This is a genomic window from Xanthomonas maliensis (assembly GCF_009192945.1).
Taxonomy (GTDB): domain Bacteria; phylum Pseudomonadota; class Gammaproteobacteria; order Xanthomonadales; family Xanthomonadaceae; genus Xanthomonas; species Xanthomonas maliensis.
Genome location: NZ_NSET01000041.1, coordinates 1 through 40,444 on the forward strand (window position 1 = coordinate 1; position 40,444 = coordinate 40,444).

Consider the following 40,444-nt stretch of genomic DNA (forward strand, 5'->3'; position numbering starts at 1 on the left):
CCTGACGGCTGCGCAGTCGTTTTGTTAGCTGCTCTACGCCTGCAACGGCGCGCAGACGAGGCCGCAGGCCGGCTGGCTCTGCGAGGCGGTTGCGATATCCCTGCGACTCCGCGTTTGAGACGCGCCACTGGCGACCGGCAGCGCTGGGCGCATGAGCCGACTGCGCCCAGCACCGGGACGCGCCAGAGCCATCGGTACGGACCGCAGCGCCACAACCCTTGCCGTTTGTGGGCGCCGGGGCGTGTGCGCGTCTGTGGGCAACGCTCCGAGGGCAGGCATGCTGCAAACGCCGATCCACGCTGCTCGGGTTTGTCAGGGACCAGCATGCATCTGGGGCGCTCTCTCGCGAACCCCAGCTGCGGCTGCGGCGATCGTTCGCGACCTTGCTCGTCTTCCCCGCGTAGCACGGCATCATCGCGCGACGCTGCGACGCAGCATTGCTGGGTGTGCGGCTGGTGCCGCGGCAGCGCAACCATCGGCCCGACGCCCGCCTCCGCAAGGGTCCGGGCGGAGACGAAATCGCCACCGCCGCAGACATGCAGGCCGCCATGGCCGGGGCACTTTGCCCAGCGACCGCCAAGCGAGCACACTGCGGACATGCGCACTTTTCCCATTCTCCTCGTGCTGGCCTGCGCGCTGCCTGCCTCGGCAGCGGACACGGTGGCCAAGCCAGACCCGAACGTGCGGGTCTACCGCTGCGTCAGCAGCACCGGCACCGTCGCCCTGCAGGATGCGCCGTGCAGCAGCGGTCGCCAGCAGGTCCTGGACATGCAACGCCCGCAGGATCCACCACCGCGCCTGCAACGTGTCCAGACGCCGGCGCCGCAGGTGGCACCGCCCCCCGAGCGCGAGGTACGCATCGTCACCGTGCAGCCGCCACAACCGATGTACGAATGCACGACGGCCGAAGGCATCCGCTATACCAGCGACAGCCCGGAGGGCAATCCACGCTGGGTTCCCACCTGGGGACCGGCCTATGTGGGCAATACCGTCCCGCCACCCGCCAGCGGCGGCATCCTGCGGCCACCGCTTCCGGTCAGCCCGCGCCCTGCGGGTGCCGTGGTGCAGGCAACGGGAGGACGTGGCGGCCTGCGCGGGAGTGCGATCATCAGTAGCAGCAATAGCGGCTACCAACAGGGGTATTACGGCGGCGGCTACGGCGGCGAGGTGATCGTGCCCTATGGCAGCGTGCAGATCCGCGACGAGTGCCATGTCCTGCCGCCACAGGAAGTCTGCGAACGCCTGGCCGATCGTCGCTGGGAGTTGATCCGCCGTTACAACAGCGCCCTGCAGAGCGAACGCACCGAATTGACCCGCGAACAACGTGGCATCGAGGCGCGCCAGCAACGCGATTGTGGCGGCGCATGAGGTGCTTGATGCGGCCGACCCTGCTGCTGGCGCTGACGCTGAGCAGCCATGCCCTCGCACAGGACGTCACCATCTACCGGTGCACCGATGCACAAGGCGCGCTGACGGTGCAGAACATGCCTTGCCCGAAAGGCGTGCAGCAGCAGAAGAAACAGATGAGCGCCCCCGCCGCGGTGCCGTTGCCGGCCCCCACCTTGCCATCGTCGCCGCGGACGCCGTCACCATCGCCGGCGCCGACAGCGGCCACTAGCACCGCGACCACGACCGCGACGACCACGCCCACGGCCGGCACGACGACGGCCAGCCCGCCTGCAGCAACGGTCGATCGCCCCACCAGTACGTTGCCGCCACCGCCGCTGTTCGAATGCACCACCCACGACAATGGTCGCTATCTGACCGAGGACAGCACGCCGGCGTCGCGCTGCATGCCGCTGCAGATGACCGACCTGTCCGGCGGTCCGTCCTCAACGAATGGCGCCGCCTGCGAGGTGGTCACCGACCGGTGCGCGCCGGTCCCGGACGAACGCCTGTGCGAGGCCTGGCGCCAACGCGCTCAGCAAGCCGAATCCAGCTGGCGCTTCGCAGAACCTGCACAGACCGAGGAACGCAAGCAGCGCTACCAACACCTGCGCCGGGTCCTGGACGAAACGCGCTGCGCCGCGCCTGCAAGCACGCCGTAAGCGGGCACAGTGCTCGCAACTGACTGCACGCGTCCGTCCGGCGCACGCACGCCTATCGCGTGAATCGATGCCTCGATGCGAAACGCTCGCTCGGGATATGGTCCACGCACCGATTCGCAGCGGCGGCCCGAACCTGCCTGCTTGCGGGATTGCCAGCAGACCCGCATCGCAGCTCACCTGCCAACTGCCAACTCTTTGCAATCACACCCCCGACGCCGGGCGATCACGCCGATTCAGCGCCATGTTCCTCTACGGTCGACTGGCTCGACAGCCCAGAGGAGTGAGTCGCTACATCCGGCCCAGGATTTCCGCCTTCTTGGCGTTGAATTCGTCCTGCGTGATCAGCTCGGCATCCAGCAACTGCTTCAACTTCGCCAGTGTCTGCAGCGGATCGTCTTGCGGTTGCGCCGGCACAGCGACCGCGTGACCGGCCGAGGCCGGCGCGTGCAGGACAACGCCCCCGGCCGACGCGCGCAGCTTTTCCAGTTCAACCTGCTGACGTCGCTCGTAAGCCTGCTCTTCGACCTGCTGTGCATAGCTATAGACCTTACGCGCCTGCTTCTTCGGCAGACTCTCCAGGCTCAGGATGGCACCGGTGGTGGTACGGCAGGTGAGCGTTGCGCCCAGCATCTGCTCGCTCATGTGGACATCGTGCACCTCCCGCCAAGGCACATCCTGGAACGACAAGCCCATCAGGCGCGGGCGAACCACGAAGAACCGGCGGTTGGTCAGCACCACGGCAGCCGGGGAGACATTGACGACCGGCTTCTTCTGCACGGCGATGTACTCGATCACTTCGTCCTTGGTCAGCAACTCCGACACCTTGGGAAGAATCTTGCGAACCGCGGCTTCGTCCTGCTCTTCGGCGAGAAACCGTGCAATCTGCTGCATCTCGATGCCCCTGGTCATTCATGAGGAAGCGCTATCACGCTTCGGGTGTCGACCCTAGCTATGGCGACAAACCTCGGTCGATGCGGCGGTGCTGACGAACGCGACCGCCTGCCGCACGCGCCTGCCATTAAAACCCGTAGCGCAGGAAACCGCCGTCGACGGCGATGCACTCACCGGTGACGTAGCTGGCGGCCGGCAGGCACAAAAAGCCCACCGCAGCGGCGACCTCTTCCGGTTCACCGATACGGCGCATCGGCGTGCGCTCCAGCACCTGCTCGTAATAATCCGGGTCCGACAGCGGGCCAGACGTGCGGCGGGTACGGATGTACCAAGGTGCCACCGCATTGACGCGAATGCCGTCCTCGGCCCATTCGGCAGCCAGGTTGCGCGTCATCTGATGCAGCGCCGCCTTGGTCATGCCATAGGGCGCGCCGCTGCGCACGTGGGTGATGCCGGAGACGCTGCCCACGTTGACGATCGCAGAGGCGGCATGGCGGGTCAGCAGCGGGTGAGCGTACCGCGACAGCTCGAAGGCCGAAAACACATTGGTCTCGAAGATCCCGCGCCACTCGTCCTCGGTGTAATCGATCGCCGCGCGGCTGACGTTGCCACCGGCGTTGTTGATCAGCAGATGCAATCCGTCGGCATGATCCTCTACCCAATCGAGAATGGCGCGCCGCTCCTCGTCGTCGGCGACATCGGCCGCCAACCCATGCAGCTCGCGCTCGGGAAACTCTTCGGCCAGCTCATCGCGCGCCTGTGCCAACGCATCGGCATCGCGCGCCACCATCAGCAGGTCGGCGCCAAAGCCCAGCAGCTCGCGCGCGATGGCCAGGCCGATGCCGGCGCTGGCGCCGGTGATCAAGGCGGTCTGTCCGTCCAGCCGCCAACGATGCATGGTCACGTCGATGCTCCTCTTCGCCAGATCATGGGAAACCGCACCGCAGCGCAGTTGACGCCCAGCGTGCGGCACGCGCGCTAGGATAGCGTCACCCGGAGCGAGGTCACGACGATGAAGATGTCTTGGATGCTGGCAGCCAGCCTGGCGTTGACGCTGGGTGCATGCCAACGGCCACAACCGGCGCCCACCGAACAAAAGCCCGACCCACAGGCCACCGCGCTGCGCGACCATATTCAGGAGCCACTGAACAAGGCGCGCGCCGTGCAGGCTGCGAGCGACCAAGCGGCCGAAGACCAGCGCAAGGCCATCGACGCGGCGACCCAGTAATCGCGCAGCGACGCGCTGCCGTCCTGGCGACGCTGGCGAACGAACCATCGCCGATCGCGATGCCGTCGCCGCCACGAGCGCTGCACGGGCAATGCGCCTGACTGCATCCGCTTGAAAACGTTGCCGCTGTAGAAACGACAACGCCGGCACAAGGCCGGCGTTGTCGGCGATGGTGTTGCTGCCGGCCGCGTCAGAATCCGCAGAAGCAGTAGGCCAGTGCCTTCACCGGCGGCTTGCCGGCGCGGCTGTCGTTGACCGCGTCTTCGACGAAGCGCAACTGGCTGTCCACCTGCGGCAGCGAACGCGCCAGCAGCACGCGCGCCACCGGCGACTCGCCCAACATCCACGCCCCCATGCGGCTGCCGGCAAATCCGCTCATGAATTGCGACCACGGCGTCGCCGGCTTCTCGACGTAACGCACGCGGAAGCCGTCCTGCGGCAGCTTGGCACGGTTGGCGGCATCGGCCACTGCATCGTGCATGCCGCCGAACGCATCCACCAGACCGCGCTCCTTGGCCTGGGCACCGCTCCAGACGCGCCCACGCGCCACCGTATCGATGGCCTGGACCGACTGGTGACGCGCCTGCGCCACCTTGCCAGTGAAGTCGGCATAGCCCTTGTTGATCACGTTCTGGATCACCTGGCCCGCGGCCGGATCCAGCGGACGGGTGATATCGAACGCGCCGGCGAAGCGGGTCGTGCCCACGCCATCGGTGTGGACGCCGATCTTGTCCAGTGCGCGGGTCAGGTTGGGCACCATGCCGAAGATGCCGATCGAACCGCTGATGGTGGACGGGTCGGCATAGATGCGATCGGCATTCATGCTGATCCAGTAGCCACCGGATGCCGCCAGATCGCCCATCGACACCACCACTGGTTTGCCGGCCTGCTTGAGCGCGACCACCTCGCGACGGATCTGCTCGGAGGCGAACACTTCGCCACCGGGCGAATCCACCCGCAACACCACCGCCTTGACGTCCTTGTCGTCGCGCGCCTGGCGCAGCAACGCCGCGGTCGATTCACCGCCGATGCGACCGGCCGGCTGCTCGCCGCCACTGATCTCGCCGGCGGCCACCACCACCGCCACCTGCGGGCGGCTGTCGATCGGCGAACGCTGCGCCTGCAGCTGGCTCAGATAGGTGGCGAAATCGACACTGCGGAAACCGCCGTCGGCATCGCTGTCGGCCACACCGCGTTCGGTCAGCAGCGCATCGACTTCTTCGCGCGTCTTCAGCCCGTCCACCAGCTTCTGTTGCAGGGCGAACTTGGCCAGGTCGCCGCCCGCCGCGGCCACCCCTTCGGGCAAGGTGTCGATGCCGGCGGCCAGCTGCGTGGCCGTGAGCTTGCGTGCCTTGGCCACGTCGGCCAGGTAGCGCTGCCACACATCGTTCATCCAGAACAGATCCGCTTCCTTGGCGTCGGCCGAGGCCGCATCGAGGATGTAAGGCTCGGCGGCGGACTTGTATTCGCCGACGCGGAACAAGTGCACGTCCACGCCCAGCTTGTCCTGCAGACCTTCGCGGAAATACTGGCGATAACGGCCCAGGCCCTCGAGCAACAGGCTGCCCATCGGGTCCAGGTAGATCTCGTTGGCCTGCGCCGCCAGCAGGTACTGGCCCTGGCTCATGCTTTCGCTGAAGGCCACGATCTGCTTGCCGGAGGCGCGCAATCCCTGCAACGCGCGCGCCAGCTCCCGTTGCGAGGCGAAGCCGGCCGGCTGCAGCTTGTCCAGGTTCAATAGCACGCGTTCGATCTTGCGGTCCTTGCCGGCCGCCTCGATCACCCGCACCAGGTCGCGCAGTTGCACTTCCTGCGCGCTTTTGTCGCCGACCGCCTTGGCCAGCGAGCGGCTGACCGGGTCGGCGCTGAACTGCTCGACCACCGTGCCTTCCGGATCGATGACCAGGGTGGTCCGTGCAGCCAACGGCTTGCTGCCGTCGCCGTGCGCCAGCGCCACCACGAACACCAGCAGCAACAGGAACAGGAAGCCGAAGAACACCAGGTTGAAGATCAGCCGCCGGGTGAAATTCATCACATCCCACAGGCCGACGAAGAAGCTGGCGATGGGGTTGCGACGCACGGGGTGGTTCATGGAAAGGCTCCGTCGAGAGACGCTGCGGACAGATGAAGGCGCCCAGCATACCGGCTGGGCCGTGCAGGCCGCATGCGCTGGAAGTCAGGGGGCCACGGCGGCACGCAGGCGCGCATTGGTGTGGCGAAAACGCAGCCCCATCATGATCGCAGCGGCCGTCAGGCCCAGGATCAGACCGATCCACATGCCCTGCGGCCCCCAACCCAACCCCAGGCCGAGCCCGGCCCCCAGCGGCATGCCCAGGCCCCAGTAGGAGAGCATGGCCAGGAACATCGGCACCCGGGTGTCCTTCAGGCCGCGCAGTGCGCCGGCCGACACCACCTGCAGGCCGTCGGGGAATTGGAAGGTCGCCGCATACAGCAGCAACAGCGATGCCAGCCCGGCCACCGCCAGGTCCTCGGTATACACCCCGACGATGGCGTCATGCCCCAGCAACAGCACGCTGGCGGACAGCGCCTGCGTCCCCAGGACGATGGCGTAACCGGCCCAGGTCGCGCGCCGCACGCCCAGCGGATCGCCGCGACCCACCGCATGACCGACCCGCACCGTGGTGGCTTCGGCGACGCCCATCGGAACCATGAAGCACAGCTGGGCCACATTGATGGCGATCTGGTGCGCGGCGGCCTCGGTGGCGCCGAGCCGGCCGATCAGCAGTGCGGTGACGATGAACAAGCCCCCTTCCATCAGCACGGTGATGCCGATCGGCAGGCCGGTGCGCAGCAGCTCGCCGATCGCCCGCCGCCGCGGACCTTCCAGGTGCACGAACAGTTCCAGGTGGGCGAAGCGCCGCGAGCGCCACAGGTACACCGCGAACACGCTGGCCTGGACCCACATGGTGATCGCCGACGCCATGCCCAGCCCTTGCGCGCCATGCTCGGCGACGCCGAACTTGCCGTAGGTCAATACATAGCCCAACGGCGCCAGCACCAGCAGGCCACCAAAGCCCAGCAACATGGTCGGCAGCGTCCAGTGCATGCCTTCGCTGAGATAGCGCATGCAGAAGTAGAAGGTCAGCGCCGGCACGCCCCAACGCACCGCGTGCAGGAACTCGGTCGCGCCGGGCACGATGTCCGGCGCGATGCCGAAGGTGGGCAGCAGCGGCGCCACCAGGGTGAGAAAGCCGAACATCAGTGCGCCCAGCCCCAACGACAGCCACAGCGCCTGACGGAACAACGGCCCGATCTCGCGCTCGCGACCGCCTCCCAGCAACTGCGACACCGAAGCGGTCAGCGAGATCAAGGTGCCGATCGGCACCAACATCGGCAGCCACAGCAACGAGGTGCCGACGGTCACCGCCGCCAGCGTGGCGGTGCCGTGATGGCCGGCGATCACGTTGTCGACGAAGGAGATCAGTCCGGTGGAGACATGACCGAGCACCAGCGGCAACGCCAGCCAGCCGGTGGCACGCACTTCGGTAGCGAAACCGGGCGTTGCGGCGGAGGAAACAGAGGAGGCAGACATACAGCACCGATCGCCGCGCGGACTGCGGTTGCGTCGGAAGACGCGGGTACCGGGTCGCGCGGGCCGGCTATCTTACCTGCACTTCCCGACCGGCTCATGCGCGCGGCGAGCGCGGCCAACGGCGATCTGCACGCACCCTGCCCGTGCGCCGCAACCGCGCATGGTGTCCGGGCAACGACACCGCGGATGCTGGCCGGTGGCAACGCGGCACCGTGCTGGACGCCGCTACCGAGACCTCCATCTTCATGGCCGTTGCGGCGATGCGGCGTGTCGACCCGCAAAGGCGAGCATCGCTGCCGGATACATGGATCGGCATCGCACGGGCCGCAACGATGCCGACGTAGCCCGCGTCGATGTGGCGATGGCAGCGACGGTGACGACTGCTGACAGACGACGGACGTGCCGAGCGCCATCGCGGCCATCGCAGCGGGCTGTCGCCACCTCGGTCATGGCTCAGCTGACACCTGACGTTATGCGGCCGGCACGCTCAGCGCGCGAGTTGGCGCTTCAGCCAGGCACTGCGTGTAGCGGCCGGCTGCGCCACCAGCGCCTCGCGCAGGGCATCGCGCGCCTGTGGCGGCGTGCGCTGGGCCAGGATGCCCAACTGCTCCAACTGGCCAGCATCCAGGCTGCGTAGCACCGACAGCAGGGCGTCGCGCTGCGCTGGTGGCACGTAGCCCACCAAGGGCTGCAGTTGCGGGTAGTAGGCGCCCAATTGCGAGCCGAGCCGCCAGCCGTCGCGATGCAGGCGGTCCAGCGTGTCGAACTGGGTGCGCAGGGCACGCTGTTGATCTTCGGGCAGCGCCTGCAGCCGCACGCGGGCCTGCCGGAGCACGACACGGTCGGTGGCGGTCAGGCCTTTCCAGGCGGCATAGCGGGCGCGCAGGTCGGCCTGCTGCGCCGGCGTCAGCGCGTCCCAACGCGCGCGCTGCTGCGCGGCGCTGGGTGGCGGGCGCACGCTCGCGTCGGCAGACGTTGCGGTCTCTGGCAATGGCGCCGGCAGCGATTGCCCTTGGCTGCTGCCGGCCAGCAGCACCAGCGCCAGCACGGCGGACCTAATTGGCGTCATCGACCGTCTCCAAGGGCGCAGCCGGCGACTCGGCGGTGGCGGGGGTCGCGTGAGCGCCGGATTCGTCCGGCGGCACCGGATGGCCGGCGGCGTACCAGGCATAGAAGTCGGCCGAGCGCGCCAGCTCCAGGTCCGGATCGGCGAGCATCGCCTGGTCGCGCGCGTCCAACCCCTGCACCGCAGGCGTGTCCAGATCGACCGCCGGCAGTTGTTCGACCAGCACCGGCGCGGCATCGGTCACGTGGAGCACGCCGGCCGGCGCCTGCGAGACCGGCTCCGGCGGCAGGGTCGGCAGTCGGTGTTCCCACCACCAGCTGGCCACCAGCACCAGCAAGGCCAGACCGGCCACGCCCAGGCCGATTCCCCATTGGCGCCGCGTCGGTGCCCGCCATTGCCAGCGAGTGCGGCGCGGCGACGCCGGCGATGGTGGGCGGGGGGCCGACGACGGGGGGACCGGCGCAGCGGACGTGGTCAGGCCGGCGATGGCCGCCTCGCGCAACTGCCCCAGGCGCGCCAGCTGGGCTGGCGACAGCGCCCGCAGCTCCTGTTGCGCCGCTTCGGCCAGCGCGCGCCAGGCCTGCGCATCGGGATGGCCGGCGGCATCGCGCGGGCAGGCGCGGGCCAAGGCCTGCTGGTAATCCTGGACCGTCAGCTCCAGCACCTCGCTGGCGGCCTGCTCTTCCAGCCCGGCGACGATGCGCAGCAGCAGGGCCAGGCGGTCATCGGTCTGCTGCCGCCCCAGCACGGTGAACGGCGGCAGCCAGACGCCGGGCATGGGGGTCCGTCGCAGCGGCGGGGTCGACGCCAGCAGACGCCAGAAGCGTGCCGGCCAGTCGGCCATGGGCTGCTCACCGGCCTGACTGCGGAACACCCGCAGGGCCGCCGCAAGCGCCCGCTCGGCGATGGCGGGATCGCCACATTGCAGCTGCGCGAGCACCAGTCCGCGTCGCTCGACACCACGTAGAAAGGCCGACAAGGCGGCAGGGGTGACAGGGGCGTCGGGTACTACGGTCATGGGGACTCCGGCATCGGCCGGCATGATACCGGCGCAACTGGCGCTCGCCGACCGCTTGACAGAACGCTGCGCCCTCGCTCCGCATGTGTCCGCCTGTGCCGCAGGTTGTGCACAGCGGCAACGAAGCCGATGGCACGCCTCCTGTCAACTGCCGGTTTTTCCATGTTGCATTCGTGTTTCACGCTTAAGTGATTGTTTTCATATGACTTATTGCCATTGGCTAAAAAATGTCCAAGAGGTTGCGAAGGCTAGTGAATCCGCCTTCACGGCGTGGAGCACAGCCTTAACTCACAGCCTTATCCACAGGCAGTGTGGATAAATCGGTTTCTCCAACCCTCACATGGGTTTACGTTGGATTTATCACTTCCGTCACAGAACGGGGCGTCCCGGCCGGGGAGGCTCGGAGGCTGTCTGGGGGCTGGACAGGGTCGGTAAACTGGTGCCGATGACGTCCCCCGTGGCCACCCTGCGTGTCGCCCTGCCGGTGCCCCTGCCGCAGGTCTTCGACTACCTCCCCCCCGATGCCGATGCCCTACCCGACCCCGGCTGGATCGGGCGGCGGCTGCGGGTGCCCTTTGGTCCGCGCGAGCTGATCGGGGTGGTGGTCGAGCTGGGCCAGGCCGACAGCCGCGACGGCCTGCGTGCAGCACTGGACTGGTGCGACCAGGCAGCGCTGCTGGTGGACGAATTGGCGCGCTCGCTGCAATGGCTGGCGCGCTATACCCATGCGCCGCTGGGCGAGGTCCAGGCCACCGCACTGCCAGGCCCATTGCGACGCGGCGAACCGCTGGCCGACACCCATGGCTGGGCCTGGCAGCTGACCGAGGCCGGCCACAGCGGCAGCGCCGGCCTGCGCAGCGGCAGCCGCCCGGCGCAGTTGGCGGCCTTGCTGGCCACCGGCGCGCTGGCCGAAGAGCAACTCGATGCACTGCTGCCGCAGTGGCGCGAGGCCGCGCGCAGCCTGGCCAAGCGCGGGTATGCCGAGCGCATCGCCGTGGCTGTCGATACCATCGCAGCGCGGCCGGCCACCGGCCCGGCGCTCAACGACGAGCAGCAGGCCGCCGCCGCCGCGCTCCGCGCCCAGCCGGGCTTTGCGACCTACCTGCTCGATGGCGTCACCGGCAGCGGCAAGACCGAGGTCTATCTGCAGGCGATCGCCGATTGCCTGGCGGCCGGTCGCCAGGCGCTGGTGCTGGTGCCGGAGATCGGCCTGACCCCGCAAACCCTGGGGCGCTTCCGCGCCCGCCTGGGCGTGCCGGTGCACGCGCTGCACTCGGGCCTGGCCGATGGCGAGCGCGCGCGGGTATGGGCGGCGGCCTGGCGCGGCGAGGCGAAGCTGATCGTCGGCACCCGCTCGGCGGTCTTCATTCCGCTGCCGCGCGCCGGTCTGATCGTGGTCGACGAAGAGCACGATGGCAGCTACAAGCAGCAGGACGGCATCCGCTACCACGCCCGCGATTTCGCCCTGGTGCGTGGCAAGGCGCTGGATGTCCCGGTCATCCTCGGCAGCGCCACGCCGTCGTTGGAAAGCCTGCACAACGCCCAGGCCGGCCGCTACCGCCACCTGCGCCTATCGCGCCGGGCCGGCGAGGCGCGACCGCCGCGCGTGCGGGTGCTGGACGTGCGCAAGCGCCCGCTCAAGGACGGCCTGTCGCCCGAGGTACTGGCCGCAATCGCGGCGACACTGGCGCGTGGCGAGCAGGTCCTGGTGTTCAAGAACCGCCGCGGCTATGCGCCGGTGCTGCTCTGCCACGACTGTGGCTGGACCGCGGCCTGCCAGCGCTGCAGCACGCCGCTGCAGCAAACGCCGATGACCGTGCATGCCGGCGGCCGCCGCCTGCAGTGCCACCACTGCGGCGCGCGCCAGCAAGCCCCGCTGGCCTGTCCGGCTTGCGCCAGCTTGGCGCTGCAACCGCAGGGCATCGGCACCGAACGCTTGGAAGAGCGGCTGAGCGAGGCATTCGCCGACGTGCCGGTGGTTCGCATCGACCGCAGTACCACCCAGCGCCGCGATGCACTGGAAACCCAACTGGCGCGGCTGGGCGATGCCGCCGGCATCCTGGTCGGCACCCAGATCCTGGCCAAGGGCCACGACCTGCCACGGCTGACCATGGTGGTGGTGGTCGGCATCGACGAAGGCCTGTTCTCGGCCGATTTCCGCGCCTCCGAAAAACTCGCCCAGCAACTGATCCAGGTGGCCGGCCGCGCCGGCCGCGCCGAACGCCCAGGCGAGGTCTGGCTGCAGACCCATCATCCCGAGCATCCGCTGCTGCAGACCCTGGTCAACGGCGGTTACCACGCCTTTGCCGAGGTCGAACTGCAGCAACGCCAGGCCGCGGGATTTCCGCCTTTCGCCCATCTGGCGCTGTTCCGCGCCGAAGCCAAGGACGTGGCGGCTGCCAATCAGTTCCTGCTGGCGGTGCGCGCGCTGGTCGGCGGCGACGCCACATGTGCAGCGACGCCAGTGGATTGCCACGGCCCGATGCCGGCACCGATGCCGCGGCGCGCCGGATTCCAGCGCAGCCAATTATTGCTGTCTGCGCAGCAGCGCGGTGCGCTGCACCGGCTGCTGGACGCGCAGATGCCCGCCATCCACGGCTTGCCGCAGGCACGCCGGGTGCGCTGGTCGCTGGATGTGGATCCGATCGACTTGTACTGAGTGCGCTGCTGCAGCGGTGATGCAAGGCCGCGCACGCTAATCGGCCGGGGACACCGTCGCAGATGCGACACGCCGACGCCAGGACGCCATTGCGCGGCCGATCAGCCCGCCGATCACCGCGCCCCACATCACCCCGACCGCGATACCAGCGCCGTTCCACTGCGCCACCAGCGCGCCGATGGCCATCGCCAGCAGGGCCATCCCGGCGACCAGGCGTCCATCGGCCCGGCGACGTTGCTCGGCGGCGCGCTTGCGACGCAGCGCTTCCTGCAGTCGTGGATCCGGCTGGAGGATGGCGCGCGCGATCGCATCGGCCTGTAAGTCGTCCATCGCTACCCTTGCAGTCGGTTGAACCGAGGATGGTTACCCAAAGCGAACGCGACCGTAATGCGACTGCACTACAACGCGCTGCGAACCACGCCAGCCAATGCGGCCAGCACCAGCGCGATGATCGGCAGCATCGACAACGCAAAGCCCAGACCGCGACTGGCCGGGGCCTTGGTGTAGCTGCGCCAGTAGACCAACCGGCCGAGCAGATAGACCGCACCGATGCTCGCGATCCACGCCGCTGACCAGTACTTTGCGGCGAGAAACAGCGCCGGCACAAACGCCACCAGCAATTCCAGCGTGTTCATCTGTACCCGGTAGGCGCGTTCGAACATCTCATGCCCGCTGATCGCAGGCGCCTTCACTCGGTAACGTCCGCGTGCGCGGCCGACCAGCATGGCGAAGCACAGCAACTGCATGATCGCCAGCAAGGCAACCAGATCGACGTAGTGCATGAGCGCTCCCGCAGCCGATGGCCGGATGGCCATGCCGCGCATCATGCCATCGATGCCGCGCGTCAGCGCCGAGGTCTCAACTCGACGACGCAGCGGGCGCGCGACGCTTGCGCGCGGGTGCCGAGCGTGGCGATGCCGCGGCAGTGGCCGGCTTGGCAGCCGGCGGTTCGGGCGCATCGCGCACCCACAATGCCTGTTCGTCCTGACGGATCTCGAACACGCCGATCGCCCGCACCAGATCGCTGAGCTTGCGATAGCCATAGTTGCGCGGATCGAACGAGGCCTGATTGGCCACCTGCTTGCCCACCGCGCCCAGATGCGCCCAGCCGTCGTCTTCGCAGGCACTGGCGATGGCATTGCGCAGCATCTGCACCAAACGGGTGTCGCGCCGCAACGCGGTGGCATCCTTGCGCCCGCCCGCCGCATCGCTGGCCGCAGCGGCCTGCTCGCCGAGGGCTTCGACATAGGTGAATTTCGAACACGCGTTGACGAACGGCGCAGGCGTTTTCTTCTCGCCGAATCCATAGACCTTCATGCCGTCGGTGAGCAGGCGCATCACCAACGGCGTGAAATCGGCATCGCTGGAGACGATCGCAAAGCCGTCCAGATTGCGCGCATACAGCAGGTCCATCGCATCGATGACCATCGCCATGTCCGAGGCGTTCTTGCCCGAGCTGTAGGCGAACTGCTGGATCGGCCGAATCGCATACTCGTGCAGCGCAGCCTCCCACCCCTTCAGATGTGGGCTCTTCCAGTTGCCATACGCACGCCGCACATTGGCCACGCCATAGCGGGCCACTTCGGCCAACACGACATCGATCTTGCCGGCGGGTGCGTTATCGGCATCGATCAGCAGCGCGATGCGCTTGTCGGGATTGTCGATCATGGCGACTCCTCGGAAGACGTGGGGACGGGAACGGAAGGCAGGTCGTAATGGCGTCCATCGCGCAAGGTCAGCACGCCGTCGGTCAGGATCTCGCGCTCGGCACCGGCAGTGACCCAGGTGGCGCGCACCCGGCCCGCACCGCGATCGCCTTCGAGCGAGAACACGAATTCGTCGCGTCCCGGCGCCACCCCGGTTCGCAGCAGATCCAGTTCCATTGCGCGGATCTGGCCGATGTGCGTCTGCACTACCGGGTCCTGCTGCAGGGCACTACGCGCCTGCGTGACGAACAGCGGCCAGCCAGTAGCCACCAGCCAACCCAGCAAGCCCATCACGACTAGCCCGCACAGCAAGACCAGCGCCATCACGCCGATCGCCAGCATCGCGATACCGCTCAGACGCCGGCGCGGTCGCGCGCTGGGCACTGGCGGCGACGGCACATGCGGCGGCAGCGGCGGCGGAAGCGACATGCAGTGACCGTCAGGGAGAGTGGCTCGAAGAGGCAGCGGGCCGATGATCGCCCGCCCGGCGGGTACTGGGCGTGTACGAAGCATTTGTGTCGATGCCGAGCATCGGCCGCATCGGAGGCGCTGCTGCCGTGCACTGGCGCCAGGGAGCGACCTTCCATGATGTTCATTGCCGCTGTTGCATGCTTGCAGGCCACGTTGGCTTCCATCGACCCCCACGATGACCTCAACCCCCTCCTCCGCTCCGCTGCATCTGGTCGTGGTCGGCGGCGGTTTCGCCGGCCTCTGGGCGACCCGCGCACTGACCGATCCCGGCATCCGGATCACCCTGATCGACCGCCAGAACCACCACCTGTTCCAACCCCTGCTCTACCAGGTCGCCACCGCCGGCCTGTCGGCACCGGACATCGCCGCGCCGCTGCGCCATATCCTGCGCACCCAGCGCAATGTCGAGGTGCGACTGGGCGAGGTGGTCTCCATCGCCCCCGCACGCAAGCAGGTGCGCCTGGCCGACGGCAACACGCTCGATTACGACCTGCTGCTGTTGGCCACCGGCGCCACCCATGCGTATTTCGGCAACGACCACTGGGCCGAGCATGCGCCGGGCCTGAAGACCCTGTACGACGCGCTGGTGTTGCGACGCAAGCTGCTGCTGGCGTTCGAACGCGCCGAAGCCGAGACCGATCCGGCCGCGCGCGCGGCCTGGCTGAGTTTTGCCGTGGTGGGCGGCGGTCCGACCGGGGTGGAACTGGCCGGCACCCTGGCCGAGATCGCCCGCCATACGCTGAAGAACGAGTTTCGCCACATCGACCCGCGGCTGGCGCAGGTGCGTCTGGTCGAAGCCGGACCGCGCGTGCTGCCTTCCTTCCCCGAAGACCTCACCACCAAGGCCCGCCAGCAACTGGAGCGGCTTGGCGTGGACGTCCACACCGGCACGCCGGTGACCCATATCGATGCCACTGGCTATCGGCTCGGCGAGCAGTTCGTGCCCGCCCGCACGGTGGTGTGGGCCGCAGGCGTGGCCGCCTCGCCACTGGCGCGCACGCTGGACGTGCCGCTGGATCGCGCCGGGCGCGTGTTGGTGGCTCCCGACCTGAGCGTGCCCGGTCACCCGGAGATCTTCGTCGGCGGTGATCTGGCCGCCGTGCAGCAGGACGGCCGACCCGTGCCAGGCGTAGCGCCGGCCGCCAAGCAGATGGGCCGGCATATCGCCAAGGCGATCCAGGCGCGTCGACGCGGTCAGGCCGCGCCGGCGTTCCGCTATCAGGACTACGGCAACCTGGCGACCATCGGGCGCATGGCCGCGATCGTCCATGTCGGCCGACTCAAGCTGTCCGGCATCGTCGCCTGGTGGTTCTGGCTGGCTGCCCACGTGTTCTTCCTGATCGGTTTCCGCAACCGATTCGTGGTGCTGGTCAACTGGGCGATGGCCTACTGGAGCTACCAGCGCGCGGCACGCATCATCTTTGGCGGCGACCAGCCGCCGGACAGCCGCGACGGGTGACAGCGCGGCGGGCGACTGCGATCCTGTGCCGCCCACCGGATCGCACTGCCCTTGGCCACCGTCCTGTTCCTGCTGGACCTGCTCGGGACCTTCGTGTTCGCCCTCAGCGGCGCGACCGTCGCCGTGCGCCATCGGCTGGACCTGTTCGGCGTGCTGGTGCTGTCCTGCGCGGCGGCGGTCTCCGGCGGCATCCTCCGCGACGTGCTGATCGGCGCGACGCCGCCGGCAGCGCTGGTGCAGCCGTCCTATCTGCTCATCGCCTGCGTGGCCGGTGTGGCCGGTTTTCGCTGGCATGGCGCAGTGGAGCGGCTGCGCAACCCGGTGCAGATCTTCGATGCCGCCGGGCTGGCGCTATTTGCGGTCTACGGCACCAGCAAGGCCTTGGAGTTCCACCTGAGTCCGATCAGCGCCACCTTGCTGGGCATGCTCAGCGGGATCGGCGGCGGCATCGTCCGCGATCTGCTGGTGGCCCGCACCCCGGTCGTCCTGCAGGCGGAGCTGTATGCGGTCGCGGCGTTGGCCGGCGGCGGCCTGGTCGCGATCGGACACGTGCTGGACCTGCCGCCGCCCTGGTCGTTGGCGATCGGTGCCGGGGTGTGCTTCGGCCTGCGCTTCATGGCGATTCGCCATGGCTGGCATCTGCCGGTGGCGCGTCTGCCGCCGGACGCCTGAGCGCGATCGGCGCGCGCCCTGGCCATGCGGTCAGCGTGGGCGGTGGCCGCTGCCGTGCGCGGAGTAGGCCTCCCCATCGATGCGTAGGCTGCGTGGACTGCGGTGGCGCATCCCTTGGTTCGCATGCGTCGCCACCGTGCCCGTACGACAAGCGGCTTGCGACTGTCATCCGGCGACCATGCGTGGTCATCGCGCGTTGTCCGGCCCCGCAAACGCCGACGGCCCGGACATCCGGGCCGTCGGTCGTCACCAGCTGCGCGCCTGGGTCAGGCCACGAACAATGCCTTCATCTTCTTCAGCGCATTCGCCTCGATCTGGCGGATCCGCTCAGCCGACACACCGTACTCGTCGGCCAGTTCCTGCAAGGTCACCTTGGACTCGGAGTCCAGCCAGCGGCGCTTGACGATGTCGCGCGAGCGGGTGTCGAGCCCGGCCAGGCCTTCGCGCAGCAACTGCAGCTGATTGTCCTCGCTGTCGTTGCGCTCGTAGGCCTGCGAGGGATCCTCGTCGTTGGCGACCAGGTAGCTCACCGGCGACGGCGGGCCGTGCTCGTCGTCCTCGTCGGAGGACACATCGAAGCCGATGTCGCGACCGGACAGACGCGACTCCATTTCCATGACCTCGCGCTCGGACACGTTGAGGTCCTTGGCCACCGCGGTCACTTCCGAGGCATTGAGCCAGCCCAGACGGGTCTTGGACTTGCGCAGGTTGAAGAACAGCTTGCGCTGCGCCTTGGTGGTTGCGACCTTGACGATGCGCCAGTTCTTCAGGATGAACTCGTGCATCTCGGCACGGATCCAGTGCACCGCAAAGCTGACCAGGCGCACGCCCATCTCCGGGTCGAAGCGCTTGACCGCCTTCATCAGGCCGATGTTGCCTTCCTGGATCAGGTCGCCCAGCGGCAGGCCATAGCCGTTATAGCCGCGGGCCACGTGCACCACGAAGCGCAGATGGGAGTGCACCAGTTCGCGCGCGGCGTCCAGGTCCTGCTCGTCGCGGAAGCGACGCGCCAGGTCCTGTTCCTCATCGACCGACAGCACCGGAATCTGGTGCACGGCACCGATGTAGGCATCCAGCGAACCGAGCGCGCTGGGGATCGGGAGATTGTTTGCCACAAGGGCAGTCGAGGCGGTCTGGTTCATAGGTCACCATCTTAGCAGTCGAACTATTGGACTGCCGGGTACAGGATTAGTTCCCAGCGTTCCATTAATGGCGCGTTTCGACTTCTGACAGGGCGCTGCGTTCTAGCAGCGCCCTCTCTCGAATCTGCGCCTACGTTACCACCGCCATTGCGTGCCGAACGTGACAATCGCGCCGCGCACGCGCACAGCCAGACCGCCGTTCAGCCCTCGGCCACGCCGGCGTCCAGGGCACTGCGGGGCGGCAGCGACCAGTCGATCGGCCCCATCCCCCGCCGTTGCAGATGCTCGTTGGCCTTGGAGAAGTGGCCACAGCCGAGGAAGCCGCGGTGGGCCGACAACGGCGATGGGTGCGGGGCCTTCAGCACGCGGTGGCGGGCGGTATCGATCACCTTGCCCTTGGACTGGGCGTAACTGCCCCACAGCAGGAACACCAGCCCCTCGCGCTCGCGGTTGAGCGTTTCCACCACGTGGTCGGTGAACCCCTCCCAGCCCTTGTTCTGGTGGGCGCCGGCACGGCCCTGCTCCACCGTCAGCACGGCATTGAGCAGCAGCACACCGCGCTGCGCCCACGGCATCAGGTAGCCGTGGTCCGGTCGCGCGATCCCGAGGTCGTCCTGCAGTTCCTTATAGATGTTCAACAGCGACGGCGGCACCGGGACGCCGGGCAGCACCGAGAAGCACAGGCCATGGGCCTGGCCTTCACCGTGGTAGGGGTCCTGACCGAGGATGACGACCTTGACCTGCTCGAACGGCGTCGCATCGAAGGCGGCGAAGATCTGCGGGCCGGGCGGGAACACCCGCGCGCCGGCCGCCTTGCGCTGGCGCAGGAACGCCGACAACGCCTGCATCTCCGGACGTAGCAGCCAATCGCCGACCCGCGCCTTCCACGATGGCTCCAGCTGGACCCGCTGATCGAGCTCGCTCATAGGATGACGGCCTGGTCCTCCAGGCGCGCCAGCCGCAGCTGGAACAGCACCTTGGTGACCAGCAGGCGTTCTTCGATGGGCTTTTGCACCAGATCGTTGGCACCGGCACGTAGCAGCTCGGACTGGTTGCGCGGATTGGTGTCGCCGGTCATCACCAGCACCGGCAGCCGGCGCTTGCCGTAGCCGAAGTCGATCCGGATCCGCTCGACCACGTCGCGGCCGTTGAGCTCGCCCTTCAGGGTCACGTCGGTCAGCACCACGTCGATGCGGCGCTCGGTGCGGCCCAGCGACTCGGCGGTCAGCAGCGCGAAGGCGTCCTCGGCGGTCAGCACGTGCACCACCTTGAGCTTCTGCCGTTCCAGCATGCGCTTGGTGGCTTCGGCCACGACCCGGCTGTCCTCGATGTACAGCACGGTCGCGCCGACCACTGGCTCGGGCTGCACGTAGCCGCGGATGAAGGTCGCCAGCGCCTCATGGCCCAGCGCCTTGTCGAAATAGTCGGTGACATACTCGGTGAAGCGACGCTCGACCAGATGCTGCTGGGCATCGCCGGACACCACGATCACCGGCACATAGGCCTGGCCGGCGGTCTCGCGCACGCTGCGCGCCAGGGTCAGACCGTCGCCATCGGGCAACGACAGCGAGGTGGTGACCAGGTCGACCGCCCCCGCCTCCAGCGCCGTGCGCGCCTCGGCGATGTTGGCGCAGCCGATGACCTGCACGTTGGGCAGATCGCGCTTGAGCACGTCGGCGATCAGCTTGCGTACCAGTTTGGAGCCATCGACCACCATCACCCGCGGGGCGTCGCTGATCAGATGCTTGAGGTCCGATGGATGCATGGGCAGGCCTCAGGTTTCGGTAGGGCGGGTCTGGCGGAGGAAGTGGCCGGTCACCAGCCAGGCGCCCAGCCAGCCCAGCACCAGGGTACCGACCAGCACCAGGCCACCATGCAACAGATCCAGTCCATGCAGGGCGAAGGAGCTGCCATAGCTCTCGGCCAGGGCGGTCAACGGGGCGCGCAGCGCCAGGCCGGCGGCGGCGATCAGGGCGAGCGCCACCGCGCCGGCGCCCAGGCCATACCAGGCGCCGAGATAGAGGAAGGGGCGGCGGATGAACCCATCGCTGGCGCCCAGCAACTGCAACACGCCGATCTCCTCACGCCGCGACTGGATGTCCAGCCGGACCGTATTGCCCACCACCAGCACTGCGCCAATGCCCAACAGCGCCGACAGCACCTGCACCAGGCGCTCGCCGAACCGCAGCCAGCTATCCAGGCGCTTGCGCCACAATGCATCGTGCTGGACCTGATCGGCCTGTGGCAGCGCCTGCAGGTCGCTGGCCAGGCGGGCATCGTCGGCGGCATCGGTCGGAGTGACCACCAGCAGGGTCGGCAGCGGGTTGTCGCCGAGCGCGTCGATGGCTTCGTCCAGCCGCGCGCTCTGACGCAGGTCGGCCAGTCCCTGCGCCGGCGTGCGCAGCGCGACCTTGGCCACGTCCGCGCGCGCGCGCAGCTGCTCGGCCAGGGTGGACGCCGCCTCGCCAGCGACCTCGACCTTGAGGAACAGATTGATGTCGCGCGACTGCTGCACGCTGCCGGCCAGCAGCTTGACGTTGTCCAGCGCGATCGACAGCCCCAGCGGCAGCGCCAGGGCCAGCGCCATCACCACGATCGTCAACAGGGTCGCCCAGGGCTTGCGCAAGGCCCGGCCCAGGCTGAAGGCGACGCTGTGCAGATGGTGGTCGATCCAGACCCCAAACCGCGACGGCGCGGGGGCGGCGAGATTAGCGGGCTTGCTCATTCAGCGAGGTCCTGCGGCGAGATGTCGTCGACCAGGCGTCCATGATCCAGGATCAGCACGCGCTTGCGCATCTGCTTGAGCAGCGCCAGATCGTGGCTGACCACCAGCACGCTGGTGCCGCGGGCAGGCAGTTCGGCGAACAGTTGCATGATTTCCGCCGCCAGTGCCGGGTCCAGATTGCCGGTGGGCTCGTCGGCCACCAGCAGGCGCGGTTCGCCGACGATGGCGCGGGCAATGCCCACGCGCTGCTGCTCGCCGGCCGACAGCTGCGAGGGCAGGGCCTTCTCACGATGCCCCAGCCCGATCCGCTCCAGCGCCGAACGCACCCGCTTGCCGATTTCCGCCCGCCGCGTGCCGCGCAGGATCAACGGCAGGGCGACGTTCTCGGCGATGCTGCGATCGTTGAGCAGGCGATGGTCCTGATAGACCGCACCGACCTGGCGGCGATGCAGCGGAATCTGCCGGCCACGCACCTTGAGCAAGTTGCGTTCGCCCAGCACGACGGCACCGCGGCTGGGTCGCTCACTGAGGTGGATCAACTTGAGCAGGGTGCTCTTGCCCGCGCCCGAGTGGCCGGTCACGAACAGCATTTCGCCGTCGGCCACCTCAAAGCTGACGTCGATCAGGGCCTGGTGGCCCCCCGGGTAATGCTTGCTGACATTGTCAAAGCGCAGGACGGTCATCCGGCGATTATGCCGGAGCGCCCCGCCTTGCGTCGCACCGCCGACGTCGCGGCGGTGCGATCTGCCGATTGCCTCAGCGGCCGGACACCAGCGAACGCAACCTGCGCCCGATCCGGCTCAGCAACGACGGCGACTCACCCGCGCTGGACGCGCTGCGCACCGGCTTGGCGATGACCTGGGTCGGCTTGCGTGGCGTCGCCGGCGGCGGCACCGGCGTCGAAGCGACTGCCGGTTCGGTACCCTCGACCGGGCGGCCCTTGCGGCGGCGGCGGCGCTTGCGCGGGGCCCGCTCGCCGTCCTCGGCCGCCATCGGGGCGGCCACCGGCGTCGGCGCAGCCGCCGGAGTCGCGGCTTGCTCGGCCGGCGCGCCTTCCACCCGCGGCTTGCGACGCGGACGCGGCTTGCCGTCGCCAGCGCCCTCGCGCCGGCCGCCGCTGCGCCCGGCGCCGGCGCCACTGCGGCCACCGCCACGACGCTGTTCTTCGGCCGCACGCTGCTCGCGCGCCTCGCGGAAGATCTCGCCCACGCTCTCGCCATCACCGTCGCCGGCGTCCTCGCCGGCCACCGGCGTGCGCGCCGGGCGCGGCACCGCGGTCAGCAGCTCGGCCGTCACTGGCTCGACCGGAATCTTCTGCTCGATATAGGCCTCGATATCCGGCAGGCTCATCGCGTAGCGTTCGCAGGCGAAGCTGATCGCATCGCCCTCCTCGCCCAGCCGCGCGGTACGGCCGATGCGATGCACATAATCCTCGGCATCGAACGGCAGGTCGTAGTTGTAGACGTACTTCACGCCGTCGATGTGCAGGCCGCGCGCCGCCACATCGGTGGCCACCAGGATCTCCAACTGCCCCTTCTGGAAGCGGTTGAGCAGCGACTCGCGCTTCTTCTGCGGCACGTCGCCGGACAGCACGCCGACCCGGTAACCGTTGCGCTCCAACGTGCGCGCCACCCGCTCGACGAAGGCCTTGGTGTTGACGAACACCATCGTGCGGGCGCCCTCGCTACGCGACAGCAAGCCCAGCAGCAGCGCCTGCTTCTCTTCGTCGGAGGGGAAATAGATGCGCTGGCGCACCCGCGCGGCGGTGATGCTCTCGGTCTCGACGACCAGCTTCTCCGGCTCGTTCATGTGCTCGTAGGCGAGCTCGAGCACCCGATGACTGAGGGTGGCCGAAAACAGCAGCGTCTGCCGGGTGCCGCGCTCGGGCATGCGCCGCAGCAGGAAGCGGATGTCCTTGATGAAGCCCAGGTCGAACATGCGGTCGGCTTCGTCGAGCACGCAGATCTCGCAGGCGTGCAGCGAGACCACCTTGTGCTGCTTGACGTAGTCGATCAGGCGGCCGGGGGTGGCGATGATCACGTCCACGCCCTGCTGCAGCAGTTCGCGCTGCTTGTCGTAGTCCACCCCGCCGTAGACCAGCGCGAAGCGCAGCCCCAGGTCGGCGCCGAACTTCACCGCGTCCTTGTGGATCTGGATGGCCAGCTCGCGGGTCGGCGCCAGGATCAGCGCGCGCGGGTCTTCCGGCTTGCGATCGGCCAGCGCCGGCCGGCTGAGCAGGCGGTTGACCACCGCCACCAGGAAGGCCAGGGTCTTGCCGGTGCCGGTCTGGGCCTGGCCGGCGACGTCGCCACCGGGCAGGGCCACGGGCAGGGTCAGCGCCTGGATCGGGGTGCAGCGGGTGAAGCCTGCGCTCTCCAGCCCGGCGGTCAGCGCCGGATGCAGGTCGAACGAGGAAAAAGTCAAATCGGTCAGCGGTTTGTCGCTCATCATTCCGTCTTCGTGAGGCGCCCTGGAGAGCCCGGGCGCGGCTTGCATCGATCCCGGCAGCGTCGCAAACTGCGGCTCTTGTGCCGGACAGCGCGGCTTCAGGACAGTCACTTGATTCAGTCGCGCAATGCCCCAGTTTACCGCAATGTGGCGGCCTGCCCGGTCGGGTAGGCCGTTTTGGTTTCCAGGAGACCCAAAGTGAGCGATAAGGTTCTACACGTCGGCGACGCCGACTTCGAGGCTGCGGTGCTGCAATCGGGCGAGCCGGTCCTGGTGGATTTCTGGGCCGAATGGTGCGGCCCGTGCAAGATGATCGCCCCGGTCCTGGACGATCTGGCCGATACCTACCAAGGCAAGCTGAAGGTCGCCAAGGTCAATGTCGACCAGAACCGCGCACTGGCGATCAAATACCATGTCCGTTCGATCCCGATGTTGCTGCTGTTCAAGGATGGCCAGATCCAGGCCACCCAGACCGGCGCGGTCGGCAAGGGTCAGCTGACCCAGATGATCGACAAGACCCTCGGCGGCCACGCCGCCTGAGTCACGCGCCCGCCCGCCGGCTGCCGGCGGGTTGGCTGCCAGCTGACTCCCCCCGCCGCGGACGCTTGCGCGGCCGCGCGCGGCGGTGATAGTGTCAGTTGATCCGGTGCACGCTCGTGCCCCGCCGTACCCTCTAGAACCCTCTTCTAGGCTTCCATCACCACAGTTCGCCCCCCAGCCGGGCGCTCGCACTCTTAGCGAGGAATCAAGCACTTGTCCGAGAATCCTTCCTCCGATATCGGGAGCGTCGACGCCCCCGTCGAGAAGCGCGCGCGCAAGCCGCGCGTGAGCAAGACCGCCACTGGCGGCGACACCCAGCAGCCCAACCTGCCGCTGCCGGCCAGTCCAGCGCCCGAGGGCCCGCGACCGACCACCGATGCGGCGCCTGCGCCTGCACAGGGTGGCGGCGATACCGGTTCCGCGCCGGCCGCTCCGAGCAGCCATGGCGGCGGCGATGCCGAGCCGCGTGACGCCGGGCAGCCGCAGCAGCAACCGCGCGGCGGCCAGGGCCAGCAGCAGGGCCAACAGAATCAGAATCAGCACCACGGTCAGGGTCAGGGTCAAGGCCAGAACCAGGGCCAGGGCCAGAACCAGCAAGGCAACCGTCGCGATCGCTTCCGCAACCGCCGCGACCGCGGCCGGGAACGCTTCAACGACGGCGGCATGTCCAATTCCGACGGCAGCAACGAGCCGTTCGTGCCGCGTCCGCATCCGGCCGTGCCGGAAGGCTTCCCGATTTATTCGTTGAGCGATCTCAAACGCATGCCGGCGCAGAAGCTGCTGGACATCGCCGAGCAGCTCAACATCCAGGAAGGCGTGGCGCGCGCGCGCAAGCAGGACGTGATCTTCGCCCTGCTCAAGGTCTTGACCCGCCACGGCGAAGGCGTTGCCGCCGACGGCGTGCTGGAAATCCTGCCCGACGGCTTCGGCTTCCTGCGCGCGGCCGAGGCCAGCTACCTGGCCGGCCCGGACGATACCTATATCTCGCCCAGCCAGATCCGCCGCTTCAACCTGCGCACCGGCGATCATCTGTCCGGCCGCATCCGCTTCCCCAAGGACGGCGAACGCTATTTCGCGCTGTCGATCGTCGACACCATCAACGGCGAGCCGTTGGAAGCGAGCAAGAACAAGGTCCTGTTCGAGAACCTGACCCCGCTGTTCCCGCGCCGCCGCTTCCGTCTGGAGCGTGGCGATGGCTCGACCGAGGACATCACCGGCCGCATCCTGGATCTGATGGCACCGCAGGGCAAGGGTCAGCGCGCGCTGATCGTCTCCCCGCCCAAGGCCGGCAAGACGATGATGATGCAGCAGGTGGCCACCGCCATCACCACCAATCATCCCGAAGTGCACATGATCGTGCTGCTCATCGACGAGCGCCCGGAAGAAGTGACCGAAATGCAGCGCACCGTGCGCGGCGAGGTCATCTCCTCCACCTTCGACGAGCCGGCTGCGCGTCACGTGCAGGTCGCCGAAATGGTGATCGAGCGGGCCAAGCGCCTGGTCGAGCACAAGAAGGACGTGGTGATCCTGCTGGACTCGATCACCCGCCTGGCACGCGCCTACAACAACGTGGTGCCCAGCTCCGGCAAGGTGCTGACCGGTGGCGTGGACGCCAACGCCCTGCATCGCCCGAAGCGGTTCTTCGGTGCGGCGCGTAACGTGGAAGAAGGCGGCAGCCTGACCATCATCGCGACCGCGCTGGTCGACACCGGCTCGAAGATGGACGAGGTGATCTACGAAGAGTTCAAGGGCACCGGTAACAGCGAAGTGCATCTGAACCGCCGCATCACCGAGAAGCGCGTCTATCCGGCGATCGACATCAACCGCTCGGGCACCCGCCGCGAGGACTTGCTGATCGAACCGGAGCTGCTGCAGAAGATCTGGATCCTGCGCAAGCTGCTGCATCCGATGGACGAGATCGCGGCAATGGAATTCCTGCTGGACAAGATGAAGACCACCAAGTCCAACGACGAGTTCTTCAGCTCGATGAAGCGCTGAGTTCCGCCGCCGCCACAAACGCGAACGCCCCGCCTCGGTGGGGCGTTCGCGTTTGTGGCGACGGCGCAACCGGCCCGGCGCCTTACTGCCGCAGGATCCGACGGTCTTTCGACGCGACGGCGAGTGAGATCGAGGTCATCCGCCCCGCTGCATCGGCCACCATGTCCATCCCTGCCAACACCGCCATCAACAAGGTCGCCCCCGTCACCCTCGGCTTCTGGGTGATGAAGATCTGTGCCACCACGCTGGGCGAAACCGGCGGCGACCTGCTGTCGATGACCCTGGACGTCGGCTATGCGCTGAGCAGCGTGCTACTGCTCGCGGTCTTCCTGGTCTCGCTGGCGGCGCAACTGCGCGCGCGCCAATTCCAGCCGTGGCGCTACTGGTGGGTGATCCTGACCACCAGCACCGCCGGCACCACGCTGTCGGACTACATGGACCGCAGCCTGGGCCTGGGCTATGCGCAGGGCGCGCTGCTGCTGGTCAGCCTGCTGGCCGCCGTGCTGGCGACCTGGTGGCTGTGCGAGCGCAACTTGTCGGTAGAACGCATCGGCAGCGGCCGCGCCGAGGTCTTCTACTGGCTGGCGATCCTGGTCTCCAACACGCTGGGGACCGCGCTGGGCGATTATCTGGCCGACAGTTCGGGGCTGGGCTTCGCCGGCGGCGCGCTACTGATCGCGGCGCTGCTGGCGGTGATCGCCCTCGCCTATGCGTTCACCCGCGTCTCGCGCACGGCGCTGTTCTGGGCGGCGTTCGTGCTGACCCGCCCGTTCGGCGCCACCCTCGGCGACCTGCTGAGCAAGCCGACCGCCAAGGGCGGGCTGGACCTGGGCACGGTCGGTGCGTCGCTGCTGCTGGCCGGGCTGTTGCTGGCGGTGCTGGGCGCCTCGACCCGTCGCGGCAACGCCGACCACCGCGCAGCGCGCTAGGGTCGGCGAGCGCTGATCCGACAAGGCGAAGGCGTCGAATCGAAAATGCTGCAGAAGATCTGGATGCTGGGCAAGCTACTGCACCCAATGGGCGAGATCGCGGCAATGGAATTGCTGGACAAGATGAAGACCGCCAAGCCCGCGATGCGGGCCTGGTGCTTTAGCGCCGGGCAAACCCGGCTCGCTGGGAGACGATGTGCGCAGCAACACGCCGACGCGTGCTTGCGGCCGCGTGCAGCCGGCGCCGCCCTGCTTCAAGCATCTACACGGGGGTGCCGCCTCGCGCTTGGCCCTGGCCTCGCCCCCTCGATCGCGTTGCTCGCCTAGCATCAACCCGGCACCAACAGGTAGAAGACGCGCTAGGCGAGACGACGCGACTCCGCGTACGGCGGCGTGTCGGGGTAGTCGTCCTGACGCAGACGGTCCTGCAGGTCGCGCCACCACTGCGGCTGGAACAACTCCGGGTGGATGTGCTTGACCGCCTCCAGTTGCGATGCCGGCAAGCCCATGAACAATGCGAAACGCTCCGGAAACACATCGCGCGGCCCGACGTGGAACCACGGCTCGGCCGCCATCTGCTCCTCGTAGGTCGTCGGCGTCGGCCAGTCGCGAAACGTGCATTCGGTGATCAGACACAGTTCGTCGTAGTCGTAGAACACCGCCCGCTGATGGCGGGTGATGCCGAAGTTCTTCAGCAGCATGTCGCCTGGGAAGATGTTGTTGCGCGCCATGTCCTTGATCGCCTGACCATAGTCCACCGCCGCGGCGTGCGCGGCGTCTGCCGGCTGCTCGCGCAGGTACAGATTGAGCGGACGCAGACGACGCTGCACGTAGCACAGGCCGATCAGCAGGTCGTCGCCATCCTCGCTCAGGCTCATCGCGCAGGTGCGCTGCAGCTCCTCCAGCAAGGCCGGTGCAAAGCGCGCCTTGGGAAAACGCAGGAAACGATAGGGCTGGGCGTCGAGCAGGCGGCCAATGCGGTCGAGCTGGAACACCAGCTCGTACTTGCCCTCCACCTGCGCGCGACTCATGGTCTTGGGATAGGCGAAACGATCGCGGATCAGCTTGAACACCAGCGGATAGCTGGGCAGGGTGAAGACCACCATGACCATGCCCGGTGTGCCTTCGGCGTGCACCAACTGCTCGCTGGGATGGCTCTGGAAGTGACGAAAGAAAGTGCGATAACGCTCGGTCTTGCCTTGCTTGGCGCGGCCAAGCATCGTGTAGAGCTCGTCGATGGGCTTGTGGGTGAGCAGGCTGCGCAGGAACACCACCGCATCGCCGACGGTGGCCAGGTTGGCCTGGAAGTAGCTGCGTGAGTTACTGAACAACTGCGCCACATCGCTACGCCGCGTCAGGACCGCTTCGGCACGCAGGCCGGTGGCATCGTTGACCAGGGCGATGACGCAGGGCGAGAACCGGTGCTCGCCGAACACCCGTCCGACCAGATAAGCGCGACGCTCGCGGTAGAACACCGTCTCCAACAACTCAACGCTACGCACCGGATGCTCGCCCCAGTGCGCCAGATCGTCCAGTAGACGCACCGCGATCGCCGCCGCGCAGCGGGTGCGGTGCGCATACGGAACCTGGAACGGATAATCGCCAAGCACCCGCACCAGCATCTCGGTCAGGCGCCCCGGCGACACCGCATAGGTATGGCGGGCCACCGGCACGGTGATGGCATCGGTGGGCTCGATGTCCAGGGCGACGAACTCGATCTCCGCGTCCACGCCGTGGGTCCCGAAGTAACGCCGGGTCAGCGTGTTGTAGAACGTCTTGTACAGCTCCTGGTCGATCAATCCGGCCAGCAGGTCGGCGTAATGACGGCGCGCACGCATCCACAGTGCGCGGTCATGGGCCTGGCCGAGCAGCACCGCACGCAAGCGCAGCATGCATTCGGCGATGCACTGGTCGTACAGCGCGATACGCTCGACGGCGTCATCGCGGGCGCCGCTCCAGTCCTGGGTCTCGAACCGCTGGCGGGCCCGTCCGGTGATCTCGGCAAAGCGTGCGTGGTAGTCCTCGAACGCCTCGTAGATGGCATGGCCAATGGCCAGGGCGCGACGTTCGGATGGCGGTGGCAGCGGAGCGCTCGACATGCGCCCAGTGTAACCAGCACCCTTCCGGCATGGCAGGCACACGCTCTGCGGTGTAGGTCGATGCTTGCTGTCGTCGATCCAGTCGCCGATGGCGCGGCCGATCAAGGCCGCACTTTAATGCTGTCCATCACGCCACGACGCCGGTGATCGGCGTCGTGGCGCGGTGGGACGATCAGGCCTTCAGTGTCGCCAATGCCGCATTGAAGGTCGGGCTCGGACGCATGGCCGCACTGACCTTGGCCAGATCCGGGTGGTAGTAACCACCGATGTCGACCGGCTTGCCCTGGGCGCCATTGAGTTCGGCCACGATCGCAGCCTCGTTCTCGCTCAGGGCCTTGGCCAGCGGGGCGAACTTGGCCTGCAGCGCGGCATCCTCGGTTTGCGCGGCCAGGGCCTGCGCCCAGTACAGCGCCAGGTAGAAATGGCTGCCGCGGTTATCCAGCTCGCCCACCTTGCGCGCCGGAGACTTGTTGTTGTCCAGGAATTGGCCATTGGCCACGTCCAGCGTCTTGGCCAACACGCGCGCAGCGGCATTGTCGTAGCGGTTGCCCAGGTGCTCCAGCGATGCAGCCAGCGCGAGGAACTCGCCCAGCGAATCCCAACGCAGGCAATTCTCTTCGACGAACTGCTGCACATGCTTGGGCGCCGAGCCACCGGCGCCGGTTTCGAACAGCCCGCCACCGGCCATCAGCGGCACGATCGACAGCATCTTGGCGCTGGTGCCCAGCTCCATGATCGGGAACAGATCGGTGAGGTAGTCGCGCAGCACGTTGCCGGTCACCGAAATGGTGTCCTGACCCTGGCGGATGCGCTGCAGCGACAGGCGCGTTGCGTCCACTGGCGAGAGGATGCGGATGTCCAGGCCCTTGGTGTCGTGATCCTGCAGATAGCGCTCGACCTTGGCGATCACCTGCGCGTCGTGGGCACGCGCGGCATCGAGCCAGAACACCGCGGGCGTCTGGCTCAGGCGAGCGCGTTCGACCGCGAGCTTCACCCAGTCCTGGATCGGCGCGTCCTTGACCTGGCACATGCGCCACAGGTCGCCGGCCTCGACGGCATGCTCGAACACCACCTTGCCGTTGGCATCGGTGACGACGACGGTGCCGTCGGCCGGGATCTGGAAGGTCTTGTCGTGCGAGCCGTATTCCTCGGCCTTCTGCGCCATCAGGCCGACATTGGCCACCGAGCCCATGGTGGCCGGATCGAACGCGCCATGCGCCTTGCAGTCTTCGATCACCGCCTGGTAGACGCCGGCATAGCAACGATCCGGGATCACCGCCTTGGTGTCCTGCAGCTTGCCCTGCGGATTCCACATCTGACCGGAGTCGCGAATCATCGCCGGCATCGAGGCATCGATAATGACGTCACTGGGCACATGCAGGTTGGTGATGCCCTTGTCCGAATTGACCATCGCCAACGCCGGGCGCTGCGCGTACTGCGCCTGAAGGTCGGCCTTGATCTGCTCCTGCTGCGCCTCCGGCAGGCCGCCGATGCGCGCATAGAGGTCGCCGATGCCGTTGTTGGGATCGAACCCCACCGACTTCAGCGCCTCGGCATACTTGGCCAACACGTCGCGATAGAACTCGCCCACCACCACGCCGAACAGCACCGGGTCGGAGACCTTCATCATGGTCGCCTTCAGATGCACCGAGAACAGCACATCCTGCGCCTTGGCATCGGCGATCTGCGCAGCGATGAACGCGGCCAGCGCGCGCTTGCTCAACACCGCGGCATCGACGATCTCACCCGCCTTGACCGCCACCTTGTCCTTGAGCACGGTGCGCGCGCCATCGGTGCCGACCAGTTCGATCTTCAGCGCACCGGCCTCGGCCAGGGTCGCCGACTGCTCGCTGCCGAAGAAGTCGCCGTCCTGCATGTGCGCCACGTGCGACTTGGAGTCGCTGCTCCACTTGCCCATGCGGTGCGGATGCTTGCGCGCATAGTTCTTCACCGACAGCGGCGCACGGCGATCGGAATTGCCTTCGCGCAGCACCGGATTGACCGCGCTGCCCTTGACCTTGTCGTAGCGCGCCTTGACGTCCTGCTCGGCGGCGTCCTTGGGCTCATCCGGATAGTTGGGCAGTGCGTAGCCCTGCGCCTGCAATTCCTTGATCGCGGCCTTCAGCTGCGGCACCGAGGCGCTGATATTGGGCAGCTTGATGATGTTGGCGTCCGGCGTGGTGGCCAGTGCGCCGAGCTCGGCCAGGTGGTCGCCGATCTTCTGCGCATCGCTCAGGTGTTCGGGAAACAGCGCAAGGATGCGACCGGCCAGCGAGATATCCCGCGTCTCCACCACGATGCCGGCGGTGTCAGTGTAGGCGTCGATGATCGGCAGCAGCGACTGCGTTGCCAGGTACGGAGCTTCATCGGTGAGCGTGTACAGGATCTTGGGCGTGTTTGACATGGCGCGCGAAATGACCTCGGGGATAGGAAACAGCCAACCGCAGTACGGCAGGGTACGTTGCAGGCGAAAGCAGTAGCGGCACCGGGATCTCCCCGATGCGCCTAGTTCCTGATTGTCGCGTGTCTACGGTGTTCTGGCAAAATCGCCGGGCATCTGCATCCAGCACACGCTGTCATGCCAGACGCGCGGCACACTGACCGGATGAATGCAACGTTCTCCGCCACCGATCTGGACCAGACCTTCCTGCTGGGCATCAGCTCACCACACCCAGTTATTACGCACGCGGCCTGGACTATGCCGACCAAGCGCGGGTGATGCTCCAGACCATGGAGCCCCACCGCGTCTGCGCCACCGTCAGCGGCAGCGACGCGTACACCGTCGAACTGATCTGGCGCGATAGCGCATTGCATGGTCTGTGCGATTGCCCGATCGGACAGCAAGCGCAGTTCTGCAAGCATCAGGTCGCCGTGGCGATCACCTGAGCACGGGCCGCGGCCAAGGATCCCGCATCCAAGCCCCGCGCACTCGATACAGCATCCGCGTCGGCGCCCACTGGTTCCGAGCAGGTCCTGCGGCAATGGCTCTCGACGCAAACGCCGCAGGCGTTGCAAACCCTTGTCCTGGAGCTGGCCCGCGACGATGCGCAGTTGCGCAACCGTCTTCCCACGCTGCAACGCCTGCACGGACAACAGCATGACAAGAATGGCCAAACCGCATTCGCGGGCGAACTTGCCGAACTGCGACAGCGCTACAAGGTCAAACGCAGCTTCATCGAACTGTTGGACAAGCACTTCCCGGCTGATTGAGTGGAGCGCGGCAGGTGCAGCCGCGCTTCAGCCGTGGCGTGGATGCGGTACGGCGTAGAGCCATGAGACGAACCTTGCCTACCGGGATCGATCGCGGCCATACGATGCGCAAGTGGCCGCGAGTCGACAGACCGGAGCAAGCGAGTCAACGCATGCAAGAGCGCCAACACCATCGTGCTGCCGACGAAGCCGGCTGGGTCTAGCTGGAGTGCCGATTACTTGACGGTAAACGTCTGCGGACTGCCGGCCGGCTTGCCATCCACCATCACCTGCGCGGTGTAGTTGCCCGTCGGCCAACCATCGGGCTTGCTGAAGCTCAGGTTGGTGGTCTCGTTGCCGCTGGTGGTCAAGGTGGCATTCTGCTCGCCAGCCACCTGGCCGTCCTGGTAGGTGAGCTTGGCCGCGACCGGGACATTGTTGGCGCTGCCCTGGGTCTTAACCGACACGATGATGGTGTCCTTGCTGCCGATGGTCGTCGCTGGCGTCACGCGCTTGTCGGCGGCCGCCGAAGTGCCCACCTCCACACTTGCCACCGTCACGGCAGCGCCGCTCACAGCGGCAGCATCGGTGCTCGCAGCGCCGGTGGCACCGCTCTGGGCGGCCTGGTCACTGGCAGGAGGTACGGCGGCAGGTGCCGCGATGTCGGAGGTCTCCGCGCCGGACGTTGGATCCTTGGCGACGCTGGAATCGTCGTTGGGGTCCTTGCGGCAGCCGGAGAGCGCAAGCACGCCGGCAAGAGCGAGCATCAAGGCACTGGAAGCGGTTCGAATCGCCATGGGAGTCTCCATTTCGATGAGCAATGGCTCGATTTAGGGCTTGCAGGGATGTCTGTGAAAATACGGCAGCGCCGATGGACGCTGCAGGTGCTCGGCGGCGCGGCGTGTGCGCCTCAGGCCTTGGGCGGCAGGCGCAACACCTGTCCTGGCTGCAATAGGTCGGGGTCCTTGAGTGTGGCCCGGTTGGCCTCGAAGAGACGCGGCCACAGGTTGCCGTCGCCGTAATGGCGTTTTGCGATCAACGACAGGCTATCGCCAGGTTGCACGGTCACCGATTGCTCGCCAACGATTTGCGCCGTGCTCTCCACGCTCGAACGGACGTTGGAAAACTCCGGCGACTGCACGATCTCGGCGGTGCTATCGACGGTGGCGGTGACGTTGGAGAAATCGGCTTTCTTGTCGGCATGCATCGTCGTGGCCCTCTTCGATCACGAGGGTCAGCCTGCGGGGCGCGCCGTTAAGGGTGAATCGCGCCACCGTGAAGTCGGCGCGATTCTCGTTGCCTCACTGTCGCAGGTCGCGAAACGTCGCCAGCGGCGTCGGCAGCGCGGGCGAATGGCGCAGCGGATTGATATCCAGCCCACCGCGACGGGTGTAGCGCGCTTCCACTACCAGCCACTGCGGTGCGCAGCGCGCCAGCACGTCGTGGAAAATGCGTTCGACGCATTGCTCGTGAAATTCGGCATGGTCGCGGAAGCTGACGAGATACCGCAGGAGCCCTTCGCGATCGATCGCCGCGCCGCGGTAGCGCAGCGTCACGCTGGCCCAATCCGGCTGACCGGTCACCGGGCAATTGGACTTGAGCAAGGCCGAGGTCAGCACTTCCTCGACCATCGCCTGGCCCACGGTGCTCAGGTAGTCGGCATTGGGCGGGCCGTAATCGTCGATGCTGACATCCAGCGCGTCGATCGACTCGCCTTCACCGACCGGATCGATCGGCGGCAGACCGAATTCCACCAGTACATCGGCGCCGGCGCGCGCCGACAGGTCCGAGGCGATGCGCTCGCGAACCGCCTCGGCACTATTGAAGCGGGTGGCGTTGAGCGAATTCAGATACAGCTTGAGCGACTTGGATTCGATCAAGGCCGGTGAATCGGCCGGGATCTGCAAGGTCGCGGTCGCCACGCAAGGTTTGCCATGGGCGTCCAGCCAGCCGAGCTCGTAGGCATGCCAGCGGTCATGACCGACGAACGGCAGCGCGCCGGCCTGTACGCCGATCGCTTCGCGACCGGCAGCACGCGGAATGGGAAACAGCAACGCGGGGTCGTAGCCATGCGGGTAGGCGACCTCGCGGCCGAGCAGGGAGTCTTCTGGAGTGGTCATGCCGCCATTTTAGGCGGCATGACCGCAGCGCGCGTCACCGCCAGGACCCGGCGGACAGCGCCGATACACGCTGCCCGCCTGGCGCGCCCTCGCCGGTGCGAGGGCGGACGCGACCGTCAGCTGGTCTGTCCCTGGTGCAGATAGTCCAGCGAGACCTGAAGCAGCGCGCGCAGGCCCACGTCCAGCGACGATTCGTCGAGCAGGAACTGCGGCGAGTGATTGCTCGGCGCAGTGGCCGGATCGATGCCCGCGGCGGTGGCGCCGACGAAGAAGAACATCGCCGGGACCTGCTGGGCATAGAACGAGAAATCTTCCGCGCCCATCTGCAACGGCGGCTCGTAGACGTTGTCGGCGCCGACCACCGCCTGCAGGCTGGGCAGCATCCGCGCCGTCAGTGCGGGGTCGTTGACGGTGGCCGGATTGCCCGGCTGATCGGGCACCTGCGCGTCGACCTTGGCCCCGTGCGCGGCGGCAGTGTGTTCGGCAACGTTCTTCAGGTCGGCGAAGATCTGCTGGCGCATGGCCTCGTCGAAGGTGCGGATGGTCCCGACCATCTCCACATCGTCGGGAATGATGTTGTAGCGGATGCCGCCCTTGATCGCGCCGAAACTCAGCACCGCCGGTTGCTTGGACAGATTGGCGCGGCGACTGATCACCGTCTGCGCGGTGCTGATCATGTCGGCGCTGGCGACGATCGGGTCGATGCCGTTCCACGGCGCCGACCCATGGGTCTGGCGGCCGATCATCTTGATCGCGAAGCGGTCCGATGCCGCCATCAGCGGGCCGCCACGCACGGCGATCTTGCCGGCCTGGACGCTGGAGAACACATGCAGGCCGAACACCGCCTGCGGCTTGAAATCGGCGAACAGGCCCTCCTTCAGCATCAGCGAGGCGCCGCCCTCCTCGTTGCCCGGCGCGCCTTCTTCGGAGGGCTGGAAGATCAGCATGACTTCACCGGGCAGCTGCGCACGCATGCCCACCAACGCTTCGGCCACGCCCAGCAGGATCGCGGTATGGGCATCGTGGCCGCAGGCATGCATCACCCCGACCCGCTCACCGCGATAGTCGGCCACCGCCTTGGAGGCGAACGGCAGCCCGGTCTGTTCGGTGACCGGCAAGGCGTCCATATCCGCCCGCAGGGCGATGCGTGGGCCTGGCTTGCCGCCCTTGATGATCGCGACCACGCCGTGATGGGCGATGCCGGTGCGCGGCTTGAGACCAAGCTTGCGCAGCTGGGCCGCCACGGTCGCGGCCGTCCGCTCCTCGCGATTGGACAGTTCCGGGTGCTGGTGGAAGTCGCGTCGCCACTGCACCACCTTGGCCTGCAGCGTGCTGGCGGCGGCCTGCACCTCCGGACGTGGGGCGGTCTGGGCGGTCGCCAGCACGGGCAGGACGGCCAGCAGGGCGCTGGCCAAGAGGCAGGGATGGCGCATCGAAGGGTCTCCGTCAGATCATTCCGCACTGTAGTACAGCCAGGCCGTCGGCTGGGCTGCGGTGGGGCACGGTTCAGCCAACCGGTCAACCGCGCAGGCGCTCAACCGTTCGTCCTCCACCACCCGTTCCACCGGTGGTCGTCGTGGCCGGTGCGCCCGTTACTTCAGTAACGTCCCATCCAGCGATGGCGACGATATGCTTGCCCCCAGCCGCCCCCAAGGGTGCGATCGCGCACCCGGCCCGCCATCAGGAGTTTGTCGAATGTCGCGTTTCTGGAAGCTCACACTGCTCGTCGTGGCGGTGCTCGTGGTGGCGTTTGTCGCAATGCGAATGATCGGCGGGGGATCCCATGGCAAGCGCCCAGGCGCGCCGGACGGCAACGGCACCGAAGACAGCGGCCCGGTGCCGGTCACCGTGGTGGCTGCCACCACCCAGGACGTGCCGGTCTATGCCAATGCGCTGGGCACGGTGACCGCGCTCAATACCGTCACGGTCAACCCGCAGGTCGGCGGCCAGTTGATGAGCCTGAACTTCCGCGAAGGCCAGGAAGTGAAGAAGGGCGAGTTGCTCGCGCAGATCGACCCGCGCACGCTGCAGGCCAGCTACGACCAGGCGCTGGGGGCCAAGCGGCAGAACCAGGCCCTGCTGGCCACCGCGCGCGTCAACTACCAACGCTCCAACGATCCGGCCTACAAGCAATACGTGGCGCGCACCGACCTGGATACCCAACGTAACCAGGTCGCCCAGTACGAGGCGGCGGTGGCCGCCAACGATGCGCAGATGCGTGCTGCGCAGGTGCAACTGCAGTTCACCCGCATCACTGCGCCGATCGACGGCATCGCCGGCATCCGCGGCGTGGACGTCGGCAATATCGTCAGCACCACCTCCACCATCGTCACCCTGACCCAGGTCCGCCCGATCTACGTGTCCTTCAACCTGCCGGAGCGCGAGCTGACCGCAGTCCGCAGCGGCCAGGCGGCCGGTGCGTTGCCGGTTGCCGCGCTCGATCGTGGCGATGCCCACGTGCTCAGCGCCGATGGCAAGCTCGACGTGATCGATAACCGTATCGCCACCGACAGCGGCACCTTCGGCGCCCGCGCGATCTTCCCCAATGCCGACAATGCGCTGTGGCCTGGCCAGTTCGTCAACGTGCGGCTGCAGTTGCGCACGATCGCCGGCGGCACCGTGGTGCCGACCCAGGCGGTGCAGCGCGGCCCCGACGGCGACTATGTCTACGTAGTTGGCAAGGACAACACCGCCCAGGTCCGCACCGTGGTGCAGGGTGTGGAAGTGGACGACAGCCACGTGCAGATCAGCAAGGGCGTGGCGCCGGGCGAGCAGGTGGTGACCGAAGGCCAGTTCCGGCTCAAGCCGGGCAGCAAGGTCAGCGCACTCAAGCCCGGGCAGGCGCCGCCGGAACCGACCGAGGCCGAGCTCAAGGCGGCAAAGGACAAACAGCAGCGTGGCGGTGGCGGCGGCGGCCGTCGCGGCGGCGGCCCCCGCTAATGCCTCACCGCTGGCGACGGCCCAGGCCGTTGCCAGCGCGCGTCGGCGCCATCCGCGCCGGCATCGATCGACGTCTTCAGCAAGGACACCCCCGTGGGCTTTTCGACCCTCTTCATCCGCCGTCCGATCGCCACCTCGCTGTTGATGGCCGGGATCCTGCTGTTGGGCATCCTCGGCTATCGCCAGCTGCCGGTGTCGGCATTGCCGGAAATCGATGCGCCCAGCCTGGTGGTGACCACCCAGTACCCCGGCGCCAACGCCACCACCATGGCCTCGTTGGTGACCACGCCGCTGGAGCGGCAGTTCGGGCAGATCTCCGGGCTGCAGATGATGACGTCCGACTCCTCGGCCGGGCTGTCGACGATCATTCTGCAGTTCTCGATGGAGCGCGACATCGATATCGCCGCGCAGGACGTGCAGGCGGCGATCCGTCAGGCCACGCTGCCGTCCTCGCTGCCCTATCAACCGGTCTACAACCGGGTCAATCCGGCCGATGCAGCCATCCTCACGCTCAAGCTGACCTCCGACACGCTGCCGCTGCGTGACGTCAACAACTACGCCGACTCGATCCTGGCCCAACGCTTGTCGCAGGTGCCGGGTGTGGGGCTGGTGTCCATCGCCGGCAACGTGCGGCCGGCGGTCCGCATCCAGGTCAATCCGGCGCAGCTGTCCAACATGGGCCTGACCATGGAGTCGCTGCGCAGCGCGCTGACCCAGACCAACGTCAGCGCGCCCAAGGGCTCGCTCAACGGCAAGACCCAGTCTTACAGCATCGGCACCAACGACCAGCTCACCGACGCGGCACAGTACCGCGACACCATCATCAGCTACAAGGACGGCGCACCGGTGCGGCTGGCCGATGTGGCCAAGGTGGTCGATGGCGTCGAGAACGACCAGCTGGCGGCCTGGGCCGATGGCAAGCCTGCAGTGCTGCTGGAGATCCGCCGCCAGCCCGGTGCCAACATCGTGCAGACCGTCGAGCAGATCCGCGGCATCCTGCCGCAGTTGCAGGCGGTGCTGCCTGCAAACGTGCACTTGGACGTGTTCTCCGACCGCACCGAAACCATTCGCGCCTCGGTGCATGAGGTCAAGTTCACCCTGGTGCTGACCATCGGCCTGGTGGTGGCGGTGATCTTCGTGTTCCTGCGGCGGCTGTGGGCCACCATCATTCCGTCGGTGGCGGTGCCGCTGTCGCTGGCCGGCACCTTCGGGGTAATGGCCTTCGCCGGCATGTCGCTGGACAATCTGTCGCTGATGGCGCTGGTGGTGGCCACCGGTTTCGTGGTCGACGATGCGATCGTGATGATCGAGAACATCGTGCGCTACATCGAACAGGGCAAGACCGGCCAGGAGGCGGCGGAGATCGGTGCCCGCCAGATCGGCTTCACCGTGCTGTCGTTGACGGTCTCGCTGGTGGCGGTGTTCCTGCCGCTGCTGTTGATGCCTGGCGTCACCGGACGGCTGTTCCACGAGTTCGCCTGGGTGCTGTCGATCGCGGTGGTGATCTCGATGCTGGTGTCGCTGACGCTGACGCCGATGATGTGCGCCTACCTGCTCAAGCCCGATGCGCTGCCCGAAGGCGAGGACGCGCACGAGCGTGCCGCTGCGGCCGGCAAGACCAACCTGTGGACGCGCACGGTCGGCCTGTACGAGCGCAGCCTGGATTGGGTGCTGGCCCACCAGCGCCTGACCCTGGGCGTGGCGATCGGCGCGGTGGCGCTGACCGTGGTGCTGTACATCGTCATCCCCAAGGGTTTGTTGCCCGAGCAGGACACCGGCCTGATCACCGGCGTGGTGCAGGCTGACCAAAACGTCGCCTTCCCGCAGATGGAACAGCGCACCCAGGCGGTGGCCGAGGCCTTGCGCAAGGATCCGGCGGTCACCGGCGTGGCTGCCTTCATCGGCGCCGGTTCGATGAACCCCACGCTCAACCAGGGCCAGCTGTCGATCGTGCTGAAAACGCGCGGCGACCGCGACAGCCTGGAGGACATCCTGCCGCGCCTGCAGCAGGCAGCCGCCGGCATTCCCGGTGTGGCCTTGTTCCTCAAGCCGGTGCAGGACGTCACCCTGGATACGCGTGTGGCCGCCACCGAGTACCAGTACTCGCTGTCGGATGTGGACAGCAGCGAGTTGGCCGGCTGGGCCACGCGCATGACCGACGCGATGCGCAAGCTGCCCGAGCTGGCCGATGTGGACAACAACCTGGCCAGCCAGGGCCGGGCGCTGGAACTGACCATCGATCGTGACAAGGCCAGCATGCTGGGCGTGCCGATGCAGACCATCGACGACACGCTCTACGACGCCTTCGGCCAGCGCCAGATCTCCACCATCTTCACCGAACTCAATCAGTACCGGGTGGTGCTGGAGGTCGCGCCGGAATTCCGCAGCAGTACTGCGCTAATGAACCAACTGGCGGTGGCCAGCAACGGCAGCGGCGCATTGACCGGCACCAATGCCACCAGCTTCGGCCAGGTGAGTTCGTCCAACTCCTCCACTGCCACCGGCGTGGGCAACCGCAACACCGGCATCGTGGTCGGCGGCGGCGCGATCATTCCGCTGGCGGCGCTGGCCGAGGCCAAGGTCACCAATACCCCGCTGGTGGTCAGCCACCAGCAACAGCTGCCGGCGGTGACCATCTCCTTCAACCTGGCCCCGGGCCATTCGCTGTCGCAGGCGGTGATGGCAATCGAGCAGGCACGCGCGCAATTGAAGATCCCCACCCAGGTCCATGCCGAATTCGTCGGCAAGGCCGCCGAGTTCACCGGCAGCCAGACCGACGTGGTGTGGTTGCTGCTGGCCTCGATCGTGGTGATCTACATCGTGCTCGGCGTGCTCTATGAGAGCTACATCCATCCGCTGACGATCATTTCCACGCTGCCGCCAGCGGGTGTCGGTGCATTGCTGGCGCTGATGCTGTGCGGCCTGAGCCTGTCGGTGGACGGCATCGTCGGCATCGTGCTGCTGATCGGCATCGTCAAGAAGAACGCCATCATGATGATCGACTTCGCCATCGAGGCCAGGCGCACCGGCGTCAGCGCCCACGATGCGATTCGCCGCGCCTGCCTGCTGCGCTTCCGCCCGATCATGATGACCACCGCCGCGGCAATGCTCGGCGCCCTGCCGCTGGCGCTGGGCACCGGCATCGGCTCGGAACTGCGTCGCCCGCTCGGCATCGCCATCGTCGGTGGCCTGCTGCTGTCGCAGCTGGTCACCCTGTACACCACTCCGGTGATCTATCTGTACATGGAACGCGCCGGCGAACGCGTACGTGCATGGCGCGTACGCCGCGCGGCGATGGCCGCTGGACAGGCAGGAGAGCGGGCATGAGGCTTAATGAAGCCGGGGCTCGGGACCCGGGACCCGGGACCCGGGGAAGGCAACAGCAACAACAACAGCAAACGCAACAGCAACAGCAACAGCAACAGCGGGCGGGGGAGTGGAGTCAGCCGACGCCTCCCCCTCCGGGACCCCCGTCCCCGGGCCCGAGTCCCCGGCTCTTCTCTCCCCCACCGTCGCCCTCCACCCGAACAACGCCATCGGTCG

Annotated in this window: 36 protein-coding genes; 14 read left to right on the top strand and 22 right to left on the bottom strand. The window is 67.5% G+C overall.

Annotated elements, in window-relative coordinates; genetic code table 11:
* Positions 1–597 precede the first annotated feature (597 nt).
* Together CKY51_RS12555 and CKY51_RS12560 are read left to right on the top strand one after the other, a co-directional pair.
* Positions 598–1,368: a hypothetical protein gene (locus CKY51_RS12555; protein WP_022972835.1), complete on the top strand. Its 771-nt coding sequence runs from the start codon at positions 598–600 to the stop codon at positions 1,366–1,368.
* A gap of 8 nt (positions 1,369–1,376) precedes the next feature.
* The gene (locus CKY51_RS12560) at positions 1,377–2,048 is read left to right on the top strand and encodes a DUF4124 domain-containing protein (RefSeq protein ID WP_022972834.1); all 672 of its coding nucleotides are present in this window, start codon (positions 1,377–1,379) and stop codon (positions 2,046–2,048) included.
* Positions 2,049–2,336: 288 nt separating this feature from the next.
* Here CKY51_RS12560 and CKY51_RS12565 read toward each other — a convergent pair whose 3' ends face one another.
* Complete coding sequence (locus tag CKY51_RS12565; RefSeq protein WP_152249317.1) at positions 2,337–2,939, bottom strand: PH domain-containing protein; 603 nt, start codon at positions 2,937–2,939, stop codon at positions 2,337–2,339.
* Positions 2,940–3,066: 127 nt separating this feature from the next.
* Positions 3,067–3,843: an SDR family oxidoreductase gene (locus tag CKY51_RS12570; RefSeq protein ID WP_022972832.1), complete on the bottom strand. Its 777-nt coding sequence runs from the start codon at positions 3,841–3,843 to the stop codon at positions 3,067–3,069.
* A gap of 108 nt (positions 3,844–3,951) precedes the next feature.
* On the opposite strand from CKY51_RS12570, the gene CKY51_RS12575 reads away from it, so the two are divergent.
* A complete protein-coding gene (locus CKY51_RS12575) occupies positions 3,952–4,167 on the top strand; it encodes a hypothetical protein (protein WP_022972831.1) in 216 nt (71 codons plus the stop codon).
* Between the two features lie 190 nt (positions 4,168–4,357).
* On the opposite strand, the gene sppA is transcribed toward CKY51_RS12575, so the two are convergent.
* The 4 genes from sppA to CKY51_RS12595 all read right to left on the bottom strand — a co-directional run bounded on the left by sppA (position 4,358) and on the right by CKY51_RS12595 (position 9,804).
* On the bottom strand, positions 4,358–6,259 hold the full coding sequence (gene sppA, locus CKY51_RS12580; RefSeq protein ID WP_022972830.1) for a signal peptide peptidase SppA: 1,902 nt from the start codon (positions 6,257–6,259) through the stop codon (positions 4,358–4,360).
* 84 nt (positions 6,260–6,343) lie between these two features.
* The gene (locus CKY51_RS12585) at positions 6,344–7,720 is read right to left on the bottom strand and encodes an MATE family efflux transporter (RefSeq protein WP_022972829.1); all 1,377 of its coding nucleotides are present in this window, start codon (positions 7,718–7,720) and stop codon (positions 6,344–6,346) included.
* Between the two features lie 487 nt (positions 7,721–8,207).
* Complete coding sequence (locus tag CKY51_RS12590; RefSeq protein WP_031340018.1) at positions 8,208–8,789, bottom strand: DUF3106 domain-containing protein; 582 nt, start codon at positions 8,787–8,789, stop codon at positions 8,208–8,210.
* Positions 8,776–9,804, bottom strand: coding sequence for a hypothetical protein (locus CKY51_RS12595; protein ID WP_152249312.1), 1,029 nt, complete (start codon positions 9,802–9,804; stop codon positions 8,776–8,778). The genes CKY51_RS12590 and CKY51_RS12595 overlap by 14 nt, the downstream gene beginning before the upstream one ends.
* 445 nt (positions 9,805–10,249) lie before the next feature.
* On the opposite strand from CKY51_RS12595, the gene CKY51_RS12600 reads away from it, so the two are divergent.
* Positions 10,250–12,463, top strand: coding sequence for a primosomal protein N' (locus CKY51_RS12600; RefSeq protein ID WP_031338554.1), 2,214 nt, complete (start codon positions 10,250–10,252; stop codon positions 12,461–12,463).
* Positions 12,464–12,499: 36 nt separating this feature from the next.
* Here the strand turns inward: CKY51_RS12600 and CKY51_RS12605 are convergent, their stop codons facing one another.
* The 4 genes from CKY51_RS12605 to CKY51_RS12620 all read right to left on the bottom strand — a co-directional run bounded on the left by CKY51_RS12605 (position 12,500) and on the right by CKY51_RS12620 (position 14,598).
* Entirely contained in the window at positions 12,500–12,793 is a 294-nt protein-coding gene (locus tag CKY51_RS12605) for a DUF3040 domain-containing protein (RefSeq protein ID WP_022970939.1), read from the bottom strand.
* Positions 12,794–12,861: 68 nt separating this feature from the next.
* Complete coding sequence (locus CKY51_RS12610; RefSeq protein ID WP_031338556.1) at positions 12,862–13,245, bottom strand: MAPEG family protein; 384 nt, start codon at positions 13,243–13,245, stop codon at positions 12,862–12,864.
* 76 nt (positions 13,246–13,321) lie between these two features.
* Entirely contained in the window at positions 13,322–14,131 is an 810-nt protein-coding gene (locus CKY51_RS12615; RefSeq protein ID WP_022970941.1) for an NYN domain-containing protein, read from the bottom strand.
* On the bottom strand, positions 14,128–14,598 hold the full coding sequence (locus CKY51_RS12620; RefSeq protein WP_022970942.1) for a hypothetical protein: 471 nt from the start codon (positions 14,596–14,598) through the stop codon (positions 14,128–14,130). Before CKY51_RS12620 ends, CKY51_RS12615 begins: the two co-directional genes overlap by 4 nt.
* Positions 14,599–14,815: 217 nt before the next feature.
* Here CKY51_RS12620 and CKY51_RS12625 point away from each other — a divergent pair, with 217 nt between their 5' ends.
* Both CKY51_RS12625 and CKY51_RS12630 read left to right on the top strand, forming a co-directional pair.
* On the top strand, positions 14,816–16,099 hold the full coding sequence (locus tag CKY51_RS12625; RefSeq protein ID WP_022970943.1) for an NAD(P)/FAD-dependent oxidoreductase: 1,284 nt from the start codon (positions 14,816–14,818) through the stop codon (positions 16,097–16,099).
* 51 nt (positions 16,100–16,150) lie between these two features.
* Positions 16,151–16,771 carry a trimeric intracellular cation channel family protein gene (locus tag CKY51_RS12630; RefSeq protein ID WP_022970944.1) on the top strand — a complete coding sequence of 207 codons (621 nt, stop codon included), beginning with the start codon at positions 16,151–16,153 and terminating at the stop codon, positions 16,769–16,771.
* A 266-nt stretch (positions 16,772–17,037) separates the two neighbouring features.
* Here the strand turns inward: CKY51_RS12630 and rpoH are convergent, their stop codons facing one another.
* From rpoH to rhlB, 6 genes are all read right to left on the bottom strand, one after another.
* On the bottom strand, positions 17,038–17,913 hold the full coding sequence (gene rpoH / locus CKY51_RS12635) for an RNA polymerase sigma factor RpoH (RefSeq protein ID WP_022970945.1): 876 nt from the start codon (positions 17,911–17,913) through the stop codon (positions 17,038–17,040).
* 200 nt (positions 17,914–18,113) lie between these two features.
* Complete coding sequence (gene ung / locus CKY51_RS12640) at positions 18,114–18,839, bottom strand: uracil-DNA glycosylase (RefSeq protein WP_022970946.1); 726 nt, start codon at positions 18,837–18,839, stop codon at positions 18,114–18,116.
* On the bottom strand, positions 18,836–19,678 hold the full coding sequence (locus CKY51_RS12645) for a response regulator (protein ID WP_022970947.1): 843 nt from the start codon (positions 19,676–19,678) through the stop codon (positions 18,836–18,838). Before CKY51_RS12645 ends, ung begins: the two co-directional genes overlap by 4 nt.
* Before the next feature lie 9 nt (positions 19,679–19,687).
* Complete coding sequence (gene ftsX, locus CKY51_RS12650; protein ID WP_022970948.1) at positions 19,688–20,638, bottom strand: permease-like cell division protein FtsX; 951 nt, start codon at positions 20,636–20,638, stop codon at positions 19,688–19,690.
* Positions 20,635–21,321 carry a cell division ATP-binding protein FtsE gene (ftsE, locus tag CKY51_RS12655; RefSeq protein ID WP_022970949.1) on the bottom strand — a complete coding sequence of 229 codons (687 nt, stop codon included), beginning with the start codon at positions 21,319–21,321 and terminating at the stop codon, positions 20,635–20,637. The genes ftsX and ftsE overlap by 4 nt, the downstream gene beginning before the upstream one ends.
* Before the next feature lie 73 nt (positions 21,322–21,394).
* Positions 21,395–23,086: an ATP-dependent RNA helicase RhlB gene (rhlB, locus tag CKY51_RS12660; protein ID WP_152249313.1), complete on the bottom strand. Its 1,692-nt coding sequence runs from the start codon at positions 23,084–23,086 to the stop codon at positions 21,395–21,397.
* A gap of 198 nt (positions 23,087–23,284) precedes the next feature.
* On the opposite strand from rhlB, the gene trxA reads away from it, so the two are divergent.
* The 4 genes from trxA (at position 23,285) to CKY51_RS12680 (ending at position 26,880) form a co-directional block, all read left to right on the top strand.
* Positions 23,285–23,626 carry a thioredoxin TrxA gene (gene trxA / locus CKY51_RS12665; RefSeq protein WP_152249314.1) on the top strand — a complete coding sequence of 114 codons (342 nt, stop codon included), beginning with the start codon at positions 23,285–23,287 and terminating at the stop codon, positions 23,624–23,626.
* 213 nt (positions 23,627–23,839) lie between these two features.
* Entirely contained in the window at positions 23,840–25,624 is a 1,785-nt protein-coding gene (gene rho / locus CKY51_RS12670) for a transcription termination factor Rho (RefSeq protein WP_152249315.1), read from the top strand.
* Positions 25,625–25,785: 161 nt separating this feature from the next.
* The gene (locus CKY51_RS12675) at positions 25,786–26,553 is read left to right on the top strand and encodes a COG4705 family protein (RefSeq protein ID WP_022971279.1); all 768 of its coding nucleotides are present in this window, start codon (positions 25,786–25,788) and stop codon (positions 26,551–26,553) included.
* Positions 26,554–26,598: 45 nt separating this feature from the next.
* Entirely contained in the window at positions 26,599–26,880 is a 282-nt protein-coding gene (locus CKY51_RS12680; protein ID WP_022971280.1) for a hypothetical protein, read from the top strand.
* Between the two features lie 32 nt (positions 26,881–26,912).
* Here the strand turns inward: CKY51_RS12680 and aceK are convergent, their stop codons facing one another.
* Both aceK and CKY51_RS12690 read right to left on the bottom strand, forming a co-directional pair.
* Positions 26,913–28,652 (bottom strand): bifunctional isocitrate dehydrogenase kinase/phosphatase, encoded by a 1,740-nt coding sequence (aceK, locus tag CKY51_RS12685; RefSeq protein ID WP_031338845.1) that lies wholly within the window; start codon positions 28,650–28,652, stop codon positions 26,913–26,915.
* Positions 28,653–28,824: 172 nt separating this feature from the next.
* The gene (locus CKY51_RS12690) at positions 28,825–31,056 is read right to left on the bottom strand and encodes an NADP-dependent isocitrate dehydrogenase (RefSeq protein WP_022971282.1); all 2,232 of its coding nucleotides are present in this window, start codon (positions 31,054–31,056) and stop codon (positions 28,825–28,827) included.
* A 326-nt stretch (positions 31,057–31,382) separates the two neighbouring features.
* On the opposite strand from CKY51_RS12690, the gene CKY51_RS22470 reads away from it, so the two are divergent.
* Together CKY51_RS22470 and CKY51_RS12695 are read left to right on the top strand one after the other, a co-directional pair.
* The gene (locus CKY51_RS22470) at positions 31,383–31,538 is read left to right on the top strand and encodes an SWIM zinc finger family protein (protein WP_155975843.1); all 156 of its coding nucleotides are present in this window, start codon (positions 31,383–31,385) and stop codon (positions 31,536–31,538) included.
* Between the two features lie 123 nt (positions 31,539–31,661).
* A complete protein-coding gene (locus CKY51_RS12695; RefSeq protein ID WP_022971284.1) occupies positions 31,662–31,862 on the top strand; it encodes a hypothetical protein in 201 nt (66 codons plus the stop codon).
* Positions 31,863–32,077: 215 nt separating this feature from the next.
* Here the strand turns inward: CKY51_RS12695 and CKY51_RS12700 are convergent, their stop codons facing one another.
* The 4 genes from CKY51_RS12700 to CKY51_RS12715 form a co-directional block, all read right to left on the bottom strand.
* A complete protein-coding gene (locus tag CKY51_RS12700) occupies positions 32,078–32,638 on the bottom strand; it encodes a hypothetical protein (protein WP_031338847.1) in 561 nt (186 codons plus the stop codon).
* A 113-nt stretch (positions 32,639–32,751) separates the two neighbouring features.
* Positions 32,752–33,048, bottom strand: coding sequence for a LysM peptidoglycan-binding domain-containing protein (locus tag CKY51_RS12705; protein ID WP_022971286.1), 297 nt, complete (start codon positions 33,046–33,048; stop codon positions 32,752–32,754).
* 94 nt (positions 33,049–33,142) lie between these two features.
* Complete coding sequence (gene queF, locus CKY51_RS12710) at positions 33,143–33,961, bottom strand: NADPH-dependent 7-cyano-7-deazaguanine reductase QueF (RefSeq protein WP_022971287.1); 819 nt, start codon at positions 33,959–33,961, stop codon at positions 33,143–33,145.
* Positions 33,962–34,077: 116 nt separating this feature from the next.
* Positions 34,078–35,394 carry a M20 family metallopeptidase gene (locus CKY51_RS12715; protein WP_022971288.1) on the bottom strand — a complete coding sequence of 439 codons (1,317 nt, stop codon included), beginning with the start codon at positions 35,392–35,394 and terminating at the stop codon, positions 34,078–34,080.
* A gap of 262 nt (positions 35,395–35,656) precedes the next feature.
* Between CKY51_RS12715 and CKY51_RS12720 the strand changes: the two genes are divergently transcribed.
* Together CKY51_RS12720 and CKY51_RS12725 are read left to right on the top strand one after the other, a co-directional pair.
* Positions 35,657–36,901, top strand: a complete 1,245-nt coding sequence (locus CKY51_RS12720; protein WP_022971289.1) for an efflux RND transporter periplasmic adaptor subunit — start codon at positions 35,657–35,659, stop codon at positions 36,899–36,901.
* Between the two features lie 93 nt (positions 36,902–36,994).
* The gene (locus CKY51_RS12725) at positions 36,995–40,228 is read left to right on the top strand and encodes an efflux RND transporter permease subunit (protein ID WP_022971290.1); all 3,234 of its coding nucleotides are present in this window, start codon (positions 36,995–36,997) and stop codon (positions 40,226–40,228) included.
* The last annotated feature ends 216 nt before the right edge of the window (positions 40,229–40,444 follow it).

Coding starts and splice junctions, on each gene's coding strand:
- CKY51_RS12715 (WP_022971288.1), bottom strand. CDS start 35,394: ATGCGCCATCCCTGCCTCTTGGCCAGCGCCCTGCTGGCCGTCCTGCCC.
- queF (WP_022971287.1), bottom strand. CDS start 33,961: ATGACCACTCCAGAAGACTCCCTGCTCGGCCGCGAGGTCGCCTACCCG.
- CKY51_RS12625 (WP_022970943.1), top strand. CDS start 14,816: ATGACCTCAACCCCCTCCTCCGCTCCGCTGCATCTGGTCGTGGTCGGC.
- ftsE (WP_022970949.1), bottom strand. CDS start 21,321: ATGACCGTCCTGCGCTTTGACAATGTCAGCAAGCATTACCCGGGGGGC.
- CKY51_RS12560 (WP_022972834.1), top strand. CDS start 1,377: ATGCGGCCGACCCTGCTGCTGGCGCTGACGCTGAGCAGCCATGCCCTC.
- CKY51_RS12555 (WP_022972835.1), top strand. CDS start 598: ATGCGCACTTTTCCCATTCTCCTCGTGCTGGCCTGCGCGCTGCCTGCC.
- CKY51_RS12620 (WP_022970942.1), bottom strand. CDS start 14,598: ATGTCGCTTCCGCCGCCGCTGCCGCCGCATGTGCCGTCGCCGCCAGTG.
- CKY51_RS12565 (WP_152249317.1), bottom strand. CDS start 2,939: ATGCAGCAGATTGCACGGTTTCTCGCCGAAGAGCAGGACGAAGCCGCG.
- CKY51_RS12610 (WP_031338556.1), bottom strand. CDS start 13,245: ATGCACTACGTCGATCTGGTTGCCTTGCTGGCGATCATGCAGTTGCTG.
- CKY51_RS12720 (WP_022971289.1), top strand. CDS start 35,657: ATGTCGCGTTTCTGGAAGCTCACACTGCTCGTCGTGGCGGTGCTCGTG.
- CKY51_RS22470 (WP_155975843.1), top strand. CDS start 31,383: ATGGAGCCCCACCGCGTCTGCGCCACCGTCAGCGGCAGCGACGCGTAC.
- CKY51_RS12575 (WP_022972831.1), top strand. CDS start 3,952: ATGAAGATGTCTTGGATGCTGGCAGCCAGCCTGGCGTTGACGCTGGGT.
- CKY51_RS12605 (WP_022970939.1), bottom strand. CDS start 12,793: ATGGACGACTTACAGGCCGATGCGATCGCGCGCGCCATCCTCCAGCCG.
- rhlB (WP_152249313.1), bottom strand. CDS start 23,086: ATGAGCGACAAACCGCTGACCGATTTGACTTTTTCCTCGTTCGACCTG.
- CKY51_RS12585 (WP_022972829.1), bottom strand. CDS start 7,720: ATGTCTGCCTCCTCTGTTTCCTCCGCCGCAACGCCCGGTTTCGCTACC.
- CKY51_RS12680 (WP_022971280.1), top strand. CDS start 26,599: ATGCTGCAGAAGATCTGGATGCTGGGCAAGCTACTGCACCCAATGGGC.
- CKY51_RS12690 (WP_022971282.1), bottom strand. CDS start 31,056: ATGTCAAACACGCCCAAGATCCTGTACACGCTCACCGATGAAGCTCCG.
- CKY51_RS12590 (WP_031340018.1), bottom strand. CDS start 8,789: ATGACGCCAATTAGGTCCGCCGTGCTGGCGCTGGTGCTGCTGGCCGGC.
- rpoH (WP_022970945.1), bottom strand. CDS start 17,913: ATGAACCAGACCGCCTCGACTGCCCTTGTGGCAAACAATCTCCCGATC.
- CKY51_RS12700 (WP_031338847.1), bottom strand. CDS start 32,638: ATGGCGATTCGAACCGCTTCCAGTGCCTTGATGCTCGCTCTTGCCGGC.
- CKY51_RS12705 (WP_022971286.1), bottom strand. CDS start 33,048: ATGCATGCCGACAAGAAAGCCGATTTCTCCAACGTCACCGCCACCGTC.
- aceK (WP_031338845.1), bottom strand. CDS start 28,652: ATGTCGAGCGCTCCGCTGCCACCGCCATCCGAACGTCGCGCCCTGGCC.
- CKY51_RS12595 (WP_152249312.1), bottom strand. CDS start 9,804: ATGACCGTAGTACCCGACGCCCCTGTCACCCCTGCCGCCTTGTCGGCC.
- ftsX (WP_022970948.1), bottom strand. CDS start 20,638: ATGAGCAAGCCCGCTAATCTCGCCGCCCCCGCGCCGTCGCGGTTTGGG.
- ung (WP_022970946.1), bottom strand. CDS start 18,839: ATGAGCGAGCTCGATCAGCGGGTCCAGCTGGAGCCATCGTGGAAGGCG.
- CKY51_RS12645 (WP_022970947.1), bottom strand. CDS start 19,678: ATGCATCCATCGGACCTCAAGCATCTGATCAGCGACGCCCCGCGGGTG.
- CKY51_RS12675 (WP_022971279.1), top strand. CDS start 25,786: ATGTCCATCCCTGCCAACACCGCCATCAACAAGGTCGCCCCCGTCACC.
- CKY51_RS12600 (WP_031338554.1), top strand. CDS start 10,250: ATGACGTCCCCCGTGGCCACCCTGCGTGTCGCCCTGCCGGTGCCCCTG.
- sppA (WP_022972830.1), bottom strand. CDS start 6,259: ATGAACCACCCCGTGCGTCGCAACCCCATCGCCAGCTTCTTCGTCGGC.
- CKY51_RS12615 (WP_022970941.1), bottom strand. CDS start 14,131: ATGATCGACAATCCCGACAAGCGCATCGCGCTGCTGATCGATGCCGAT.